Raw genomic sequence first — 56,252 nt, forward strand, 5'->3', positions numbered from 1 at the left:
GAAGAAGGCGCCGAACGAGAAGGCGATCAGCAGCAACTGCAGGCGCCGGTCCTCGGTGACGCCGCCGACCGCGCGCTTGAGCAGCTCGAACCGCCCGGTCGTCACCGTCACCTGATAGAGGAAGATGACGTTGAGAACGATCCAGCCGATCGGAAAGAAGCCGGTCACGATGCCCAGGATCGAGGCGCGGATCGACATGTTCACCGGCATGGTGAAAACGAAGATCGTGATCAGGTTGGTCACGATCACGGCGATGATGGCTGCGATGTGAGCCTGAACGCGCCCGCTCGCGATCAGGACCAGCAACGTGACGACGGGTACCGCCGCCGCCATCGTCGACAGCACAGGGCTGTGCAGCGGGTCATAGATTTGATTCCACATGGTCTTCCTCCCCCACGCATGTGTACGGCAGGCGGCCCGCGTGGACAGCCGAGCCTGCTTGGCGCTGGAAGCGATAACCCCCGAGTTGAACGCGAATTCCTCGCGAGAACCGCGGTTCCCGCCCGCTCACAAGCTCGCGAAAAGCTGGAGGCCCCCCACCCCATGCCGTTGTGCCCATGCTAGGGTTGCGAGCCGCGGCTCGCCAACGCAAATTGCACGACTTGCGACTTTAGTCTAAGCGCGCCCCTCTTCTGCCATGGCCTCGGCCGCTTGGTTTTTGGGGCCGCCGTGAATATCCCTCAGGAGATCCCACTCTGTGAACAACATCCGCGCCACGCTCGCGACCGTCTGGCGAATCGCCATCCCTTATTTCCGGTCGGAGGACAAATGGGCCGGCGGCGGCCTGCTCGCCGCCGTCATCACGATCGAGCTGGCGCTGGTCGCGATCGACGTGCTCGTGAACCAGTGGCAGAACCGGTTCTACAGCGCGCTCCAGGCGAACGACCTCGACGCCTTCGTGACGCAGATCTGGATCTTCATCGGACTCGCCTCGGTCTACATCGCGCTGGCCGTCTACAAGCTCTATCTGAACCAATGGCTGCAGATCCGCTGGCGCCAATGGCTGACACGGCACTATCTCGGCGAATGGCTCCAGGGCGCCACGCACTATCGCATGCAGCTCAAGGGCGATGCCGCCGACAACCCGGACCAGCGCATCACGGAAGACGTCAAGAACTTCGTAGAGCAGACCCTGACCATCGGCCTCGGCCTGCTCTCGTCGATCGTGACGCTGTTCTCTTTCGTCATCATCCTCTGGGGTCTCTCCAACGCCGCGCCACTGCATTTGTTCGGCACCGACTACATGATCCCGGGCTATCTGTGCTGGGGCGCGCTGATCTACGCGATCTTCGGCACGGCGCTGACCCACTGGATCGGCGCACCGCTGGTCAACCTCAATTTCGAGCAGCAGCGCTATGAAGCCGACTTCCGCTTCAACCTCGTCCGCGTCCGCGAGAACTCCGAGCAGATCGCATTGCTGAAGGGAGAAGGCGCCGAACGCAGCCGCCTGCTGGATCGCTTCGGCTTCGTGATCGGCAATTGGTACGCGATCATGAGCCGGACCAAGCGCCTGACGATGTTCACGGCGAGTTATCAGCAGGCCGCCGTGATCTTTCCCTACGTGCTGGTCGCGCCCGCCTTCTTCGCCAAGAAGATCCAGCTCGGCGACATGATGCAGACCGCATCGGCGTTTTCGAGCGTGCAGGGTGCGCTGTCGTTCTTCGTCGTCGCTTATCGATCGCTCGCGGAATGGCGCTCGATCGTCGCTCGTCTCGACGGCTTCGAGATGTCGGTCGCGACAGCGGCAAACGTATCGGCGCATGAGCCGACGATTGAACTGAAGGCAGCGGGCGGCAGCCGGAATATCGGCCTCGACAAGCTCTGCGTGAACCTGCCCAACGGCGCGCCGCTGGTCGCGGCCGACGGTTTCGCCATCCAGACGCCGGAGCGGGTGCTCGTGACCGGACCGTCGGGCTCCGGCAAGTCGACGCTGTTCCGCGCCATCGCGGGCATCTGGCCATTCGGCACCGGCAGCATCGTCATCCCCGCGCAGGCGAAGCTGATGATGCTGCCGCAACGCCCCTATTTCCCGGTCGGTGCATTGGGCGACGCGGTGATCTACCCGGCAGCGCCCGGCGCGTTTCAGGCGACCCGAATCAGGGACGCGGTGACGTCAGTCGGCCTGCCCGACCTCGCCGAGCGGCTCACTGAGGAAGGCCATTGGAACAGGATGCTGTCGCTCGGCGAGCAGCAGCGCCTGGGGCTTGCCCGCGCGCTGCTGCATGCGCCGGACTACCTGTTCCTGGACGAGGCCACCGCCTCGCTCGACGAGCCCTCCGAGGCACGGCTCTACAGGTTGCTGACGGAAAGGCTGCCGCAGGCCACCATCGTCTCAATCGGGCATCGCTCGACGCTCGATGCGTTCCACACCCGCAAGGTGACCATGGTGAAGGACGGCGCGATCCATGTGCTGGGCAATGGCGGCGCACCGGCCGAGCCGGAGCCAACTACGGCGCGCTGAGGCGCGTCCCTCGTCGTCGGCTGTCGCGCCGAAAGAACGGATGGGCCGCTGCCTCGCCCCCCTCCGAGCGCCCCCAACTCGGGCCTCGTCATTGCGAGGAGCTCGCGACAAAATTGCGAAGCAATTTTGCGCTGATGCGACGAAGCAATCCGGACTGCTTCCGCGGAGGGATACTGGATTGCTTCGCTACGCTCGCGATGACGGAGCGCCCCAAGACAAAAGGGCGGCAGATTGCTCTGCCGCCCTTTTTCGAGTCGCTTCGGGAAGAAGCCTACTTCAGGTTCGTCATCGCCGTCAGGTCGAAGGACAGCTTGGCGATACCGGCGGCGCCGCACCAGTTGGAGCCGACGCCAGTCGGGTTGATGGCGGTGATATTGTTCGAGCCCGAACCATTGAAGGCGCTGGTGAAGGCGTTGCAATTGCCCTTGTTCAGGTCGGTGTCGGAGTAGCGCAGATCGAGCGTGAACACCTTGTAGGTGAAGCCGACGCCGATGTTCCAGGTATTGTAGTCGGCGTACTTGATGCCGTTCGGAAACGGACCGGCAAAGCCGGGATTGGTGAAGGTGGTGCCGTAGAACGCATCGCTGGTGCCGAGGAATTGGCGACCGAATTCACCCGACACATACATGCCGACGCCGCTCGAGCCGAAGATCGTGCTGGGCGCGGTGTACTTCGCGGTGATCGAGGCGTAGTCGCCCCAGGCGCCGGAGTTCAGGAAGTTCGGCGAGTAGTACTCGTTCAGGCCGACCGCCCAGTTGTCGTTGATGGTGTAAGTCATCTTGCCGTAGACTTCGAAGAAGCTGACGTCCTTCTTCATGACGTTGCCGTTGGCAAGGAAGATCGTGTTGGCGCTGACCGGGCAGGAGCCGCCGCCGCCGGGGACGTTGTCGGCGCAGTTTCCACCTGGATAGAGATAACCCCAGACGCCGATGTCGAAGGCAAACGCGCCGAAGGTCGGGCGGATACCGCCGTAGACGTCGATTTCAGCTGCGGCCCGGTTGGCAAAGGAGATGCTCTCACCCGACAGGCCGACATAGAGCTGCAGGTCCTTGGTGACATTGTAGCGCGGCTCGAAATAGGCCGCGACCGACGGCTTGTGGTTCGACTGGGTCACGCCACGGAAGATGTAGTCGTTCATGGCCGCGCCGCCGAAGGCGATATCCCAGGGATCGAACGCGGGCGCAGGGGGAGCCTTCACAGCCTTCAAAGGCATATCCGCTGCGAAAGCCGAGCCCGTCACCATTGCCAGCGCCGTTGCCAACAAAGTCACTTTCTTCATTTCGATCCCCATCACCAGTTCTACTCAGTCGGATCCCGGAAGCCCCCCGGGGCGTACGACGTGTCTGCAAAATTGCGTTACAGCGGCAATTTGAAGCGAGGCGCGCAAAGCGAGAAGCAAAAAACGAGAGCAACTGCCGACTTTTTAGGCGTTATGGCGATTCCACGAAAGGTTGCCAGCCAGTGTTGCTTCTCGATCACATTATTTCCACGCCAAGTGCGCACGGGAGTCCGGGTTCTGACGTATGCCCGAGCCGGCGTGGCACGGGTGCCACGAATCACTGACTCAAAAACCGGCACTCTCAGGCCGCTGTGGCGGCAACGCAAAAGGCCGCAGCGTCACCGCCGCGGCCTTTCTGTCGTCGATCATTTCGTCGACCAAGCCTGAGCCCAGTCTTGAGCTCAGGCCCGGTCCTGGCCTCGGTGGTCCCTGGCCTCGGTGGTCCCTGGCCTCGGTGCTAGCCTTGCCCGTCGGCCTGTGTCGGCTCCGCAGCAGACGAAGGCATCGCCCAGCTTGTCTCCGCGGCGGGCTCGGGAGCCGGCGCAGCCGCCGGCTTCGGCGCGCGAGCTGCCTTCTTCGGAGCTGCCTTCTTTGCAGCTTTCTTCGGTGCTGCCTTCACAGCCTTCTTGGCCGCAGCCTTCTTGGCGGTCTTCTTGGCGGCCTTCTTTGGCGCGGCCTTCTTGGCCGATTTCTTCGCTGCCTTCTTGGCCGCCTTCTTCTTTGTCGTCCTCTTCGCCGCTACGACCTTTTTGGCCTTTTTGGCCTTCTTGCTTTTTTTCTTGCTCGCTTTCGCCATCGTGATCCTCCTGTTGCCGCCGAACAATGATCGATCGGGCGCCCTTCAACCGTCATCAAGGCGAAAGCTCAGCGCGACGGATTCAATGCCGGCCGCGACCCGCCCGTAGCCCAATCGAGAAGCTCAATCGTGTGTACGACCGGAACTGACGTGCCACTGGCAATCTGCACCATGCAGCCGATATTGCCCGCGGCAATCATGTCCGGCTCGACGCTCGCGATGTTGGCGACCTTGCGATCGCGCAACCGGCTCGCAAGCTCGGGCTGGAGAATGTTGTAGGTCCCCGCCGAACCGCAACACAAATGGCTCTCCGGCACATCTTTCACCACGAATCCGTTCTTGGAAAGCAATTCTTTCGGAAGCCCCGTGATTTTCTGCCCGTGCTGCAACGAACACGCGGAGTGATAGGCGACGACGATGTTGTCCTGTCGCGACGACGGTTCAAGTCCGAGACCGGCGACGTACTCGGTGATGTCCTTCGCAAGCGCGGACACCTTCGCCGCATCGGCTGCGAACGCGGTGTCTTCACGCAGCAGATAACCGTAGTCCTTGATCACCGTGCCGCAGCCGGATGTGGTCACCAGGATGGCGTCGAGCCCCTCGCCGGCGACCTCCTTCTGCCACGCCGTGACGTTGGCGCGGGCCCGCGCCAGCGCATCATCATCGTGACCGAGGTGATGGGTGAGCGCGCCGCAGCATTGCTCGTCCTTGACCAGGACCACCTCGATGCCGTGGCGGGTGAGCAGGTTGATGGCCGCCTGGTTGATGCGGGGCGCCAGAACCTGCTGGGCGCAGCCCTGGAGCAACGCGACCCGGCCGCGCTTCTTGCCGAGCGCCGCGAATACGCTGCCCGGAAGCGGGCCGGGTGCGGGCAGCCGGTTCGGCGCCAGCGCCAGCATCGCCCTGAGGCGCTGGATCAGGCCTGGCGTGGCCGAGGGCGGCGGGGTCGGCAGGAAAACGGCGAACGGCCGCGCCAGCTGTGCCAACCGCATGCTGATGCGAAACCGCTGCGGGTCCGGCAGGACGAAGGCGAGCACCTGACGCAACAGCCGTTCGGCGAGCGGCCGCTGGTAGCGCTGCTCGATCCTGACCCGGGCCTGGTCGACGAGGTGCATGTAATTCACCCCCGAGGGGCAGGTGGTCATGCAGGCCAGGCACGACAGGCAGCGGTCGACATGCTTGACCACCTCAGCGGTCGGCGCCTGGTCCTTCTCCAGCATCTCCTTGATCAAATAGATGCGGCCGCGCGGGCTATCGAGTTCGTCGCCGAGCAGGACATAAGTCGGGCAGGTCGCGGTGCAGAAGCCGCAATGGACACAGGCGCGCAGGATCTTGTCGGCTTCCGCAATGTCGGGGTCGGCGAGTTGCGCGAGTGAGAATTCGGTTTTCATGCGGTAGCGTCCCGCTTCAGGCGTCCCCGGTTCAAGATCGACTTCGGATCGAAACTGGCGCGGACCCGTTCGCTCAGCGCGGCGAGACCGGGCGCTTGCGGATGGAAGACGTCGACGGCGCGCCTGACGTCCTCGGCCGCCCGGATCAGCGTGGCGTGCCCGCCGGACGCATCGGTCCGATGGCGCACCGCGGAAGCATGCGCGTCAGCCTTCGGCGGCAGCGCCGCCCAGATCAGACCGCCGCCCCAGTCGTAGATGACCTCGCCCCCGGTCTCGCGCGTCAATTGCGTGCCGAGCGCGGCACCTGAAGCCGGCGGACAGACGATCCGCCACACCGGCCAGGCGGCTAGCGCGCTGCCGGCCGCGAATGGCAGCACATCGCGGATGGTGGCCCACAGCGCCGACGACGCGGCGTCCTCGATCAGGGTCGCGGTTCCAAACGGCGCCAGCAGTTCGCGCAGCGAGCCGGCGCGGTGGCTGACGGAGGCCGTGATGCCCTCGAGCCGCAACACCGTCAGCGCCTCGTCCTGGGCCGCAACCTCGCCAAGCTCGTCGGTCCTGGCCCGGAACGCCGGTTTCGGCAGATGCGCGGCGCCCGAGACGTCATAGGGCGAGCCGAGGGCCGCAGTCATCGCCTTGTTGGCGACGGCGTCATCGAGCCCGCGCAGCAGCAGGGTCCGTTCGGCTTCAGGCTTCGGCATCACCTTCAGCGTCACTTCGGTCATGACAGACAGCGTGCCCCAGGACCCTGCCAGCAGCTTGCAGAGATCGTAGCCGGTGACATTCTTGACCACCTTGCCGCCGGTCTTGAAGCTGTCGCCGAAGCCCGAGACGGCATGCGCCCCCAGCAGGTGGTCGCGCGCCCCGCCCGCCCTGATCCGCCGCGGACCGGCAAGGCCCGCCGCGATCATCCCGCCGATGGTGCCTGTCGCGGACGCGCCGAGCAGTGGGGCCGTATTCATCGGCTCAAAGGCGAATTGCTGGTTCTTGGCATCGATCAGCGAGAGCACGTCGGCCAGGGGCGCGCCGGCCTGGAGCGTCACGATCAATTCACTGGGCTCATACGAGGTGACCGCATTCAGCGCGGAGATATCGAGCACGGCGTTGGTCGCCATCGTATGCCCGATGCCGCGCTTGCTGCCATGACCGATGATCTCGAGCGGCTGCTCATTGGCAATCGCCGCGCGCACCGCCTCCTCGACGTCTTTGGCGTCTCTGACCCTGAGCGTATCCACGGGAAAAGGCGGTAGCCAAATTCGAGGCGAAAATCAAATTTCGCGCAGCAAAGGCGGGCCCGCGAAGGCGCCAGTCCGTCAGTGCGATGCGGCAGACGAACCGCCGCCCCGATCCCACCGCAGGATGGCCGGCCATTGGGTGCGACATCCTCGCTTCGTCCACCCTGTCTCGCGCCAAGGACACTCCGGCCCAGTTGCTGTCCTACGAGCCGTTCCGCGACGACGCCGCCTTGGGGCATATCAGGAGAGCGCGCATTTCAAGACCTACACCGCCGGCCAGGCGCTGCCGCTGCTGGCAAGCGCGAGCGGGCGCTATACGGGCTGCTGTCGAAACCAGCTCGCGCACCGCGGTTCGATCCGGACCGCTGCGCCGCGCGCCTAAATGATCGCGCGCAACGGCGATCTGCGCAGGACCAGCGCGGAACGTCCGCCATCGCACCGGTGCCAGATCGCCGACCGTCAGAACCGGGGAATATCGGGGAATGCCACCTTGCCGGCATGCACATGCATGCGGCCAAGCTCGGCGCAGCGGTGCAGCGTCGGAAACACCTTTCCGGGATTGAGCAGACCCTGCGCATCAAAGGCGCATTTCAGCCGCTGCTGCTGGTTGAGATCGATCTCGGTGAACATGTCGCCCATCAGGTCGCGCTTCTCGATGCCGACGCCGTGCTCGCCGGTGAGCACGCCGCCGAATTCGACGCAGGCGCGCAGGATGTCGGCGCCGAAGGCTTCCGCACGCTCGATTTCGCCGGGCTTGTTGGCGTCGTAAAGAATCAGCGGATGCAGATTGCCGTCGCCGGCGTGGAACACGTTGGCACAGCCGAGCTGGTATTTTTCCGAGAGCTCGCGGATGCGCGCCAGCGCCTTCGGCAGCGCGCCACGCGGGATGGTGCCGTCCATGCAGAGATAGTCGGGCGAGATGCGGCCCACCGCTGGGAATGCGGCCTTGCGGCCCGCCCAGAACAGATTGCGTTCGGCCTCCGAGGTCGAGATCTGGCAGGTGGTCGAGCCACTGGCATTCGCGATGGTCTCGACGCGCGTGATCAGCTCGTCGACCTCGATCTTGGGACCATCGAGCTCGATGATGAGCAGCGCTTCCACGTCGAGCGGATAGCCGGCATGGACAAAGGCTTCGGCGGCATGGATCGCCGGCTTGTCCATCATCTCCATGCCGCCGGGAATGATGCCGGCGCCGATGATGCGCGCGACGCATTCGCCGGCCGCCTCGACTTCCGCGAAGCCGACCATCAGCGCCCGCGCCGTCTCGGGCTTTTGCAGGATGCGCACCGTAATCTCGGTGATGACGCCGAGCAGGCCCTCCGAGCCCGTGATGACGCCCATCAGGTCATAGCCTGCATTCTCGCACCCCTTGCCGCCGATGCGCAGGATCTCACCGCTCATCAGGACAATCTCGCAACCGAGTACGTTGTTTGTGGTCATGCCATATTTGAGGCAGTGCACGCCGCCGGAATTTTCCGCGACATTGCCGCCGATCGAGCAGGCGATCTGCGAGGACGGATCGGGCGCGTAATAGAAGCCGGCATGCGCGACCGCCTGGCTGATCGCCAGATTGGTGACGCCGGGCTCGGTGACGACGACACGGTTGTCGAAATCGATCTCGCGAATGCGCTTGAACTTGCCGAGCCCGAGCAGCACGCCGTCTTCCAGCGGCAGTGCGCCGCCTGATAGGGAGGTGCCGGAGCCGCGCGGCACCACCTTGATGCCCTGCCCGGCGCAATATTTCAGGATCAGCGAGACCTGCTCGGTCGTATCAGGCAGCACCACGACCATCGGCGGCTGCCGATAGGCGGTCAACCCGTCGGATTCATAGGCCCGCATCTCGGCAGGCGTATCGATCACGCCCTCGCCGGGCACGATTGCGCGCAATGCAGCAACGATCTCCGCGCGGCGCGCGAGCACTGCCTGATCACTCGCAGGCATCATGATGGCCATGTTAATTCCTTCGCGGCATAACGTTCCGGCTTGCGCCGCACGGTCAATCCTATCACGGCAAATCAATCACGCTGGCGCTGGTTTGGGTAGGCCGTCCAAAAGTCGGAGCCACGATCTGCCGCGAGTTCGCCCTGGGACAAGTCGGCAGGCATGAAACCCGTCATGGTTTCGTGGCTTGTCGAAGCCGCGCGGGCCATGCCAAAACCGGCAGGTTCGACGAAAACCGATCAGATGAGACCCCACCGGGAAAGCACCCTATGAAAAAACTGACTTTTGGCGCGCTGATGATCCTCACCGTCACTGCCACGGCCCCCAGCGCGATGGCGCAGGACGTCGCGGCGGGCAAATCGTCGTTCAACAAGTGCCTGGCCTGCCACGCGATCGGCGAAGGCGCCAAGAACAAGGTCGGCCCCGAATTGAACGGCCTCGATGGCCGCCGTTCCGGCACCGCGCCTGATTATAATTATTCGGACGCGAACAAGAATTCCGGCATCACCTGGAACGAGGCGCAATTCAAGGAATACATCAAGGACCCGAAGGCCAAGATCCCCGGGACCAAGATGGCATTCGCCGGCATCAAGAACGAGAACGAGATCAACAATCTCTGGGCCTATGTCTCGCAGTTCGACAAGGACGGCAAGATCAAGCAGTAGGCGGACGAACGGCGGCCGCCGGATTCAACTGGCGGCCGCCTGCGGCGAGCCGATGTTGGCAATCATCGTCTCGATCTCCGTTTTCACGAGATCCGGCACCGCGCTCTGCACCATGTGTCCGAGATCGGGCAGCACGATCAGCTTCGCATTCGCGACCATCGCCGCGAAGGGGCGTGCGTGGATCTCGGTCTTCACCGTCTTGTCGGGCTCGCCGGCTATGATCGTGACCGGCATCTTGATCTCGCCGTAGCGCGGAGCCTGCGCGGCCACCGACGACTTCAGCGTCACCAGATCATAGGCATTGGCGATGAATTCCCGCGGCCTCAGCAACAGCGGCGTCGCGGACTGCTTCACAAAACCATCAGGCATCGTCTGCGGCATAAAAACGCTGCGCGCACCAGAGTCAGCGATGAAATAGCCGAGCGGCAGCGTGATGGTATAAGCGAGCAGCGGACCGATCACGGGCATTGCGATGATCTCGTTGTAGCGGCCGACGCCGCCGCGCCAGGGATGCGTCACTGGTGCCAGCATCACCAGTCCGGCGACACGCCTCGCATGATCGAGCGCCAGCCGCGCACCGAGCGCGCCGCTCCAGGAATGCACGACGAAAACAGCGCGATCGATCCCGAGCCTGCCGAGCGCCGCGTCGATCATCCGCGCCTGAATCTCCGGCGTCGAATCCTGCCGCCGTGCACGCGTGCTCCAGCCATGCCCGGGCCGGTCGATCAGGATGACGCGGTGCCGCTTCGCCAGGAGATCGCCGAGCGGATGCCGCATCACTTCGAGGTTGGAGCTTGCCCCGTGCAACATCACGATGGGCGGGCCGGCGTCGCGCGGACCGATGTCGAGGACATGGAGCGTCGCCCCATCGACCTCGATCATCCGGCCCTGGGGCGGAAAAGAACGTTGCACGGCGACAATTCCGGCCTGCGTGACCAGCGCCAGCACAACCAGTGCCGTCAAGACGGATAAAACGATCATTGAGAAAGTCCGGAGGATCCAGGCCACATGGCAGCTACGAATGATGCCGTCCGCAGTTTCGCGCAAGCAGGATCGGAGCCTCCATCCAAAATGCCGACCTGTGGATATGTGCACAATTGCCGAACCAGAAATCCCAATGAAATCAATTCCCCGGTCCGGCAACGCGCAGGGCTCGGACCAAGTTCATGCAGCCGTCATGGCAGCTTCCTTATAATCGCCACGGTCGGTTCCGCCATTGAGACGCGGATGGGCGCCGATCCCTCCTCGCGGCCTCGGGGATGCAGGAAAGACCGGCAGGATTGTCCTGGTTTGAACCGGAGGATTTTTCGATGAGCTTCAGATCGAACGACACCGCAATCGACGAGATCGTCGCAAGCTGCAACGGCGATCTGCGCGGAGCCGTGCGGGCGCTGCTCCTGATCAACGAGCATCTCGAGACGGAACTCGCCAAGGCCTACGCAGCGGTCGTCAATCGAGGCCTGGTGGAGCGTGGCACCAGCGTCCTGCACTGACACACAGGCTAGCTAGCCCGCGCCGTCCTCGGCCTTTTGCTCGTCGGGCGTGAGCACGGGGCAGGCGCGGATGGTCGAGCGCGCCAGCTTGGCATCGTCCCTGGATTTGTAAGGGCCGTCGCCGAACCAGGTGTCGCCGTTGATGACCGGATTGCTGGTCACGATGTTACACTTGCCGGTGGCGCGGTTGCCGACCACCCAGAACAATCCGTCGGCGAGGCTCGTCGTCCCCGCGACCAACAGCAAGCTACAAGCAACGATCAGACGCTTCATGGCTATTGCTCCTGCCTTGCAGGTAGACCTGCGGGAGCGCCGACAACAGTGCTTGCGATTTGGCCTGTGTCTTCGTGGTTAATCGCCACGTGCGGCAATCATTCGAAAAATGATCGAAATATCGGCTAGATGTCGCGGCCTTCGACCTTCTCGGTCAAAGCCTTCACCTGCTCGGGAATCTTCTCGAGGTGCGGATTGACGGCGAGCGCCTTGCGGTAGGCCTCGAGCGCGCGCTTCTCGTCGCCGACGTCCTGCATGATCATGCCGAGCCCTGCGAGCGCGCCGAAATGACGCGGCTCCCGGATCAGCACCTCGCGGATGTCGGCGAGCGAGCGGGCATAGTCGTTCTGCATGTAATAGAGCGTGGCGCGCCGGTTCCAAGCCTCGATGTAGTCGGGCCGGAGCTTGATGACGGAATCCAGCAGCTTGATCGCGACATCGACCTTCTGTGCATCGACGGCGGCCTTGGCCCGCGCCATCAGAAGCGCTGCGGTATCGCTCGGGGTCTGCAGCCAGATCGCCCAGATCCGCGCCTCAACATGCTTGGCGCTGGCCTCGTCGGGAGCGGCCTTCAGCGCGCCGAACAGAAAATCGAGATTCTTGGTGCGCTCGGCCTTGGGCAGCTTGGCCGGCGCTTCGGGCAGCTTCTTCGGCTGCTTCATCGGCGGCGCCGGATCATCCTGGGCCAGCGCCGGCGCAAACCCTGCGGTGCCGAGAACCAGGGCCAGACACAGCGTGCGCAGGTGCGGGAATCTCACGGTCATGGTGAAAGTGTAAACGCGCAAAGCCGCCCTTGCCAAGCAAAGGCGGCGTCAAACTCGTGTGAGACCGTGGTCTTGCGGGAACGCGCGAAGGCGACCGCGAGGGCCATCAGCCGCTTGGATCAGCCCTGGCGAGCCTTGAAGCGGCGCTGCACCTTGTTGATCACATAGACCCGGCCCTTGCGGCGGACCAGACGGTTGGCGCGGTGGCGACCGCGCAGCGACTTCAGGGAGTTACGGACCTTCATGGCATAATCCTGAACGTTCGAAAGGCCGTGTTCGGCACTACCGTTTCGGCACGCGCGAATGTGGCAAAATGAGATCTTTCCCGCCGGCGGACCGACCGCCCGGGACGGGGCGGTTCTTAAGGCATGGCAGGAGGTGATGTCAATGTTAACTGCCGCCTTCCGCCCAGCCAAAATCGTGAAAACAACCCCATGCACAGTAGATGTGGCCGGATCGGGCCAATTCGCCCGCTTCGCGGCCAGGCCCGACAAAGACTTTTTGCAGCTTTGGGTTTGCGCCCCAGCAACGCCTTGCCAAACTCGTTATATCCTATAATCAATTCGGCAACCCGTCGGGAGGACACCCATGCCGAAGCTGAAGCTGCCCAATATCGACGACGTCGTCGCCATCGACATCCACACCCATGCCGAGGAGCCCTGCGGCATGCACGGCGACGACGGCTATGACGACTTCCAGGCGCAGATGGCCGAGTATTTCAAGTCGCCGCACAAGCATCCGCCGACCGTGCCGGAGACCGCAGCCTACTACCGCTCCAAGAACATCGCCGCGGTGATCTTCCCCGTCGATGCCGAGCGCGAGACCGGTTTCCGCCGCTACAACAATTACGAGATGATCGAGGCCGCCTCCGATCATCTCGACGTCCTCATCCCCTTCGTCTCGATCGATCCGCACAAGGGCAAGCTCGGCGCCCGCGAAGCGCGCAAGCTGATCGAGGAATATGGCGTGCGCGGCTTCAAATTCCATCCGACCATGCAGGGCTTCTACGCCAACGATCGCATGGCCTATCCGCTCTACGAAGAGATCAACAATGGCGGCGCGATCGCGCTGTTCCACACCGGCCAGACCGGCGTCGGCTCGGGCATGCCCGGCGGCATGGGGATGCGGCTGAAATATTCCAACCCGATGTACATGGATGACGTCGCGGCCGACTTCCCCGACCTCAAGATCATCCTCGCTCACCCCTCCTTCCCCTGGCAGGAAGAAGCGCTGTCGGTCGCGACCCACAAGCCGAACGTGTACATCGACCTGTCCGGCTGGTCGCCGAAATATTTCCCGCCGATCCTGGTGCGCTACATCAACTCGATCCTGCAGGACAAGATGCTGTTCGGCTCGGATTGGCCCGTCATCACGCCGGACCGCTGGCTGGCCGACTTCGCCAAGCTCGACATCCGCGACGAGATCCGGCCGAAGGTGTTGAAGGCCAACGCGCGCAAGATTTTGGGGATCTGACCGCGCTCCCCTACTGACATTGCGCGACGCCCGCCAACGGGCGGGCGCCGGCGCATTCCACGATCAGTTCACGCTTGACGGCGCTGGCATCGTTGACGCCATCGGCCCCGGCGTCACGCAATGGCGAGCCGGAGACCGTGTTGCCGCCTCGTTCTTCCGCCATTGGGTCTCGGGGCCGTTCAAGTCCAGTTACGTCTCGTCGTCGCTCGGTGGCAACACGATGGACGGAATGCTGGCAGAATATGTCGTGCTGCCGGAAACCGCATTGGTGTCCGTGCCGCCGCATCTGTCCTCGGTCGAAGCAGCGACCCTGCCCTGTGCCGGCGTCACGGCCTGGCACGGCCTCATCACGCGCGGCGGCATGGGCAAAGGCGACACGCTGCTGGTCCAGGGAACGGGCGGCGTCGCGCTGTTCGGCCTTCAATTCGCGACGGCGCTCGGCGCGCGCGCAATCGTGATCTCGTCCTCGGACGAAAAACTCGCCCGCGCCAAGGCCCTTGGCGGCTCGATCCTGATCAACTATCGCGACACACCCGACTGGGACGCCGCCCTGATGAAGGCGACAGATGGCGTTGGCGCCAGTCATATCCTCGAACTCGGCGGTCCCGGCACCTATGACCGATCGCTGCGCTCCGTCACTTCGGGCGGCAAGATCGTTCAGATCGGCGTCTTGACGGGATTCGGCCCGAAGCCCGACCTTGCGCGGCTTCAATGGGAGAATGCCGTTATCATCGGCGTGACGGTTGGCTCGGTCGAACATTTCATGGCGATGAACGACTTCTTGAGTGAACATGTGATCCACCCGATCATCGATCGGGTCTACCACTTCGATGAGGTGCCCGAGGCCTATGCTCACCTCCGCACCGGCTCGCACTTCGGCAAGGTCGTCGTAGAATTTTAGAGCCGGGGCGTTCCTGGCGGAACCGGGCCAGACATTGGGCTAGACATGCGGCTGTCGCTAAGGTCGCGGCGTTGGCTGCGGCGACGGTGTCGCGGCAGGTTGCGGTGACGCTGGTGCAGAAGGTTGCTGCTGCGGCGCTATGACCGGCTGCGCATCGCCGCCACCGTGCGGGACGCAGGTCCCTACGTTGCTCAGCAGCCGCTTGGCTTCAATATCGCGGGCTTTCTTGTAGTCCCTGCGCCGGTCGATCCGTTCCGCAGCCGTGCGATCCCACGCATCGAACGCATCCGCGTAGTGCTGCCGCATCTGCTCCTCGGCGGAAAGGCAGTCACTGAACTTGTCGAACACCAGATCGGTGTTGACGGGTGAGATGCCGCCGACCAGGACGACCAACATCCATTTCATCGCGCCTGCCTACGTTCGTGCCCGCTAACGGGAACGGAAAGGCTTCGGCAAAGTTCCGAACAGAGCCCAGGCGGGTTTCAGACGCCGGGAAACGCCCACACGTTGATGGTGGATGGCTTCGATTCTTTCGCGTTCAACTTGCGAGGGGCCGCTCGGTCAGTGCGAATGGATTGCGGCTGGATCAATGTCGGCATGAATGATTCCGCTGAGCCTGTCTCACGGATGCCCAGCCCACCGAGGCAGGCATTCCACGGCTTTTCGTTCCGACAGCGGCGCAGGATTCGGCATCAACCAATCTAACCTCATGAGCCCAGCCGAGACGGCGCATCTCTTTGGGGCCGGCTGTCAGCCCTATGATGGACGGCAGCGCGTCGTGGTGATCCGGTACGAATCTTTCTCACATCACTGACGCTCCCGGAAGGGTTCCAGCCTGCAAACAGACCGCTGGACGTGATAGGATGAGCGCCGGTCGCCTCGCCGGCGACCATTGCCCGCATAGGGAGCCAACGATGCCTCCTCTTGATACTGCGGTGATCGTTCTCGCCGGCATCGCTTTTCTTGCAGCCTTCGTAAATGGCGCGCTCGGCTATGGGTTTTCCTCGCTCACCGTGCCGGTGGCTCTCGTTTTCTATGCAAACCGCATCCTGAATCCCGCCGTCGTCCTGGTCGAGGTCGTCACCAATTTCTACGTTCTATTCATCAATCTGCAGGGCGTCGCAGCGGTATGGAAGAGGGTGCTTCCGATCGTCACCGGGCTCCTGCCCGGCATCGGAACAGGAGCCCTGGTTCTCACGACGCTTCAGCCGGGCTGGATCAAACTCGGGACCTACGCACTCATTCTGCCCCTCATCCTGGTTCAGGCAGCCGGTTTTCGGAGACCCGTTCGGCAGACATGGTGGGTCGGTCTGCCCTTTGGAACTGTGCTCGGCATCCTGTATTCGGTCACCACCATCTCGGGACCGCCGCTCGCGATCCTGTTCAACAACCAGGGTCTGGTCAAAACCGAGTTCCGGGCAGGTCTCGCATTGGTTCGCGTGGCGGAATCGAGCGTGACCGCCATCGTCTATTACCAGCTTGGACTGTTTACGTCTGAAAGCCAGAACGTCTTGTGGGTGTTTGTTCCCTGCGTTGCAGTTGGGGTACCGCTCGGCGCCTATGTCATCCGCCATCTGGATGCGGAGACGTTTCGTCGGATATGCATGAGCTTTGATGCGTGGGTAGTCGGATTCGGTTTCTCTCGGGTATTGATCGAGCTGAATTTGCTGGAAAGCCCCTCGGCCTATGTCGTCCTGGTCCTCACATTATTGACCGACAGCTATCTGCTGTTCATGTTTTTCACACGGAGAGCGGCCTCAAGGCGATCGGAAAGAGCTTTGCTTACGCCCGGCGCCCCGGGTGGGCCGGATCATCGCATGGCTTCGGACATGACCGAACCTCCTTACGACCCGCTTGCCCGACTCAACACCGACCTCGGTTACGCTGTCGCGATCCTTGCTGTCGCCATGTTGGTCTTTGCAGTTTTGCCTTGAATTAGCAGCCACAGTGCGAGGCACAATCAAGCGCGTAAGGATGGGTAGAGCGGAAAGCGAACCCCATCAAACTTCGTTCTCTTCATCGGATCGCACCAACGATTGCTTGGTACTGGTTCCGCCCGTCAGGCGATGGGCTTCGCAAGAGCTCAACCCTACGAACCGGGGAGCAAAACGTCTGGATTTCGACTTGTGGTCAACTGTGGAGGAGGGTGAGGCCTTTTGCACAGTGCTCTGAGCTTCCATCCTTTCACGGTCCGCTCAACAACCTGCTCGCTGACTGGACCAACAAACTCGTTCGAGACGCCATCACCGGGCGATTCGTGCGCAACGAATCCATGGTCTAGTTTGGGGTTGGGACTGGTCGACACTCAAAACCTATGACCTCAACGTGCCCGGGCGCAATCACGGCATCTTGCTGGGCACCAGAGGCTGCCGGCCGTAGCTGCTGTCAGCGCACAGGATAGGCTTAGCTCTCGCGAACCCCATCAATCTTCCCTATCGGATCGCACAAGCGATTGCGTGGCTCCGTCCGTCACGCGACGGTTTCGCAAGAGCTCGACCCACCCTCCGAACCAGGGCAGCAGCGGGCGGACCTGACGGCCGGATCACCTCGCTCATTTCCAAATCACCTCGACGATATGTTCGGTGCCCTTCCAGCTTGAAAAGCAGGTGCCTTAGAAGATCTGATTATTGAATTGACGGCCTCCGTGATGGCCGCGGGGTCTGCGTAGGTGACCATATGTCCGGCATCCGGGACGAGGTGAAGATCGGACCGAGGCAGTGCTTGATGTAAATCTCGCGCTTGTTTGTGTTCGATCACCCGATCCTCCATTCCATGGAATATTTGCACGTCGTCGTCCATGGCCGAATAATAGGCTCGGAATTGTGCTGCGGTCGGAATGAGAAGTGCGCTTTCCTCCGCAGCCGCCCTCAATTGTGTGGGCCTGAGAACGAGGGACGCCGGAAATTCATTCTTGAACGTCGGCGGGACGGACCGGGGCGCGAAAATCTTGCGGAGAGCTCCCGGCAAAATGGCCCACGAGATGACAGGCGCGACAGTGTAACTGATCAGGTCGCCCAAGACCGGTATGGCTGGACCCGACATCAGCCAGACATCCAAGCGGCCGGTTGGGAAGTAGTAACCGGACGCAAGCACAAGGCCCCGGATCGGATAATCCTTCCTCATGGCGAGAGCGATGGCGACGAAGGCGCCCCAGGAATGGCCCAGCACCACGGGATCACGGACCCCGATCTGGTCGAGCGCCTTCGTCAACAGAGCTGCTTGAGCTGCTGCACTCCATACTCGGAGCCGCGGCCGCCGACTATAGCCAAAGCCTGGACGGTCGAAGCACACCACGCGGTTGCTGCGAGCAAGAAGATCGACCAGCCCGCTGATCGTGAAGTCCTGGATCATGGATCCGTTGCCATGAAGCAGCACGACGCAGGGAGCCGCGGGATCACCCCGATCGATATAGTGGAGTACGACGCCGTCGCACTCGAGAAACTTGCCGATTGGTGGATTCCTCCGTTCCGCCAGTTTGGCGAAGCCGATATTGCCAATGACGAGAAGCGCCAAGAACAAGATACCGATAAGCAACACGGTTTCAGTGGTGGTCATTGCCAAGCCTTGATGATCGAGGGCCATGAAAACATTGGCCGTGCAGCGCGGAGCAGGTGAGCCAACCCAGGAATAATTGGAAGTTGAAGCGCTCGTTCCTGCGCGCAATGGCGGAGGTTTGATTAAAAAATTGCCCGGCCGGAACGGTCCAGAAATGCCCACGTTTCCTCGCCTAGGATGGCATCTCCGACGGAGCGGGCAGGATCCGACCTCACCAACAACAAAGATGGAGCAACGAATGGCCAACCCACGTCCGGAGGAAAAATCGACGCAAAACCCCGAGGACACAATCCGCCGCGCCGGCGAGAGGACCGCAGAGCAGACCAGACGGATCGGCCTGGCTACCGCCGAGGCCGGGGAGGAGGTGGCGCAAGCCAGCAGCCATCTCTTTCGACAAAATGCCGAGATGCTGCAGAACACTTGGCGCTTCGGCGTCGACATGGCCACGGCAGTGATGGGCCGCTCGACTGACCGGCTAGGTCGCGGGTTCGGTTTTTCGGGCAATGAAGCGCAGCGGGGAGCAGAACGCTCGGTCCGTAACGCCGAAGCAATCATGTACTCCATGACCGCAGTCGCCAAAGGAATGAACGGTGCGTCGCGCGAGTACTTCGATTTCGTTCGACAGCAGATCGAGAGGACCATGGACCGCATGGATGAACTCTCGCGCTGCCGGACCCTTCACGATTTAGCGGCGGTGCAGACCGATCTCATGCGCGACACGATCAGTAGCGCCTTGGAGACCAGCCGCCGGATGGCGGACTTGTCTCTGAAGGTGGCTGACGACGCCGGAAACCACATAACCCAGAGCATCGAACGCATGCGGCAGGCCGCCTAGGCGCGGCTGGCACGATGGTGGCGCGCGAGCGCGGTGGAATCTCGGCCGCGCACGCGCCCGCCCTAAGCTGTGCGGGCGACGCAGCCGCTTTATCGCTCCAGCGTGGCGAGATAGGCGGCAAGTGGCAGCAAGTGTCCCTCGTCGAGCGATTTGACCACGTCGATCATCGGCTTGCTGTTCGGCCCCGCGCGGAATCCGTGCCGGAAATCGTAGAGCTGGCGAAAGAGGTAGGTCGGGGAGCGGCCGGCGATTCCCGGCACAACGTCCGTGCCGGTCAGCTTCTCGCCGTGGCAGGTGGAACAGGCGATCTCGGGCCTTGCGGCCAGCGCGCGGCCGGCAGCCACGCTACCCATGGGCACGTAGGCGATAAAGCGGACGCGCGCGTCGCGGTTGACGAAGCGGCCAATGTCCGCCGGTGTCTCAATGATGCGCGTGCCGATCGGCTCGCGCTCATCGCCTTGAGTGACGAAGAACCAGCCGGCGACCGCAGGCTTCGGCACGGTTTCAGTCTCCACCACATCAACCAACGTCTTCGGCTTGATGGCGGCAAAATATTCAGCCGCCGCTTTGATTTCATCGTCGTTCGCTGCCTTTGCGACCGAGATCATCCATGCTTGCGGAATGCGGTCGGCTCGTGCCGTCGCGCGCTTGCCGCTCCTGTAGTCTTGCACCTGCTGAATGAAATATGCCACCGGCAGGCCGGCGATGTCTGCGCTCTCCGGACCACCCGTCCCGGAGGCACGATGGCAGAAGCCGCAGGCGTAGACGTCAGGCGGCCGACCGCTGGCCACCACCGTCGGCATCGCCGGATGGTCATCCGGGTGCCAATCCGGCGCCAGGAAGCGATCACGCGTTTCTGGGACTGTATAGCTCACCGTGCTGTCGGGAACGTGCCGAGATTGGCCGTCATCCGGCGGCGGCTTGAAATCGGGCGGGTTGTAAGTGTACGCCCAAAACGGAGGCTCGTCGGTGACTTGCGCGTGCGTGCGCGGCATACACAAGAGAATTATGGTGAGTGCACCCGCCGCCTGAGCGGCCGCTGCCAATCGTGCCATGTTCGCCTCCGGCTCACTTGCCCGGACGAAGACAGGGAAATTAGCGACCAATCCGCGCCGGAGCAATCGGCTTTGGGTGCGGTTAAAGCCCGCAGTCCTGAGGTTGGAATTGTCACAAGCCGCCGATCACGCTTGCAGTGGCAAACTTCCGAGGTGCTCTGGTAAGCTGACGATGAAGCGCACTCCCCGAGCAGATATTGTGACCGCAACGGCCCGGAAGGACAGCCCATGAACCTCAAAGCCGTCGTGTTCGACGCCTACGGTACGCTCTACGACATCCAGTCGGTCGCAGAGATCACCGAGGACGCGTTTCCGGGCTATGGCGAGATCATCACGCAGGTCTGGCGGATCAAGCAACTCGAATACACCTGGCTGCGCTCACTGATGCGGCGTTATCAGGATTTTTCTGATGTCACTCGCGACTCGCTGGCCTATACGCTGCGCGTGCTCGGACTCGCCTACGAGAATGCGGCCTTCGAGCGCATCATCGAGAAGTACCTGCATCTCGATCTCTATCCGGATGCAGCGATCGCGCTCACAGCGCTAAAACCGCGAAAGCTTGCCATCCTCTCCAATGGCAGCCCTGACATTCTGAACGCGCTTGTGCGCAATTCCGGCCTCGACCGCCTGCTCGATGCCACCATCAGTGTGGACGCAAAGAAGATCTTCAAGCCGAGCCCGCAGGCCTATGAGCTGATCGGCGAGGTTCTCGGCACCGCGCCTGAGGAGGTGCTGTTCGTCTCCTCCAACCCCTGGGACGTGGCCGGGGCAAAGTCGTTCGGACTGAACGTCGCCTGGATCGAGCGGGTGACGCCGGAGGCGATGGCGCTCGCTTGCGTCGAGACCGAACTCGTGGCACCGCTGACCATGTTCAAGGCGATCCGCACCCAGATGGACGAGCTCGGCTTCGCGCCGGATCATCGTGTTCGGTCGCTCTCGGAACTGCCCGGGATCATCAAGGGATGACCCGGACATGCCGCCCGCCCGTAAGTCCGGAATGAGCTGATTGGAATGAGCCTGGAATCCGTTCGCGCCTTCTTCGCCGAGAAAGCCCCCGACATAACAGTCATCGAATCTCCGATCAGCTCGGCGACGGTGACGCTGGCCGCCGAAGCCTATGGTGTCGAGCCCGGCATGATCGCCAAGACCCTGTCGTTGCGCATCGGCGAACGCGTGATCCTGATCGTCGCCGCCGGCACCTCGCGCATGGACAACAAGAAGGTGAAGGCGCAGTTCGGCGGCAAGCCGAAGATGCTGGGGCTGGAAGAGGTCGCCGACATCACCGGCCACGAGGTCGGAGGCGTCTGCCCATTCGGGCTGAAGTCGCCCCTGCCGGTTTATTGCGACGTGTCGCTGAAGGCGTTCGACGTGGTGGTGCCTGCCGCGGGCTCGACCCACAGCGCGGTCCGCATCGCGCCTGAACGCATGGCCGAATTGACGGCGGCCGAATGGGTCGATGTCTGCGAGCACAGGTCCTGACGCGGGCGCGGGATGCGTGATGCATTTGCCGGTCAGGCAGGTTAGTGTAGGAACCATGCCCGACGACAAGGTGAAACGACGACTGACCACCGTGCTGTGCGCTGATGTGTACGGCTATTCCCGTCTCATGGAAGCGGACGAAGCCGGAACGCTGGAGGCGCTCCGCCGCTCCCGCGCGGCCATTGCGCGGCTGGTCGAGCGCCATGACGGCCGCATCGTGAACACCTGGGGCGATGCCGTGATCGCCGAGTTCGCCAGCGTCGTCGAGGCCGTGCAATGCGCGGTCGAGATCCAGCAGGAGATTTCCGATCAGGAATCAGCCCCGCCTCCGTTGAACCCGATGCGATTTCGCATCGGCATCAATCTCGGCGACGTGATGGTTGACGGCTCCGACATCTATGGCGACGGGGTCAATATCGCATCGAGGCTGCAGGAACTCGCCGATCCCGGCGGCGTGGTGATCTCGAGCTCCGTCTACGATCAGGTGCACAACAAATTGTCGGTTGGCTTCGACTGTCTCGGCCAGCGTCCCATGAAGAACGTTGCTCCCCAGACCAGTTATCGGGTGACTCTCGGCAGCCAAACCGCAAGGCAAGGGAACTTCCCGGTCGAAGATACTGCCCGGCAGACAGCACGTCCGCGGACGGGCGACAGGCGCGAGCCATCTTCATCGGCGAACGTCGTCCTGGATTGGCTCCGAAAGCTGCCCCGCCCGGTTGCAGCGGGCTTCGCGGTGTCGGCCTTTTTGATTGTTATCAATCTGGCCACTGGCGCCCATAAGATCTGGTTCCATTGGCCGGTTGCAGTCATTCTCTTCGGCGTCGTCTTGCGGACTGTGCTTGGACATCGACCCGAACGGGACAGGCGCTAGACGGCGCTAATCGTCGTCATCGTCATACGGGCTCGGCTGCATCTGCTGAGGTGGCGGCCCATTGTAGTAGCGCGGCGGCGGTGCAGCACGGTTGCGCGGGACCAGCTGCTGCGGTGGCACCTGATTGTTGGACTGGAACACCGCGCGGCAGCCGCTGGAAAGCAGCGGCGTGTTTTGCCGCAAGCAGGCGGTGATGCGGCTCACATCCGGAATCTGGGCGCTGCACAGGCGCCAAACGTCAGGCGTGCAGGCCATCTGCTGCTCCATGGTTCCGCGATATTCTTCGGCGAATGCTGCGCTCTGCGCGACGATGCCGCCAATCGCTAGCGCCATACCCAGCGCAATCCGCTCTGCTCGCATGTCTCGATCCCTTCCCGAGTCCGTCGAATTCGTCGTTAAACGATGAACTGCGGGAAGGTTCGGAATCACAAAAAAATGTGAAGGAGCCGGAACCTATTCCATCACCCGATCTTCTTGCCCGCCGCAATCAGTCGAGCGCCTGCACGCCGTCGCTGAGCAGCGCGGTGGTCCGCAGAAAGCGATGTTCACGAAACGTTAGCCATATCAGCCCCGCTCCGGAACGCATCTCGCCACCCTCCGTTGCCCCGCCGGGATTCTGAGGAGGGAAGGTGCCATGGGAAAGCTTGCAACGATCGACCTCGCGCTGGACGAAATGCTGGTGAACCTGGCAGCCATCGTCCTGCGTCTCTCGACGCCGGAACTGACGCGCACGCCGGAGGCGCGCCGCGCCCTGGCTCAGTCGGTGCATCAATACGCGGTGTGCGCCGCGCGCTCGACCGATCCGCGCGTGCATGCGTTGAAGTCGCAGCTGGAGCAGACGATGAAACCGAGCTTGCGGATTGTCGCGATCGATGGCGCGAGAGTGCCGTAGCTGGAAGACCGACGTCCCGCGGCGAAGCAATCCAGGATCTGTCCGTGGGAAGATCCTGGATGTTTGTCGCTTGGCTCCTCGCAATGGCCGAGGTCCTTCGAGGCCCCTATCCGGTCTTCGCACCGTTCTTCGGCTTCCGCTTGCACGTGCCCGGCAGGTTCGCGGCAAGAAAATCAGCGAGTGCTTCGACGCGCGCGGGGCGCGGGCCGCCGGGTGGGGTTACCAGATGCACGGCCCCTTCGGCCTGCTTCCAATCCTTCAGGATCACTTCCACGGCGCCGGAGGAAATCGCATCGCCCACGATGAACTCGGGCAGCTCGGCGATGCCGAGGCCGGCGACGAGCGAGGGCATCACCGCTTCGCCGTTGTTGACGCGAAGCTGTCCACCCGGACGCACGCTGGCCTGCTCGCCGGCCGCGTTGGTGTAGTGCCAGACGTTCGGCGTCGAGAGATAGGCGTAGCTGAAGCACTTGTGCCCGGCGAGATGCATCGGATGCGTGGGTCGACCATGCTTCTTCAGATAGGACGGCGCGGCCACGGTGAAGCGCGGCATGGTGAAGAGCCGTCGCGCGATCAGGGACGAGTCCGGCAGCCGCGCGATCCGCACCGCCATGTCAAAGCCTTCGCCAATGAGATCGACGGTGGCATCGCTCAAATGCAGATCGACCGAGACCTCCGGATAGGCCTTGAAGAACTCCGGCAGCAGTGGCGCCACGGCTTTGTTCCCAAACGTCATGGGCACCGCGAGCCGCACCAGGCCGCGCGGCGCCACCGACTGCGCCAACGCCTCGTTCTCCGCCGCCTCGCCGTCGGCGAGCAGCCGCGTGGCGCGATCGGCGAGCTTGTGGCCGGCATCGGTCAACGCGAGGCGGCGCGAGGTGCGGTTGAACAGCCGGGCGCCGAGCCGCTCCTCCAGCCGCGTGACCGCCTTGGACACCGTGGCCTTCGACATCGTGAGCTCGCTCGCAGCCCCCGCAAACGAGCGTAATTCCACCACTTTTGCGAAGATCGCGAGGGCCTCGAAGTCGGGGAGCTTTGCCATGGCGCGGGGTCCGTTGGGGCTATCTTGGGAAACAATGTGTTTCAACAGTTTCTATTTCTATACCACAGGCGGAGGCTTATCCAAGGGCCATCAGAAATTCAGGAATGGAGACGTCCAATGACCAGCAAGCTCTCAGGCAAGGTTGCCCTCGTCACCGGCGGCTCGCGCGGCATCGGCGCGGCCTCGGCCCGCGCTCTCGCCGATGAAGGCGCGGACGTCGCCATCAGCTACGTCGCTTCGCCCGAAAAAGCCGAAGCCGTCGTCGCCGAGCTGAAGGCTCGCGGCGTCAAGGCCCGCGCCTACAAGGCCGACCAGGCTTCGGCCGAGGAGGTCGATCAACTGGTCAGGAGTGTTGCCAACGATTTCGGCCGGTTGGACATCCTCGTCAACAATGCCGGCGTCGCCGTCGGTGGACTGATCGACGATCCCACAACCAACACCGCCGCGCTCGCTCGCCAGGAAGACATCAACGTGCACGGCGTGGTCGCCGCGATCCGCGCCGCCTCGAAGCTGATGGGTGAAGGCGGCCGCATCGTCACGATCGGTTCGGGTATTGCCACACGCGCCTCGTTTCCCGGTCTCGCCGATTACGCGGCAAGCAAGGCTGCGATCGTCGGTTACTCCAAGGGCGCTTCGCGCGACCTCGGACCGCGCGGCATCACGGTCAACGTGCTGCAGCCGGGTTCGATCAACACGGACATGAATCCGGACGACGACGGTGAGTTTGCCGACGCGCAGCGCAAGCAGCACGCCCTGCAACGCTTCGGGACTGCGGAAGAGATCGCCGCCGGCGTCGTCTTCCTTGCAAGTCCGGAAGCCTCTTTCGTCACCGGCACCGTCCTCAATGTCGACGGCGGGTTTGGCGCCTGACGCCGAGCCCACTACACTCAAGGAAACATCCCCATGATCGAACTCAGACCCTTCGCAAAACTCGGCGGCGCCGATCACGGCTGGCTCAAGGCCAAGCATCATTTCTCCTTCGCCAGCCATTATGACCCGAACAATACGGGTCACGGTGCCCTGCGGGTTTGGAACGACGACGAGATCGCACCGAACACCGGCTTTCCGGCCCATCCGCACGCCAACATGGAAATCATCACCTATGTGCGCGAAGGCGCGATCACCCATCAGGACAGCCTCGGCAACGAGGGCCGCACCGAAGCCGGCGACGTGCAGGTGATGAGCGCCGGCAGCGGCATCCGCCACTCCGAATACAACCTCGAGCCGACCAAGACCCGGATCTTCCAGATCTGGATCGAGCCGACCGCGCGTGGCGGCCAGCCGACCTGGGGCTCGAAGCCGTTCCCGAAGGGCGATCGCTCGGGCAAGCTCGTCACGATCGCGAGTGGCATTGCAGGCGACACCGACGCGCTGCCGATCCGCGCCGATGCACGGGTGCTCGCGACCACGCTGAAGGCCGGCGAGAGCGCCGAGTACGAGGCGCACCAGGCGCGGCACCTTTATCTCGTGCCCGCAGCGGGCGCGGTCGAAATCAACGGCGTGCGCGTCAACGCCCGCGACGGCGCCGCAATCCGCGACGAGGGCCGGCTGAGGATCACGGCGCTCGAAGATTCCGAGCTCGTGCTCGTCGACGCCGCGTAACATCCGACATCTCGCAATCACATCCAATCAAACGGAGACCACCATGACCAAAGTTCTCGTCCTCTATTATTCCGCCTATGGCCACATCGAAGCGATGGCCAACGCAGTGGCCGAAGGCGCGCGCGAAGCCGGCGCCACTGTCGACATCAAGCGCGTGCCCGAGCTGGTGCCGGCCGAAGTCGCGAAAGCCTCGCATTACAAGCTCGATCAGGCAGCCCCGGTCGCCAAGGTCGAGGACCTCGCCAGCTACGACGCCATCATCGTCGGCACCGGCACGCGCTTCGGCCGCATGGCCTCGCAAATGGCCAATTTCCTGGATCAGGCGGGCGGGCTCTGGGCCAAGGGCGCGCTCCACGGCAAGGTCGGCGGCGCATTCACATCGACCGCGACCCAGCATGGCGGCCAGGAGACGACGCTGTTTTCCGTCATCACCAACCTCCTGCATTTCGGCATGGTGATCGTCGGCATGAATTACGGGTTTGCCGGACAGATGAGGCTTGACGAGGTCACCGGCGGTGCGCCCTATGGCGCCACCACGATCGCCGGCGGCGACGGCAGCCGCCAACCCAGCGCCAACGAGCTCGCCGGCGCGCGTTACCAGGGCCGCCAGATCGCGGAGACCGCGAAGAAGCTGCACGGTTGATGGGATACGGGCGGCGTTCTCTCCAGGGGAACGCCGCCCGGTTCAGCGTAGCTTGCCCATGACCCCTGAGGCAAAGGCCGCAAGCGTCGGATAACGGCGCAGGCCCTGCGCCGCATGGTCGCGCAGCATGTAAGGCAGGCCGCGCCAGGACAATGCAACGCTGACATCGGTCAGCGGCACTGGCTCGGCGCCGAAGCGCCGCTTGTAGTCGTGATTGCCGATGCTGAGATCGAAGCGGCGCACGCCCTGCGCATGCAGGGCCGCCATGGTGCGCTCCGTGACGAGCAGCCCCGGCGAGCAATTCGCCCATTGCCTGCCGGCATGGCCGATACGCAACAGAAAGTAGGTCGCGCCATATCTGACGCCGAACGCGGTGGCGACGATGCCCTCGTCGCAGACCAGCGCCGAGATCACCGCATAGCCTTCCGCAACGCCTCGCCGGGCGACGTCTCGGTAGAAGCGGGCATGGGCTTCATCATTGAGGACGAACCGCAAGCCGAGCTGCCGCATGCGCGCCTGCTGCTGCAGGTCAGTCACGTCAAGCAGCTGGTGCGCGCGCGCGGGGTCGGTGGCGATCTCGAACCGCGCACCGGCATTGCGGTTGAACACGCGCCAGCAGCGCGGCATCTGCATGCGCTTGATCGACGCCTGGTAAGCCGCATAGTCGTCGCCGGTCAGCACGACATTGCCGTTGAGCGAGCACGAGCCGAGCCGGCCGAGCGACACCAGCGGGTTCGGCTTCACGCCGACATGGGCCGGCATCTTCTTCAATCGCAGGAGGTCGAAGCCGTCGGGCAAGGCGCGCAACGCATCGACGAATGCCGCACCGATCGCCTTTGCCGCAGCCGAATCGAAGGCTGCGTCGCGGGCGAGGATCGGAGCGTTGTTGTCGGAGACGCCGAGATCGGCAAACTCGATCACGCGGATGCCGCGCCTGACGTGGCTGAACATCGGCACGACAGCGACGTCCTTGCCGGTCGCCCTGTCGGTGATGACAGCGATCAGCGGTGCGACGCCGTGAAACGCCTCGTACCAGGCACCTAACCAGCTGGCATGCTGAAACGCAGTGCGATGACCGGCGTCGAGGCGCAACGCGGCCTGTCGCCAGTCCCGCAAGAAATCGACTGAGATTCCCGACGTGCTGGACGACACCCGACCGTCTAACTGCTCGACGCTGAGAAACGCCATTTGCGGGGCATACAGTTACAATGCGTGTCGAGATAGATTATGTTTTGTCGCAGGCCACAAGTTACGTCGCCGCTTATCGTTAAGCCGATACCTTCGCAACGCTCACACTGCGCCTAACCCGTCCCCCGTTAACCGTCCATCAACCAGCATGCCGGAGGCCGCAGGAACCTGCTGCCGTGCGACGTTCCGCGCGATCTCGTAATATTGCAGCGCACGCTGCTCCAATGTGAGGTTGTCCATGATGTAACTGCGCGGATCGAATTTGCCCGCGGTGCAGCCCTCCCAGAAATCCGCCCACCGCTCCTCGAAGCCGGCAAGGTCGACGAATTTGAGACCGCAACGATCGTCCCAATAGGGTACCGACGACACCGGCTCGAACCGGACCCGGTGCGGATAATAATCCGGATCCGGCCAGGGTCCGCCGGGGTCCCAGGCGAACACCGGCACACCGCAGGACAGCGCCTGCTGATAGGCGATGCCTTGGCTCTCGTTCTGGCACAGGAAGATCATCGCGCGCGAACGCGCCAGCGCGGCCTGGAAACCGTCCTCCTTGTAGCTGCCATAGCGCAGCTCGATGAACGAGCGGCCCTCCCTGACGAGCCGGGCGCGGACCGGCTCGATCAGCTCGGGCAGGTAGCGCTCGCGGTCCCAGCTGACCTTGTCGTAGACGAGGACATCGACGGTCTTGTCGCGCGGACGCGACGGCGCCCACAAATCGGTATCGATGCCGACGGGCCAGGCTTCCGTCGCCGGCCAATGCGGCCGGTACATCTCGGCATACCACGGGCCGGGCACCAGGAATTTCCTGACGGGAAGCCGCTTGAACAGGTCAGGATCGTCGAGCGGATGGTTAAAGGCGGCAACGCCGAGCAGGATCGGGTTCTTCCACGCAAATTTGTCGAGCAGGAAGGCGCGGCCGATGATGCAGGCCACTTCCTCCGGATGCTGCGCGATGTAGCCGTAGTCGTTCACGCGATAGCGGATGCCGAGGCGGTCGAGCCCGGCGCAAAGATTGAGGAACACGCGCAGCTGTCCGCTCATGCGCGGTTCGCCGAACAACATCTTGCGTGCCATGCGCCGCAGATGGCGGTCGCCGCGAAACCAGCGATCATCCTTGTCCTCGTAGAACAAGTTGAGGATCATGGCGTCGGGATCGTAGTCGAATGTCTTTGCGGGCACTGGATCCATCCGCGGCAGCAAAGCCTGCATTGTCTCGTGAGACCGGCTGCCGCTCCTCTCGAGGTCTGCGGCAGGTTTAACGCGACAGGTTTAACGCTAATCTACGAAACCGACGGCTTGGCAGCCTTTGCAGCAACGAATTGATCGTTATGTGGGTATCATCCGTTCCAGCTCAGACTGCGATTGCCGGCAGCCGGGTTAACAGATCATTAAAGCAACGAGCCATCGCTTGCCCCTCGCCGACGCCACGCTCGATGCACGGACCGCCGCACCGGCGGTGATGGAGCCGCGTGCAACGTCGCCAGCGGTTTCCGTCGTCATCCCCGCGAAGAATGCCGCCACCTATATCGGCGAGACCATCGCAAGTGCGCTGGCGCAATGCGACGTGACCGAGATCATCGTTGTGGACGACGGATCGACCGACGACACCGTTGCGCTGGTCCATGCCATCCGCGATCCGCGGCTCCGCCTGATCACAAATCAGGCCAGCGGCGTCTCGGCCGCGCGCAACTGCGGCGCACAAAGCGCGGGCGGGAGCTGGCTGATGTTCCTCGACGCCGACGACCGGCTGCGCCCCGATGCGGTGACGACACTGCTGGCCGCGGCGAAAGACGCGCCACGGGCGGTGCTGGTCTATGGCGACTACAACACGATCGACAGCGCAGGGCGATCGATCGGCCGGCGCGACCTCCTGAAGGGACGCCGCAAGCCGTCCGGCAACGTGCTGGAACGGCTTGCCAGCGGCAATTTCATCGTCAATGGCGGCATCATGCTGGTACGCACCGAGGCCTTTCGTGCGACCGGCGGCTTCGACGTCTCGCTACGATATTGCGAGGACTGGCATTGCTGGTGCCGCCTCGCCGCAACAGGCGCGTTCGCCTATGTACCAAAGCTCCTGCTCGATTATCGCCTGCACACGGCCAACACCATGAGCGCCGCGGTACGAACACCGCGGGATTTCTTGCCGGCGGTCGCGCGCGTTTTCGGGGATGAATTGATCCTGCGCAAGCTGCCATCAGGCGCGGCGCCGAGACTGCGGCAGGCGGCCGAAATCCATCTCTTGACCTATGCTGCGACGCAGGCGGTGCGCTTCGGACGATATCGCCAGGCGGCGGCCTATCTCGGCATGGTCAGCCGGCGGTCGCCGAAGGCGATGCCGCGCGCCGCGGCCAAAATCGCGCTGTCCTGTTTCGGCATCTAGACGCCGGCGCAAACGCGTCAGGAGACGATCTTCGAGGCCTCGTAGGGCTTAGGGTCGTAACCAAAGCCCGCCAGCGCGGATCCGACGGCCACCAGCACCGGGTGCATCGCGACGACCGCTTTCGTTGACGTCAGCAGGCGAGCCGCGCGGACCAGCGACAACGGCAAACGTCCCAAGGTCTGGGCAAAGACGCGCGTCCGCGCTGCCACACTTTGCGCGGCCTTGGCCCGCACCCGGTAGTTGATCACCCCGATGCGGAGGCCGCGCCTGGCGATCCAGCCGGGATTGGTGCGGTTCTTCGGTACGGTTTCGCTGATGACGGCTTCCGCCGTCCAATGAAAGACCATGCCGGCGTCGCGACCGCGATTGAAGAAATCGCAATCGCCGCCGCCGAGGAAATTGAATTGCAGATCGAAGGCGGGGCTGCCGAGCCGCTCGAACGCGCTGCGCGTGATCAGGCAATTGCCGCAGCCATAGATCATCGGCACCGCGCCTGTGTAGTCGTAGGCCGGGCAGAAGACGGGATGGCGCGCGAGCCAGGGCTGACTATCGTCGTCGAACACAGGCATCACCGGTCCGCCGACCACGTCGGCGCCGGTCGCCTCCGCGGTGCGAACCATCAGCTCGAGCCAATCGGGCGAAGCAATCTCGTCGTCGTCGATCATGAGGAAGCGGGTCGCGGCGGGAAACAGCGCCTGCGCCGTCTCGAACGCCGCGTTGATCGCGCGACAATTGCCTTGCCGCTTCTCGACCAGGCAGACGCCCCGGAGTTTCCCGGCTGCGAGATATTCGGCGGCAACAGGAGCGCTCGCGCGCCCTGCCGCATCGTTCTCCACCATCACCACCGCGAAGGAGCGCGGCGTACGCTGGTTGACGAGCGAATCCAGCGTCAGCCGCAGGTGTTCGGGACGACGGAAACAGGGAATGCAGACGACGATGCCGACCGAGAGGTCGAGAATGCGTGAGCTCGCGGCGATCTCCCGGTTGGGATCGCGCACGGCATCCGAGATCCGGCTGGCGGACAAATCTGTCGGGATCAGCGTCATTGCGTTCTCATGCCCGAGATATGTTGAAAAAGCCCTGCGTCCACTGTGCCGCGACGGCACGGTCGCGCGGGACAGATGCGTCCCGAAATGGATGGCCTGCCTCGTTGCTGAATCTGCGCCGCAGCGCCGATCTCACCGCCATCGAGCAGGCCATCATACGTTTAACCGCTTTCGCATGCTTTTTCGGCGAATTCCTTCACGCCTGATACTGCAACTTTCAGTCCAATGCCAACGGCGCAACATGGACAATGCCGTAGTTAACGCAGGGCGCGATTAACCCGGCCGTAAGCACCGCGACCGGTGAAGCTGCGCGGCATCGGATTTGCTCTTCGGGAACGAGAGACTTTTCCTGTAAATTTGAGTCGAACAAGCGCGGTCAGAAAACATGAACAAGTCAGCCACGATCGATCTCGCGACAGCTACCGCCCCCGAACACACCCAGGCACTGCTCGACCTCGCGGCCGGCGAAGCCCGCGACAGCCTGCTCGGTGTGCACGACGTGCTGCGCCGCGAGCTGCCGCAGGGTCGGTTGGCCATCTACGAGGCGGGTGGCGGCTCCTCCAGCTTTCTGCCGATGGACGTGCTTGGCCGCAGTTACGTCACCGTCGTGGATATCGATGAGGACCAGGTCCGCAACAACACCTATGCGGACGAGGCCATGCTCGGCGACGTGCAGACCTATCGCTTCGGTTCCGAGACTTTCGACCTCGTGATCTGCTACAACGTGATCGAGCACCTGCCCGACGTGGAGGCGGCGCTTTTGAACTTCCGCGATGCGCTCAAGCCCGGCGGGATGATGCTGATCGGCGCGCCCAATCCGCGCTCGCTGTCCGGCGTCGTCACCAAGTACTCGCCTCACTGGTTTCATGTCTGGTTCTACCGGAACATCCGCGGCATCAAGACGGCCGGAATGCCCGGCCAAGCGCCGTTCCCGACGTTCTTCCATCCCCTGGTGACGCTGTCGAAGCTCGAGGCGTTCGCCGCCGCCCAGGGCCTCGAGACGATCTACCGCCGCGAGGTCGAGAGTCCGCGCTATCCCGAGATGCGGCGACGCACGCCGCTGTTCGCCGCTCTCGTCGACGCCAGCGCCGCCGCGATCAATGCCGTGCTTCCGCGCGGCACCGACGTCCGCCGCGGCGACTATCACGTCATCCTGCGGAAGCGCTGAGGGCGATGCGCGCGCCGGCCGGCTTTGATGCTACCAAGACGGATGCGCAGCCGCCGCGAGGCACGTGCGGTAACGAAACGTTAATTGCTGCGGGAGCGCCAGCGCCGAAGCGTCACGAGGACGCGGCATTTGCCGAGCTGCGCTTAAACGCTTTGTTTGCCATTTCGGTGAATAGTCCCTCAATGAGTATGGTTAATTTTCCCTGTTGCGTTGATTGCGCACCCATATCCCCGGTGCGAGGCGTAAAGCGAAGGGTAACCCCTCAGCCCGCGGCGTTGGAATGAAAGCTGGGGACGATGCTTGACTACAACCAGCCGATCGATCGGGCCAGGAATCCGACCACGTCGGAGGCCCCGCAACGGAAGTTCGAGGCCAGCTTCGGCGTGCTGGAACTCGCCGGCCTGCTGTGGCGGCGCAAGATCGCGATTGCCTCTGCAGCGCTGATCGGCGCGTGCCTCGCCGTCACCGTCGGCAAGAGCCTGACGCCCCGCTACACCGCGACCGCCCAGCTTTATGTCGACCCGCGCGAACTCCAGCTCGTCGATCGCGAGCTCACGCCCCGCGCGCAGGACGTCTCCGGCATGTCCATGCTGGTGGAGAGCCAGGCGCGCCTGATCACCTCCAACAGCGTGCTGTTGCAGGTCGTCCAGCAGGCGGCTCTCGACAAGGATCCGGAATTCGGCGGCGGGGACGGCAAGACCCTGGGCTCGTCCCTGCTCGGCCTGATCGGCCTGCAGCTCCGCCCGCCCTCGGCCGCTGAAGCCAAAGAAGTGCAGCTCGCGGCCCTCGATGCGCTGAACAAGCACATCACGATCCGCAAGACCGACAAGAGCTTCATCGTCGACGTCGAGGTCTGGTCGATCGATCCAGCCAAGGCGGCGATGCTCGCCAATACTCTGACCAACACCTACCTGACGGAATCGCGCAACTCGCAGGCCGTTGCGGCGCGGCGCGCCACCAGCGAGTTGTCGGGCCGGCTGAAGGAGCTGCGCGAACGGCTGCGCAATGCCGAGACCGCGCTTGCCACCTACAAGGCCCAGAACAATTTCGTGGGCACCCAGGATGCGTTGATCAGCGATCAGCAGCTCTCCTCCAGCAACCAGCGGCTCTCGGCCGCCCGCGCCGCGACGATGGACGCCCAGGCACGGCTGGACCAGATCGAGGCAAACAAGCGGACCGCCGCGGACGCAGGTGCGATCCCCGAAGCACTGCAATCGCCGACGATCGCGAACTTGCGCGCGCAATATGCCGATGCCCGCAAGAAATATGCGGAGCAGACTGCCGAGCTCGGCCCGCGCCATCCGGCCCTGCGCCAGACCGAAAAGCAGGTCGAGGATCTCAAGCGCACCATCAACGAAGAGATCGACCGCTTCGCGCTGTCCGCCAAGAATGACCTGACCCGCGCCCGGGACTACGAGGCCTCGCTCAACCGCGCTCTGGAAGCGCAGAAGCGGCAGAGCGTGCAGCTCAGCCAGGCCGCCGTGCGCCTGCGCGAGCTCGAGCGCGAGGCCGACGCCAGCCGCGACGTCTACCAATCCTTCCTCAAGCGCTCACGCGAAACCGAGGAGCAGGAGACGCTGAACACCTCTGCCGCCCGCGTCATCGGCGAAGCCACGGTCCCGCAACGCCGCTCGTTCCCGCCGGCGATGAGCCTGTTCGCGATGATCGGCTTCATTTTCGGTGCGCTTGCCGCAGCCTCCTGGTTCGTCGCGGCCGAGCATCTGTTCAACGGCGCGACCGCCCCGGAACCCGGCCGCCGTGAGCGTACGCCTGCGCCGGACGTTCCGAAGCCCCAGGACGAATCCGCCGCGCCTCCGCCGGCGGTGTCCCTGGTCGAGAAACCGCTGATCGCCCGCCTCCAGGAGGCCGACGTGATCCGCACACTCGGCGCCATTCTCGCCACCGGCAACGGCGTCGATCTGACCCGAATCGGCTGGCCGACATTGCGCCCGGGGTTTCCGCTGACGACGCTGCTCAACGCGTTGCGCGACATGCGAGCGGCGATAGCGCGCCGTGCCGGCAGCAAGCCAATGCCGGCGGTCGCACTGATCGGGGCCAACCAGACGGCGGGGCGTAGCGTGACCGCACTGAATTTCGCGCTCGCGGCCGCGCGCGACGGTAGCCGCGTGCTGATGATCGACGCCGATCACCAGGCTCACGCGCTCTCGAACAAGGTCAGCCGCCCGGCCAAGGCCGAACCAGGCAAGGTCGGCTGGCTGTCGATTGGCAACAAGGCCGCGCGCGAGGTCAAGACCGCGAATGGTATCTCCGTGCTGCCGGCAACCGAAAGCGATGCAGAAAAGGCCGCTGACGCCATCCGCAGGTCGATCGCACAGGCGCGCGCGACCGGCGGTCATGACCTCATCATTCTCGACGGCCCTGCGATGCCGCTCTCGGCTGCCGGCCGGAAACTGCTCGATAGCGCCGATGCGGTGGTGGCGGTGCTGGCGACCAGCCTCGACATCAATGACGGCATGGAAGAGATCCTGGCCGCACTCGGCGACGGCCAGCGCAAGCTCGTCGGCGTCGTGCTCGACGAACTTCCCCCCGCTGTTCAAACGCGCCAGCGAGGCAAACAATATGCTTGAGCGCCGCGTCAACCTCGAAGGTCGGGCCGCGACCGCCGACGTTCCACGGATCACCGTCGGCGGCCTCCGCATGGCCGCACTCGACCTGGAAGCAACCGCCGACTTCATGATCGAGGCGACCGATCCGCGTCACCGCATCGGCCGTCCGCTGTACCTGACCTCGGCCAACGGCGAAGTGCTGGCGCGCTGCTCGACAGAGCCGCAGACCGAGCGCCTGTTCCGTGCCGCCGACCTGATCAATGCCGACGGCCAACCGCTGGTGGCTGCCTCGAAGCTGCAGTCCTGGTTTCCGCTCCCCGAGCGCGTTGCCACCACGGACCTGTTCCATGTCGTCGCGCGCAAGGCGGAGACTGCCGGTCGCAGCTTCTACATGCTCGGCGCCAGCGAGGAAGAGAACGCTGCGGCGGTCAGGCGAGTCCAGAACCTGTATCCGAAACTGAAGATCGTCGGGTTCAGCCACGGCTACCTTCGAGGCGATGCGCTGCAAGCCAAGGTCGAAGAGATCAACGCGCTCGCACCGGACTTCCTGTGGGTCGCGCTCGGCGTACCCAACGAGCAGGCTTTCGTCGAGGCATACACGCCGCTGCTGACCAATGTCGGTGTCATCAAGACGTCAGGCGGCCTGTTCAACTTCCTCTCGGGTAGCCGCTCCCGCGCGCCGCAATGGATGCAGAGGCTCGGGCTCGAATGGGCCTGGCGCACCTGGCTCGAGCCACGCCGCTTGTTCTGGCGCTATTTGACCACCAACCCACGCGCCATCTATCTTCTGTTCAGCCGCAATCGGCCCCTCAATCGCCGACAAGAGCCGACAAAAGACATCCCGCCACGGTGATCCGCACTGCCTGGGGCCCGGCAACAGACGGCGCACCCCTCAAATTGCGCCAAGCAATCGCAGCCCTCACACGACGGCGCGCTTCAGCGGCAGCGCCACCGTCTCGTCCACACCGAGGCCCGCCTCAGGCTGGAGCGACGGCGCAAGCAACAGCTCCATGGGGCGCAGCAACTCGGCCATCTGCCTTGCCGGTAACGGCTTGGCGATCAGGAACCCCTGCATCTCGTCGCAGCCATGGGTGCGCAGAAACGTCTCCTGCTCGGCGTTCTCGACGCCCTCGGCGACCACGGTCATGCCCAGCGCCTTGCCCATGCTGATGATCGCCTGCGCGATCGCCTGGTCCTCGGAATCGTGCGGCAGGTCGCGGACGAAGGAGCGGTCGATCTTGATGGTGTCGATCGGGAAATGCTTCATCAGCGACATCGACGAATAGCCGGTGCCGAAATCGTCGATGGCCAGGCGAATGCCGCGGCTCTGAATGGCGTCGAGCACCTTCAGCGCGCGTCCGACGTTGCGCATCATCATGCTCTCGGTGACTTCGAGTTGCAGCAGCACGGGCGACATGCCGGAGGCTACCAGAGCCTCGTCGACATCCTGCAACAGGTGCTCATCGGCAAATTGCCGCGGTGACAGGTTCACCGCCATCGAAAGCGGCAACAGGCCGCGGCGCTGCCAGGCCATCGCCTGCGCGCAGGCTTCTTTCAGCACCCAGCGGCCGATCGGCACGATCAGGCCGGTCTCTTCCGCAAGCGGAATGAACTGCGACGGCGAGACGTTGCCGAAAACGGGATGGTTCCAGCGCAACAGCGCTTCCACGCCGGTGATCTGACCGCTCGCCATGTCGACCTTGGGCTGGTAGTTCAGCGAGAACTGCTCGCGCTCGAGCGCCCGGCGCAGCGCACTCTCGAGTGAAAGACGCTCGATCGACTGCGTCGTCACCTCTTTGGAGAAGAAGCGATAGCCGTTCTTGCCGTCCTCCTTGGCGAGATACATCGCCATGTCGGCATTCTTGGTCAGCGTCTGCGCGTCGGAACCGTTGGCCGGATACATCGCGATGCCGATCGAGGCCGTGGTGTGACACTCGTGGCCGGCGAGTTCCATGGGCACGGCGAGCGTGGCCAGCAGCCCGGTCGCGATATTCTGGACGTCGTCGATCTCGCTGCACTGGTCGAGAATTACGACGAACTCGTCGCCGCCGAGACGTGCCACCACATCGCTGGCCCGCAGCGCGCCGCGCAGCCGTTTTGCCACTTCGAGCAGGAGCAGGTCGCCCGCCTCATGGCCGAGCGAATCGTTGATGACCTTGAAGCGGTCCAGGTCGATGAACAGCACCGCGAAACGGTGATCGCGGCGCTGCGCCACGTCGATCGCCTCACGCAGCAATCCGTTGAAGGTCTCGCGATTCGGCAGGTCGGTCAGGCTGTCATGCGAGGCAAGGTATTCGATGCGTTCGTCCGCCCGGTTTTTCTCGTCGGCGCGGTCGAAATTCTCCATCGCAAAGGCGACGTTGTCCGCCAGACGCTGCAACAGCTCGACGAATTCGGGCGTGAATGTGTCCTGCTCGATCGACATGTAGATCATGACACCGACCGGCTTGTCGTGCGTGATCAACGGGAACGCCGCGCCGGAGCGCGCGCCGCCGCCCTGGAGGACCGAATGGAAGGCGCTCACCCTGTGGTCGTTGACATAGTCGTTGCTGATGCAAGGCTGCCGGGTGCGGAACGCCGTGCCGCTCATGCCGCGGCCTTCGGGCCGGTCGGCGTCGATGGAAAGGCGAACGTTTCGCGTGGTCTCGGCGGACGGCCCCGCGGCCGCGACGGTTGCGAGCTGATCGCTGTCCGCGCAGGCAAGCGCGATGGTCGTCGAGGTGAACTTGCCGCCGGTGGAGGCGGCCTGACACACCAGCTCGAACAGCTCGGCGCGAGACTTCGCGCGCATGATCGCCTCGTTGGTGGCGCTCAGCGCCGCGAACATGCGGGTTAGACGCTCCTTCTGCGCCTCAGTGCGGGCCTTTTCTTCGGCGCGATTGAAGTTGTCGAGCGCAAAGGAGACGTTTTCCGCGAGGCGCCCAAGCAGCTCGACCAGATCAGGGGTGAACGCATTCTCTTCCGGCGCAAGAAACAGCAGAATTCCGATCGGTTCAGTGCCGTCGCGAAGCAGCGGAAAGCTGGCGGCCGCGCGCGTGCCATCCTCCTTCGCCTTCGCGTGCCAGTGCGTCGATCGAGGGTCACTCAGATAATCATTGATGACGCTTGGACCGCGGGTTCGCAGCGAGGTGCCGATGATCCCCTCACCCTCGGGATGCCCTGGGGACACGCAACATGTACGCCCGGACATTCGCTCCTGAAGGCGCCCCTTGACCGCGACGACGCGAACGAGTTCGCGTGTCTCGTCAAGGATGCCGATCGTCGTCGAGGCGAACACATCGCCCAGCACGGCCGCCTGGCACACCACCTCAAACAGCTCCTCGCGTGTCTTGGCACGCATGATCGCTTCGTTGGTGGTACTTAGCGCCTCGAACATTCTGGTGAGGCGATTGCGCTGCTTGTCGGCTTTCGCCTTCTCATCCGCGCGGTCGAAATTCTCGAGTGCAAAGGCAACGTTGGCCTGCAGGCGCTGCAGCAGCTCGACGAACTCCGGCGTGAACGTGCCGCGTTCCGGCGAATTGAAGAGAAATACGCCTTCGACGCGCTCGCCGTTGAACAGCGGGAGTGCCGCGGAGGATCCGATGCCGTTGCGGCGGGCGTTGCCGTGCCAGGGCTTCATCCGGTCGTCAGCCAGCACGTCGTTGCTGATGGCAGGCTGGCGCGTGCGGAACGCCGTGCCAGTCAGACCGCGTCCCTCGGGTAGCAGTTCGGAAATCGAGAATTTCGAGCTGCGAACGATATCCGCGTTCGGACCATAGCTGGCGACGACGCGAAGCAGCTCGGCCTGATGATCGACGAGCGCGACGGTGGCCGAGGTGAATTTGGCGCCCTTCGCGGTCGCTTGGCAGACGAGTTCGAACAGCTCTCCCCGCGACCGCGCGCGCAGGATCGCCTCGTTGGTCGCACTCAGCGCCGCATACATGCGCGCCAGGCGATCCTCCTCCTCGGCGATTCGCGCCTTCTCGGCCTCACGGTCAAAATTGTCGACCGCAAAGCAGACGTTCTCGGCAATGCGCAACATCAGCGCGACGATTTCCTCGTCCTTGGCCCAGGACCGGCTGAGGAAGGCGAGGATGACGCCGATGCTTCGGCCATGCTTGACCAGTGGCGCCGCGACCACGGCGGCGGCGCCCGTCACGAGATTGAGCTTCTCCCACGGCGTTCCCTTGGTACGGAGCGGGAGATCGCGCTCGACGATGGGCTTCTGGGTTCGAAACACCTCGCCGGAAATGCCGCGGCCGTAGGGATTCTCGGGGTCGGTGGAGTAACGCGTCCGCGCCACGATCTCAAGGCTCTCGCCGGTGCCCGCGACGGGCTGCAGCCAGTGCGAATCCGGCTCCTTCAGCAGCACGAAGGTCGCCAAGGACTTGCCGCCGTGCACGGAGGCGTCGCAGACGAGCTGATACAGCTCCTGCTCGGTTTTGGCGCGCAGGATGGCTTCGTTGGTCGCGCTGAGCGCACCGAACATGCGATTGAGCCGCCCTGTCGCGCGCTCGCTGTTCTGCCGCGCCGTCTCGCGCGAGAAGTTCTCCAGCGCATAGGAAATGTTGGCCGACATGCGCCCGAACAGCGACACCATCTGCTCACTCAACGAGCCGGGCTCGCTACGGGTCACGAACAGCACGCCGACGCTCTTGCCGTTGCACAGAAGCGGCAGCGCCGCCGCGGCGCCGATATTCGCCCTGATCGCCCCCTCACGCCACGCCAGCGAGCGGGGATCGTTCAAATAGTCGTTGCTGATGCAGAGCTTCTGGGTTCGGAACGCTTCGCCGCCGACGCCCGAGCCCTCCGGCGCGTCAGCTTCAGTGGTGATCTTGATCGCGCGCAGGCGCGCCACGTCGTCACCGCGCCCGGCGGCAAAGCGCAAGTGCTGACCGTCCGGCTCCACCAGGAACACGGCAACGGCCATGAAGTCCCCACTCGAAAACCCGGCGTCGCAGACCTTCTGGTACAGCTCGTCCGGCGATTTCGCGTAGAGGATCGCTTCATTGATGGCGCTCAACGCCGCAAAGGTGCGCGCGAGTGTCGTCGTCACGATCTCAACTCCCGGGCATTTCTGCCTTGTTGTCCCTGCCCTTTTTATCAACGGGGATCGCCTAAGTGGTGGTTATTGCCGCAATGAAACCGCCAATCAGAGTGAACGAGCAGCGAATGACCGTTGAAAAACGTGCGGGAATACCGTCGCGCGGAGGGAATCTTCGAGGAAAGGCGTGCTCTCTCACGAATCTGCAGCCCTGTATTGGTTTACGGGACATTGATATCGCAGCTCCGCTTTGAGACGATGGCGTCCAACAAACCGCCCCGTTAAGCGGGCGAAAAGCCGAGGAAACGCCATGCCTGTGGTCAAGGCCGACCGCCTCACGCGCGTCAGCGCTGCGCTGCTCCGTGCTGCCGGCGCCTCCGAGGACGAAGCGGACGCCGTTGCGATCGGATGCGTCAACGCCAACCTGGCCGGGCATGACTCCCACGGCGTGATCGCGATTCCCTCCTATATCGACCGCATCAAGGCCGGACACATCGTTCCCGGCGCCGCCTGGACCATTGTCCAGGAATCACCGACCACGACCGTGATCGACGGCCATTGGGGTTTCGGCTTCCACGTCAACGCCAAGGCGATGGCGCTGACGATCGAAAAGGCAAGGACAGCGAACGTTGCCGCCTGCACCGTGTTCCGGCAGAGCCATGTCGGCCGCCTCGCCGCCTATCCGCTGATGGCGATGCGCGAGGGCATGATCGGGATCGCGACAGCCGACTCGGGCCGCTCACCGAAGCACGTCGCGCCGTTCGGCGGCAGGGCGGCGCGGCTCGGCACCAACCCGATCTCGATCGCAGTTCCGTCCGACCTCGAAACGCCGTTCTATCTGGACATGGCGACCTCGGCGGTGGCCTCCGGAAAGATCCAGCTCGCGGTCGCCCGCGGCGAGGAGATCCCCACCGGTTGGATCATCGATGCCGGGGGACGGCCCACCACCGATCCCACCCAATACCGCAAGGGCGGCGCGCTGCTGCCGCTGGGCGGCACCGAGGGCTACAAGGGCAGCGGGCTGGCCGCGATGGTCGAGGTGCTCTGCGGCCTTCTCACCGGTCTCGGCTTCGGCGTCGAGCCGACGGGACGGCACAATGACGGATGCTTCATGGCGGTGTTCAACGTCGCCGCATTCCGCCCGCTGAACGAGTTCAGGCGCGAGGTCGCGGAGTTCGCGCGCTACCTGAAATCGACGCCGCCGTCGGCAGGCAGCAAGGGCGTCTATTATCCCGGCGAGATCGAGGGCCTGCGCGAACAGCAGCGTCGGCGCGACGGCATCGAAATCGAGGATGCGACCTGGGAGAAGCTGCGCACGCTCGCGCGCGACTACAGGCTCGACACCGTGCTTGATCTGTCCTGACACAATTCGGAGAACGGCATGAACCGGCAGATGGTCCTGGTCGGCTTCCTTCAGGCGCAGAACTGCACGAATCTGCCGAGCTCGTGGCGGCATCCCGACTCGCGCTCCGATTCGATGTCGGCGGATTATTATCAGGACATCGCGAAAATTCTCGAGGCCGGCAAGTTTCACATGGCCTTCTTCGACGATCGTCTGGCGATGCCGGACCGCTACGGCAATGACCACACCCACACCGTCGAATACGGTATCCGCTGCGTGAAGATGGATCCACTGATCGTGCTGAGCACGATGGGCATGGTCACCGACAAGCTCGGGCTCGGGGCGACCTGCTCGACCACCTACTACGAGCCCTTCGACGTCGCTCGCCGCTTTGCCACACTCGATCTGATGTCGGGCGGGCGCGCGGGCTGGAACGTCGTCACCTCGCTCAACGACGGCGAGGCGCTCAATATGGGGCGCGACTCCCATCCCGAACATGATTCCCGCTACGACAAGGCCGACGAATTCATGGAGGTGGTGCTCGGCCATTGGGACACCTGGGAAGACGGCGCCCTCATCATGGACAAAACGAGCGGCCGCTTTGCCGATCCGAGCAAGGTGAAGCGGCTCGACCATAAGGGCGCAAACTTCAAATCGCGCGGACCGTTCACCGTGCCGCGTTCGGATCAGGGCCACCCCGTGATCATCCAGGCCGGCGCATCCGGTCGCGGGCAGCGCTTTGCCGGACGATGGGGCGAAGTCATTTTCACCGCTGCCCGCAACCTCACGGCGGCCAAGGAAGGCTACGCGTCCGTGCGCAACGAGGCTGCCAAAGTCGGTCGCGATCCTGACGAGATGTTCCTCTGCAATCTGACGACGCCGGTGTGCGCGGCGACCAAGGCGGAAGCCGAAGACAGGATGGCGCTGATCAACAAGCTTCCGCTCGAGATCGATGCGCTGTCGCTGCTCGCCGAGGCGCTCAATTACGACTTCGCCTCCAAGGATCTCGACGCGCCGCTGACGACGGATGAACTGAAGAGCATGCAGGGTATTCTCGGCATCCGCGACGGCGTGCTGAAAAACTCCGGCAAGAGCAATCCGAGCGCGCGCGATTTCGTCACCTTCTCCGGCCGCGGCCAGGTGCAGGATGCCATGGTCGGCGGTCCCAGGGAGATCGCGGACAGACTGGAGGAAATGTTCGTCGAGCGCGGCTGCGACGGATTTGTGATTGCCGCGACCTATGTGCCCGGCTCCTATGCCGACTTCGTGCAGCATGTCGTGCCGGAGTTGCAGCGGCGCGGCCTGTTCCAGAAAGACTACCGCGGCAAGACGCTGCGGGAAAATCTCGGCTTGAGGCGGCCTGCCGCCGGCGCCTGGAAGATAAAGCCGCGCGATGCCGCGGAATAAGACGAGGACACAACATGCGCTGGCTGACATTCACCGCCTCCGGCAAAACCTCCTGGGGCCTGATCGAGGGCGACCAGGTGATCGCGATCGAGGGCGACCCCTTCGGCGAATGGCAGCGGACGTCGCGCACGCATCCGCTGTCGAACGTGAAGATCGAGCTGCCGCTGATCCCGCGCACCTTCTATTGCGTCGGGCTGAACTATCTGAAGCATCTGAAGGAAGCTGCCGACAAGGCCGGCACGGTCCCGGCCGTGCCTGATCGTCCCGAGATCGGCTACCGCGCCCAGAACGCGCTGATCGCGCATGACGAGGACGTCGTGATCCCGTCCTTTGCGACGGAGAAGATCCACTATGAGGGCGAGCTCGCCGTCGTCATCGGCAGGAAGGTGAAGCACCTCACCGAGCAGAACGCGATGGACTGCATATTCGGCTACACCATCGGCAACGATGTCAGCGAGCGCTCCTGGCAGAAGGCCGACCGCAGCCTGTGGCGCTCGAAGAATGCCGACACGTTCAAGCCGATGGGCCCGTGGATCGAGACCGAGGCCGATCTTGCCGGGATGGAGACCATCGTCCGCGTCAATGGCAGGGAGACCAACCGCTTCCACACCAACGATATGATCTTTGGCGTGGTGGCGTTCCTGGTCGAGTTGACCAAGTATTTTACGCTGTGGCCTGGCGATGTGATCTGGATGGGGACGGACGGCGCCTCGCCTGATATCAAGCATGGCGATGTCGTCGAGATCGAGATCACCGGTATCGGGACGTTGCGCAACCGGTTTGTGCGAGAGGGACAGCCGATCAGCTCGCGCCGCCCGGTCGGCTCTTCACATGATCGATGAAGGCGCGCAGCTTCGGCATGATTTGGCGATGGCCCGGATAATACAGGAATACACCCGGCGTCATCGGCGAGAATGGCTCCAGCACGCGGACGAGCTTGCCTGCCGCGATGGCGCCGGTCGCCAATGGTGCGGGCACCTGCGCAAGACCCACACCTTCGATGGCGGCGCCGAGCATCGTGGGAAAATCATAGGCGATGAAAGGACCCGACACCGCAATCTCGACCGAACGGCCGTTGTCGCTGAGCGACCATGATGTGAGTGCGCCGTTCGATCGGCGCAATCGCAAGCAGGCGTGCAGACGCAAATGGTCCGGATGCTCGGGGCGGCCGGAACGGGCAAGGTAAGCAGGACTGCCGACGACGATGAGCGGTAGCGGCTTGGTCAGGCGCACTGCAATCATGTCAGGGGTGATGAACTGGCCCATCCTGATGCCGGCATCAAAGCCTCCGGCCGCGAGGTCGACCAGCTCCTCGCTGGCAGCCAGCTCCACCTCGATCTCCGGATAGGCCTCGCAGAACGAGGCGATCAGCGGCTCCAGCAGAATCGGGACGACCGAACGCGGCACGGTCAGGCGCAGCAACCCGGCCGGCCTCTGACCCAGCTCGCGCGCCGCCCCGCTTGCTGCGACCAGTTCCTCAAAGGCCGGTCTTGCGCGCTCGAAGAATCTTTCGCCGGCTTCGGTCAGGCCGACGCTGCGGGTGGTGCGGATGAAGAGCGCAGCCCCGACACGCGCCTCGAGCGACCGCACCGCCTGACTGATCGCCGACGGCGTCACGCCAAGTTCGGCGGCCGCCCGCCGGAAACTGCGATGCTGGGCGACGCTGAGGAACGCCTCGACACCATCGAGCGCACCCTGCCTGACTGTGAAGTTCTGCTTCATAGCCCGTGAACATTATCGCGAATAGTCGCCCACGGAAAGACGCTCTACATCCGGATTGCAAATGAGCCGCACCGGAGAAGCGAAACCGATGAAGGCAATCCGCAACGCCGTCCTGACACTCGCCCTCACATTGACAGGTGTTACCGCCATGACCGAACCATCCGCCGCCCAAGCACAAGCGCCGTCACCCACGACCACCGGGGTCATGGTCATCCTGACCGCCAAGCCCGGCATCACGAGGGAGCAAATCATGGCCGTGATGCCTGATGAAATCAGGCAGACCGTCCAGCTCTATCTCACCGGAAAAGTCCGTGAATGGTATTCGCGGTCCGACGGCCGCGGCGCCGTCTTCCTGCTCGATGCCAGGGATGTCGCCGAGGCTCACGCCACCATGGATGCGCTGCCGCTCGCGAAGCAGGACCTCATCGACCACGAATACATCGCCGTCGGCCCGCTCATGCCGCTCCGCCTGCTCATGACGAAACCCTGACCGGCCGCAGGCCTCCCCCATCCGACCTGACGAACCCTCGCAAGGACATCCGAACGTGCCACCGGACTTCAACCTTCCATTCGTTCTCAGTGTCGCAGGCGCCTTGCTGACAAGCGCGGTGGTGGCGTCTGTCTATGTTTGGCCCTTTGTGCGTGCGATGCCGCGCCACGATGCCCTGAGGCTCCTCGCGGCTTTCCACGCGTTCCGCTTTCTGGGGATGAACTTCATGGTGGCCGGGTTCGTCTCCCCGGAGTTGAACCCGGATTTCGCCCGCGAAGTCGGATGGGGAGATCTCGTCGCCGCCACACTCGCACTGATCTCAATGGCAGCGCTGTCCAGGCGATGGTCGATCGCCGTTCCCCTGGTCTGGATCTTCAACATCTGGGGCACGCTCGATCTCCTGAATGCGTATTACGTCGGCGCGACGCAGATTCAGAGCCCCGGCCTGTTCGGCGCCGGCATTTATATCCCGGCCCTTTACGTGCCTTTGCTGCTGGTCGGCCATGTCCTTGTCTTCATGCTTCTGCTGAAGCCGGACCGGCAGCACCGAGATCGTGACGCAACCGCCTGAAGGAATGCCGATGAACAGCAGCAGCATTTCCGCCGGCGTGGTTGCGCCACATCCCGCCCGGCTCAGCCTGATCTACGCCGCCGTGTTTACGATCCTGTGGACCTGGTTGATCTACGCGTTGCCCGCACTTCTCGAAAGCGGGGTGCCGGCCCTGGGGGTTCGGCTGATCTCTTACGGCCTCCTCGCGCTCGGCTTATGGCTCGGCCTCGAACGCACGTCATTGACGCCGAAACAGCGCCAGGCGAGTTGGCTGTCCTTCATGATTCCATTCACGCTATGGGCCACCGCAGCCTGGACAGCCGCCATCGACGGTGCGTTCCGCGCAGGTGCGTCCTCCCTTCCGCTGCTTCCCGCGGCGATGCTGCTGCCGGTGATCGTGGGCGCTCCCGTGCTGCTGATGTCGAAACGGATCGGACAGCTGCTCGACGCCATGCCGGCCACGTGGCTCATCGCCCTTCAGCTTTACCGCATCTTCGGCAGCCAATGGCTTGCCTATTGGCTGGGAGGGTCGCTGCCGGGCCTCTGGGCATTGCCGGCAGGAACAGGCGATGTGCTCACGGGCCTTTTCGCCATACCCGCGGCGATTGCCGTCGCAAGCGGAACGGCGGAGGGACGGCGCGCGGCGATCCTTTGGAATGTCCTCGGCCTTGCGGATTTCGCCGTCGCGATCACCTTGGGGATGATCATGTCGCCTGGCCCGTTTCAGCTGATCATGCCGCAGGGTCCGAGCATGGCTGTCGATAGCTTTCCGAATGTGCTGACGCCCGCTTTCGTGGTGCCAAGCTCGATCCTGCTGCACGCCCTGTCGCTGCGCCAGCTATTCCGTCGCCGCACCGCCGAGACGGTGTGAATGACGGCTGGGCGCGAACGAAGCATCCTCAAAACGGCAGCGCAACGCCGGTCTTGATTTCCTTCAGGACGACGTTGCTGCGGACGTAGCGGATGCCGGGGATGCGGAACATGAACTCGTCGAGGAAGCGGTTGTAGGCGACCATGTCCTGCACGACGACGCGCAAATGATAGTCCGCATCGCCCGTGGTCGCAAAGCACTCCAGCACCTCGCGGCGCGTGGTGACGCGAGACACGAACTCGTCGACGAATTTGGCATCGTGCCGCTCCAGCGAGACGTGGAGGATGGCGGACATCGCGAAGCCCGCCTGCTCGCGCGCGACCAGTGCCGCATAGCCGCGGATGACGCCGCTGTCCTCGAGCGCGCGCACCCGGCGCCAGCAGGCCGAGGTCGACATGCCGACCTCATCGGCGAGCTGCTGGTTGGTGGCGCGGCCGTCCTTCTGGAGATGCGCGAGAATCCGCATGTCCTGATCTTCAATCATCGGGAGCCCTCAAATCGGTTAACTCTACCAGATTTCGGCTTTACAAGCAAAACCTCACCGATTTTACGCCCTGTCCGGGGATAGATAGGTAAGACCTACCAGCGCCCTGGGCTTACCCTGCGCCTGTTCGGCAGGATGCCGCGCGAGGTCTGCCATGGACGCCATTCCGTCACTCGACGCCTACGAACTCTCCGACCGCTACGATCGCGCGGAGGGCCGCGTCTTCCTCACGGGCACGCAAGCGATTGTCCGCATCGCGCTCGACCAGGTCAGGCGCGACCGCGCTGCGGGCCTCAACACGGCCGGCTTCATCTCGGGCTATCGCGGCTCGCCGCTCGGCGGCATCGATCTCGAACTCTGGCGCATCCAGCAGCGGTTGAAGCAGGACCGCATCGAATTCCTGCCCGCGGTGAACGAGGACCTCGCCGCGACTGCTGTGCTCGGCTCGCAGCAGGTCGAGACCCAAGCCGACCGTGAGGTCGATGGCGTGTTCGGTCTTTGGTACGGCAAGGGCCCCGGCGTCGATCGCTCCGGCGACGCGCTCAAGCACGGCAATGCCTATGGCTCCTCGCCGCATGGCGGCGTGCTGGTGGTCGCCGGCGACGACCATGGCTGCGTCTCCTCCTCGATGCCGCACCAGTCCGACGTCGCCTTCATGAGCTGGTTCATGCCGACGCTGCACCCCGCAAGCGTCAGCGAATATCTCGAATTCGGCGAATACGGCTACGCGCTGAGCCGCTTCTCCGGCATGTGGGTCGGCTTCAAGGCGATCTCGGAGATCGTGGAGTCAGGCGCATCAGTCGCGCTGCGCCCGCGGCGCGCCTTCCGCACGCCCGACTTCACGGCGCCGCCGGGCGGCCTGCACTATCGCTGGCCCGACCTGCCGGGCCCGCAAATCGAGGAACGGCTGGAGGCGAAGAAGCACGCGGTCTACGCCTTCGCCAAGGCCAATCCGATCGATCGCCACATCTACGACGTCCCGAACGCCACCTACGGCATCGTCACCACCGGGAAGGCGCATCTCGATCTGATGGAAGCGTTGCGGCTGATGGGGCTCGACGAAGCCGCCTGTCGCCGCATCGGCATCGACGTCTACAAGGTCGGCCTGGTCTGGCCCTTGGCGCTGCACGACGCCATGGATTTCGTGAAGGGCAAGCGCGAGATCCTCGTGGTCGAGGAGAAGCGCGGCATCATCGAGAGCCAGTTCAAGGAATATTTCTACGACTATCCCGGCGCAAAGCCGGAGCGCATGGTCGGCAAGCACGACGAAACCGGTGCGCGGTTGATTTCGTGGATCGGCGAGCTGTCACCCCGTGCGCTGGCTGGCGTGCTCGCCCGGCGGCTCGATCCAATGTTCCCGGGCCTCAATCTTGCCGCACGCGCGGCCGCGCTGTTGCCCGAGGCCGCCCGCACGATCAACGTATCAGGCGCGACGCGCACGCCGTATTTCTGCTCAGGATGTCCGCACAACACATCGACAAAGGTGCCCGAGGGCTCGAGGGCGCTGGCCGGCATCGGCTGCCATTTCATGGCGAGCTGGATGGACCGCGAGACCTCGTCGCTGATCCAGATGGGCGGCGAAGGCGTGAACTGGGCGGCCTCGTCGCGATTTACCGGCCGCAAGCACGTGTTCCAGAATCTCGGCGAAGGCACCTATTATCACTCCGGCTCGATGGCGATCCGCCAGGCGATCGCGGCCAAGGCCAACATCACCTACAAGATCCTGTTCAACGACGCCGTCGCCATGACCGGCGGCCAGCCGGTCGACGGCCCCCTCAGCGTGCATGCGATCGCACACAGCGTGAGGGCCGAAGGCGTCGCGCGCATCGCACTGGTGTCGGACGATCCCACGCAATTCCTGTCAGCGGATCTGCCTGATGGCGTCACCATTCATCCGCGCGAGGAGATGGACACCGTGCAGCGCGAGCTGCGCGGGGTCGCCGGCGTCTCGGTCCTGATCTATCAGCAGACCTGCGCCACCGAAAAGCGACGCCGCCGCAAGCGCGGCGAGATGGCCGATCCCAAGCGCTTTGCCTACATCAACGATCTCGTCTGCGAAGGCTGCGGCGACTGCTCGGTCGAGTCCAACTGCCTCAGCGTCGAACCGAAGGAGACGCCGTTCGGCCGCAAGCGCCGGATCAATCTCTCGGCCTGCAACAAGGACTTTTCCTGCCTCAATGGCTTTTGCCCGAGCTTTGTCACCGTCGAAGGCGCCACACGCCGGAAGAAGAGTGCGAGCCAGATCGACGCGATCGGCCACGCGGCTACGCTTCCCCTGCCGCTCCCCACAACACTCGACCGGCCCTACGATCTACTTGTCACCGGCGTCGGCGGCACCGGCGTGATCACGGTCGGCGCGCTGATCGGGATGGCCGCGCATCTCGAACGCCGAGGCGTCTCGGTGCTCGACTTTACCGGCTTTGCGCAGAAATTCGGGCCCGTCCTGAGCTACATCCGGCTGGCCGCCAGCGCCGAAGCGCTGCATCAGGTTCGCATCGATCAGGGCGCGGCCGATGCGCTGATCGGCTGCGATCTCGTCGTCAGTTCCTCGCCCAAGGCATCCGGCACCTATCGCCGCGGCACCCGTGCCGCTATCAACACGGCGGAAATGCCGACCGGAGACGTTGTACGATTCCGCGACGCCGATCTCGCTTCGCCTGCCCGCCTGCGTGCGATCCGCCAGGTCATCGGGAACGACAATCTCGACAGCATCAACGCCAACCTGCTTGCCGAACAGCTGCTCGGCGACGCCGTCTACGCGAACATCATCATGCTCGGCTTTGCCTGGCAGCGCGGCCTGGTGCCGGTCTCGCTGCAAGCGCTGCTGCGCGCGGTCGAGCTCAATGGAGTCGCGGTCGAGCGCAACAAGCAGGCTCTTGCCTGGGGCCGGATCGCCGCCGCTGATCCCGATTTTTTGCCGAAGGCCAACGACCCGTCAAGGGCCGAGACGCTCGATCAGATGATCGCCCGCCGCGCCGACTTTCTCGCGGCCTATCAGAACGAAGCCTACGCGGCGCGCTACCGCGCACTCGTCGCGAAAGTTCGGAATGCCGAAGCAGGGCTCAACAGCGAGGCACTCACCGAGGCGGTTGCACGCGCCCTGTTCAAGCTGATGGCGTACAAGGACGAATATGAGGTGGCACGCCTGCACATGCAGAGCGGCTTCCTCGATGAGCTGAAGCGCGAATTCGAGGACGGCTTCAGCGTCCAGTATCATCTCGCGCCGCCGTTCCTGCCGGCTGGCCAGGACGCACGCGGCCGCCCGCGGAAGCGCGCTTTTGGCCAGTGGATCCAGATGCCGCTGGCGGTGCTAGCGCGGCTCAAGATCCTGCGCGGGACGCCATTCGATCCGTTCGGCTATTCCGCCGAGCGCCGCGCGGAACGCGAGCTGATGGCCTGGTACGAGACCTTGATCGACGTGATACTCGCCAGGCTCGAGACCGCGCCTCTGACGGATCTTGCGGCCATTGCCGCAGCGCCGATGGACATTCGCGGCTACGGGCCGGTGAAGGACGCCGCAATCGCGAAGGTCAAAGCCGAGGTCGAGTCCTTGCTGGCGCAGCCATCGGATGCCGGAGCAGCCTGAGACGTGCGTCGACGAAAATAGGGACATCCACCGCGCCCCAGCCGAGGTAAGCTGGGGTGATCACCTTCGACGGGGGAACCTCATGCAACGCAGAACCGTTTCGCTGAATTCAACCATCGCCAGCCTCATCCTGTCTACCGCCGCTCTACCGACAACCGCCGTTGCGCAACAGGCGCTCGATCTCGACCAGCTGACGATGACGCAGGCCGCGGCCGACATCTGCGCAGGCAAGGTCACCAGCAAGGCGCTGACATCGGCAACGCTTGACCGCGCCAGGGCCAATCCCAATCTCAACGCCTTCATCACCCTGGATGAGGCGGGCGCCATGAAGGCCGCCGAGGCCTTTGATGCGCGGCGCAGGAAGCGGCCGTGTCCGCCGCTTGGTGGCGTGCCCCTCGTGATCAAGGACAATATCGAGGTGGCGGGGCTGCCCTCCAGCGCCGGCACGCCGGCACTGAAGAGCTTCGTGCCGAACAAGGACGCGCCCGTCGCGGCGAGGTTGCGCGCAGCCGGCGCGATCATCATCGGCAAGACCAACATGCACGAACTGGCCTTCGGCATCTCCGGATACAATGCGGGCTTCAAAACCGGCACCGAGCCCGGCGTCCGCAACGCCTATGACAACAGCAAGATCGCGGGCGGCTCCTCCTCCGGAACCGCAGCCGCGATCGGCGCCCGGATCGTGACCGCAGGCCTTGGCACCGACACCGGCGGATCGGTCAGGATTCCCTGCGCGCTCAACGGTTGCGCATCGCTGCGGCCGACCGTCGGGCGCTATCCGCAGGAGGGCATCGCGCCGATCTCCCATACCCGCGATACCGCGGGCCCGATGGCCGCGACCATGACGGACGTGGCGGCGCTCGACCGTGTCATCGCCGGCGGCAACACGATCACACCTGCCGATCTGAAGCAGGTTCGCGTCGGCGTCGTGAAAGCGATGCAGGCCAATCTCGACGACGATACCGATGCCGCCTTCAAAGGGGCGATCGACAAGCTCAAGTCGCAAGGTGTCACCGTGGTCGATGTCGAGATGCCGCAACTCGCAGAACTCAACGGCAAGGTGAGTTTTCCCGTGGCAATCTATGAGGCCAACGCGGACATGGTCGCTTATCTCAAGCATACCGGCACCGGCCTCACGATCGAGGCCCTGGCCAAGCAAATTGCGAGTCCCGATGTGAAAGGCACCTATGATGGCCTGGTGATCCCGCACAAATTGCCCGGCCCGGACAACACGGTCGTTGACGGCAAGCCGGCCTATGACGCGGCGATCAAAACGGCCCGCCCGGCGCTCCAGGCGCTCTACCGCGACACGTTCGCGAAGAACAAGCTCGACGCCATCGCTTTCCCAACCACGCCGAAAGTCGCGATCGACTCGAACCCCGATTCCAGCAGCCTGCCTAATTTCCTGCTCTTCATCCAGAACACCGATCCCGGCAGCAATGCCGGTGTGCCCGGCATCCAGATCCCGATCGCGCTAGGCGCTTCCAGCAAGCTGCCGGTTGGCCTCGAACTCGATGGGCCCGCCGCAAGCGATCGCCGCCTGCTCGCGATCGGAATGGCGATGGAGAAGGTATTCGGCCGCCTGCCGCCACCGACGCGTTAGGCTAGTCGTTGCGGCATGACCTGCGTCACCAGCGTCGCATCACGGCGGGCCAGACGAAGGACGCGCAAGCCTGGCGGGCAAACCGGAGCAGGGGAACCGAGTTCAGGATTTCCCGCGTCAGGCGTATGGATTGATCAGCTTCTGCTGCTCGGCGCTGTGATGCACGAGCATGTCGATGAAGGTCCGGACCTTCGCCGACAGATGATGGCGATGCGGATAGACCGCGTTCATCGACATCTCGACCGGCCGGTATTCCGGTAGCAGGCGCACCAGGCGGCCGGAATCGAGATCGTCACCGACCAAAAATCCCGCCGCGAGGCTGACGCCTGCGCCTTGCAACGCCGCCTCACGCAGGGCTTCGCCACTGTTGGTGATCAGATTGCCGGAGACGCGCACCGAGGCTGGCGTTCCCTTGCGGTCGAAGAAGCGCCACTCGTCGAAGGGGTAGTTGATGTGGCGCACGCAATTGTGCCCGGCAAGCTCTTCGAGGGTCTGCACGCGCCCATGCGCCTCGATATAGGAATGCGAGCAGCACAGCACGTGCCGCCAGGTCGCTAGGCTCCGCACGATCAGGCTGGAGTCGGGCGGCGCGATCATACGCAATGCGAGATCGAAGCCTTCCTCGATCAGGTCGACATTGGTCTCGCCCATGCGGAGATCGACCTTGACTTCGGGATAGGTCGCGAGGAATTCGACCATCACGGGCGCGACGAACGGGACCATGTGGGTGGCGGTGTGAATGCGCAACGTGCCGCGCGGCGTCGATTGCAGCGCGCCGGCGATGTCGTCAGCCTGTTCGAGATCGGTGAGGATCTGCGCCGAGCGATCGTAATAGGCCTTGCCGATTTCGGTGAGGCTCACTTTTCGCGTGGTGCGGTTCAGAAGCCGCACGCCGAGCCGGTCTTCCAGCGCCTGGACATGGTTGCTTACCATTGTCGTCGACATGTTGAGGCGGCGGGCGGCGGCAGAGAAGCCGCCGTTTTCGACCACGCGGACGAAGGCCGTGAGGCTGGTGAAGCGGTCCATGGCTCGAAGCTCCGATTATCCGCCATTGCTGGATAATGCTTCCATCAATTCCGGGATTATCACAACGGCCGGGACAACGCATGTTGCAGTCGTCAAGCAGCGCACTGTTCGAAACAGGCGCATGGAAATTCCGAGGGTGCGATATGTCGAACGCGGCCTATATTACTGAAACAACTGACGAAATTAACCTAAAACCGTCCCGCCGGGCGATCAAGCGGACGGCCGTCGCGCTGGCTCTGGCGCTCGGCGTCGCTGCCGCCGGCGACTTGGGCTACAATTACCTGACGACCGGCCGCTACCTGGAATCGACTGACGACGCCTATGTGAAGGCCGATTCCACCATCATCGCCCCGAAGGTGTCGGGTTATATCGCCAAGGTCCTGGTCGGCGACAACGAGAAGGTCAAAGCCGGCCAGGTGCTGGCCAGGATCGACGACCGCGACTTCAAGGCAGCGCTTGGCCAGGCCCGCGCCGACGTCGCCGCCGCCGAAGCTTCGGTCCGCAACCTCGATGCCCAGCTCGAGCTGCAACAGCCTGTCATCGAGCAGAGCACCGCCGACGTCACCGCGGCCGAGGCCAATCTGAAATTCGCGCAGGAAGAGCGCGCCCGCTACGACGAGCTCATGAAGTCCGGCTCCGGGACGATCCAGCGCGCGCAGCAGACTGACGCGGCGCTCCGCGCCAGCAACGCGCAATTGCAGCACGCCAAATCGGGCCTGCTGGCTGCGCAGCGCAAGGTCGACGTGCTGACCACCCAGCGTGCGCAGGCCACGGCGCAGCTCGATCGCGCTCGCGCCGTCGCGGATCAGGCTGAACTGAACCTGTCCTATACCGAGATCACCGCACCTGTTGACGGAACGATCGGCGCCCGCTCCTTGCGCGTCGGACAGTACGTGCAGGCCGGCACGCAATTGATGGCAGTGGTTCCGCTCGACGCGGTCTACGTCGTCGCAAATTTCAAGGAAACCCAGCTCACGCATGTGCGCGCGGGCCAGCCGGTCGAGCTGCATGTCGACAGTTTCCGCAATCGCACGCTGCACGGTCATGTCGATAGCCTTTCGCCGGCCAGCGGACTTGAATTCGCGCTGCTGCCTCCCGACAATGCCACGGGCAATTTCACCAAGATCGTGCAGCGCGTGCCGGTGAAGATCGTGCTTGACGATCACAGCCTCACCGGCCTGCTGCGCCCCGGCATGTCGGCGGTGCCGACGGTCGATACCAAGGCGACCGTGGTGGCCGAGCGCGAGACCGCGAGGCGCGTTGCCGACAATTCGCCGCGTGCGAACGGCGGCTGACCCGGAACGTGGCAGGATCATCAAGTCTAGCCGGATGATCCTTCCCGGGCTTCCGGGATTATCGAAACCATCCGCCTAATGCATGCTGTCTCCGTATCCGAGACGAGGCTTCCATGAGCACGCTTCAATCGACCCTCGACGCCGCTTCCGCCACCGATCTCCCTGCCCCGGCTGCTGCTCCCGCCACGCCTGTTGTCTCTGCCAGAACGTGGATCGCGGTGATCGGCGCCACGCTCGGCGCGTTCATGGCGGTGCTGAACATCCAGATCGTCAACGCCTCGCTCGCCGACATCCAGGGCGCGATCGGCGCCGGTATCGACGACGGCGGCTGGATCTCGACCTCCTATCTGATCGCCGAGATCGTGGTGATCCCACTCTCGGGATGGCTCGCGCAGGTGTTCTCGATCCGGATCTATCTGTTGACCAACGCGGTGCTGTTCCTGCTGCTGTCCGCGGCCTGCGCGCTGGCGCAGGACCTGCCACAGATGATCGTGCTGCGCGCCGTGCAGGGCTTTACCGGCGGCGTGCTGATCCCGATGGCGTTCACGCTGATCATTACCCTGCTGCCGCGTGCCAAGCAGCCGGTCGGCCTTGCGCTGTTCGCGTTGTCGGCGACGTTCGCGCCGGCGATCGGCCCGACCATCGGCGGCTATCTCACCGAAAATCTCGGCTGGCAATACATCTTCTACGTCAATCTCGTGCCCGGCGCGATCATGCTCGGCATGCTCTGGTATGCGCTCGACGCCAAACCGATGAAGCTGTCGCTGCTCGCGGAAGGCGACTGGGCCGGCATCATCACCATGGCGATCGGCCTGTCCGCACTGCAGACCGTGTTGGAGGAAGGCAACAAGGACGATTGGTTCGGCTCGCCCTTCATCGTCAAGCTCAGCGTGATCGCAGCCGTCGCACTGACCGCCTTCCTGATCATCGAGCTCACCGTGAAGAAGCCGTTGTTGAACCTGCGCCTGCTGGTCCGCCGCAATTTCGGCTTCGGCATGCTCGCGAATTTCCTGCTCGGCATTGCGCTGTACGGCTCGGTGTTCATCCTGCCGCAATATCTGTCACGCATCCAGGGCTACAATGCCGAGCAGATCGGCACTGTGCTGGCCTGGACCGGATTGCCGCAGCTCGTGCTGATCCCGCTGGTGCCGCGCCTGATGCAGAAGTTCGACGCGCGGGTCATCATCGGCGTCGGCTTCGTGCTGTTCGCGGGGTCGAATTTCATGAACATCTTCATGACCAGCGACTATGCCGCCGACCAGCTGATGTGGCCCAATGTCGTCCGTGCCGTCGGGCAGGCGCTGGTCATGGCGCCGCTCTCGGCGGTCGCGACCTCAGGCATCGAGCCGGAGAATGCGGGTTCGGCGTCCGGCCTGTTCAACATGATGCGCAACCTCGGCGGCGCCGTCGGCATCGCGCTGCTCCAGACCGTGCTGACCAAGCGGGAGCAGTATCACTCCAACGTGCTGATGCAGTCGGTCTCGCTGTTCGAGCAGGCCACCCGCACACGGCTGGAACAGCTTACGCGATATTTCATGAATCACGGCGTGCTGGACCGTGCGGATGCCGCGCATCGTGCCTATGTCGCGATCGGCCATATCGTGCAGAAGCAGGCTTATATCCTCGCCTTCAGCGACACGTTCTATCTGCTCGGAATGGCGCTGATCGTGGCCCTGATCGCCGTGCTCTTCCTGAAGAAAGCTGGCCATACGTCGGCCGGCGGCGCCCACTGATCCCTCAACCAGCAAGGAGAACGACCATGAAACCCCGCATGAATTTCTACCAGGCCGCCCCCGATACGATGAAGGCGCTGATGGCATTGGAAGAGCAGATCCAGTCCACCGGACTCGAGAAATCG

51 protein-coding genes (2 of these 51 running past the window's edge) are annotated in these 56,252 nt (G+C 63.8%); 29 read left to right on the plus strand and 22 right to left on the minus strand.

Annotation, left to right across the window (positions count from 1 at the left end; genetic code table 11):
* Window positions 1-381, minus strand: partial view of an L-lactate permease gene (locus ACVIIW_RS04825; protein WP_456699693.1) — the 5' end (the start) only. The gene continues 1,284 nt to the left of window position 1, outside the view; only the first 381 of its 1,665 coding nucleotides appear in the window; its start codon is at window positions 379-381; the stop codon falls past the left edge of the window.
* Window positions 382-697: 316 nt separating this feature from the next.
* Here ACVIIW_RS04825 and ACVIIW_RS04830 point away from each other — a divergent pair, with 316 nt between their 5' ends.
* Window positions 698-2,461 (plus strand): ABC transporter ATP-binding protein/permease, encoded by a 1,764-nt coding sequence (locus tag ACVIIW_RS04830; RefSeq protein ID WP_456699694.1) that lies wholly within the window; start codon window positions 698-700, stop codon window positions 2,459-2,461.
* Between the two features lie 271 nt (window positions 2,462-2,732).
* Here the strand turns inward: ACVIIW_RS04830 and ACVIIW_RS04835 are convergent, their stop codons facing one another.
* The 5 genes from ACVIIW_RS04835 to ACVIIW_RS04855 all read right to left on the minus strand — a co-directional run bounded on the left by ACVIIW_RS04835 (window position 2,733) and on the right by ACVIIW_RS04855 (window position 9,115).
* Window positions 2,733-3,740: a TorF family putative porin gene (locus ACVIIW_RS04835; RefSeq protein WP_456699695.1), complete on the minus strand. Its 1,008-nt coding sequence runs from the start codon at window positions 3,738-3,740 to the stop codon at window positions 2,733-2,735.
* A 457-nt stretch (window positions 3,741-4,197) separates the two neighbouring features.
* Complete coding sequence (locus ACVIIW_RS04840; protein WP_456699696.1) at window positions 4,198-4,536, minus strand: histone; 339 nt, start codon at window positions 4,534-4,536, stop codon at window positions 4,198-4,200.
* 68 nt (window positions 4,537-4,604) lie between these two features.
* Entirely contained in the window at window positions 4,605-5,927 is a 1,323-nt protein-coding gene (gene glcF, locus ACVIIW_RS04845) for a glycolate oxidase subunit GlcF (protein WP_456699697.1), read from the minus strand.
* Window positions 5,924-7,162, minus strand: a complete 1,239-nt coding sequence (locus ACVIIW_RS04850; RefSeq protein ID WP_456699698.1) for an FAD-binding protein — start codon at window positions 7,160-7,162, stop codon at window positions 5,924-5,926. Before ACVIIW_RS04850 ends, glcF begins: the two co-directional genes overlap by 4 nt.
* Before the next feature lie 459 nt (window positions 7,163-7,621).
* Window positions 7,622-9,115, minus strand: a complete 1,494-nt coding sequence (locus tag ACVIIW_RS04855; RefSeq protein WP_456699699.1) for an FAD-linked oxidase C-terminal domain-containing protein — start codon at window positions 9,113-9,115, stop codon at window positions 7,622-7,624.
* Window positions 9,116-9,372: 257 nt separating this feature from the next.
* On the opposite strand from ACVIIW_RS04855, the gene cycA reads away from it, so the two are divergent.
* Window positions 9,373-9,768, plus strand: a complete 396-nt coding sequence (gene cycA / locus ACVIIW_RS04860; protein WP_456699700.1) for a cytochrome c-550 CycA — start codon at window positions 9,373-9,375, stop codon at window positions 9,766-9,768.
* 24 nt (window positions 9,769-9,792) lie between these two features.
* On the opposite strand, the gene ACVIIW_RS04865 is transcribed toward cycA, so the two are convergent.
* Entirely contained in the window at window positions 9,793-10,749 is a 957-nt protein-coding gene (locus tag ACVIIW_RS04865; protein WP_456699701.1) for an alpha/beta fold hydrolase, read from the minus strand.
* 329 nt (window positions 10,750-11,078) lie between these two features.
* Between ACVIIW_RS04865 and ACVIIW_RS04870 the strand changes: the two genes are divergently transcribed.
* Window positions 11,079-11,261, plus strand: coding sequence for a hypothetical protein (locus ACVIIW_RS04870; RefSeq protein WP_456699702.1), 183 nt, complete (start codon window positions 11,079-11,081; stop codon window positions 11,259-11,261).
* 12 nt (window positions 11,262-11,273) lie between these two features.
* Here the strand turns inward: ACVIIW_RS04870 and ACVIIW_RS04875 are convergent, their stop codons facing one another.
* The 3 genes from ACVIIW_RS04875 to ykgO all read right to left on the minus strand — a co-directional run bounded on the left by ACVIIW_RS04875 (window position 11,274) and on the right by ykgO (window position 12,543).
* Window positions 11,274-11,534 (minus strand): hypothetical protein, encoded by a 261-nt coding sequence (locus tag ACVIIW_RS04875; protein ID WP_456699703.1) that lies wholly within the window; start codon window positions 11,532-11,534, stop codon window positions 11,274-11,276.
* 125 nt (window positions 11,535-11,659) lie between these two features.
* Window positions 11,660-12,298: a tetratricopeptide repeat protein gene (locus tag ACVIIW_RS04880; RefSeq protein WP_456699704.1), complete on the minus strand. Its 639-nt coding sequence runs from the start codon at window positions 12,296-12,298 to the stop codon at window positions 11,660-11,662.
* 119 nt (window positions 12,299-12,417) lie between these two features.
* Window positions 12,418-12,543 carry a type B 50S ribosomal protein L36 gene (gene ykgO / locus ACVIIW_RS04885; RefSeq protein WP_006611362.1) on the minus strand — a complete coding sequence of 42 codons (126 nt, stop codon included), beginning with the start codon at window positions 12,541-12,543 and terminating at the stop codon, window positions 12,418-12,420.
* A gap of 343 nt (window positions 12,544-12,886) precedes the next feature.
* Between ykgO and ACVIIW_RS04890 the strand changes: the two genes are divergently transcribed.
* Window positions 12,887-13,771 (plus strand): amidohydrolase family protein, encoded by an 885-nt coding sequence (locus tag ACVIIW_RS04890; protein ID WP_456699705.1) that lies wholly within the window; start codon window positions 12,887-12,889, stop codon window positions 13,769-13,771.
* A gap of 19 nt (window positions 13,772-13,790) precedes the next feature.
* Complete coding sequence (locus ACVIIW_RS04895; RefSeq protein WP_456699706.1) at window positions 13,791-14,672, plus strand: zinc-dependent alcohol dehydrogenase family protein; 882 nt, start codon at window positions 13,791-13,793, stop codon at window positions 14,670-14,672.
* A 57-nt stretch (window positions 14,673-14,729) separates the two neighbouring features.
* Here the strand turns inward: ACVIIW_RS04895 and ACVIIW_RS04900 are convergent, their stop codons facing one another.
* A complete protein-coding gene (locus tag ACVIIW_RS04900; protein WP_456699707.1) occupies window positions 14,730-15,077 on the minus strand; it encodes a hypothetical protein in 348 nt (115 codons plus the stop codon).
* 509 nt (window positions 15,078-15,586) lie between these two features.
* Here ACVIIW_RS04900 and ACVIIW_RS04905 point away from each other — a divergent pair.
* Window positions 15,587-16,606, plus strand: coding sequence for a sulfite exporter TauE/SafE family protein (locus ACVIIW_RS04905; RefSeq protein ID WP_456699708.1), 1,020 nt, complete (start codon window positions 15,587-15,589; stop codon window positions 16,604-16,606).
* A gap of 628 nt (window positions 16,607-17,234) precedes the next feature.
* Here ACVIIW_RS04905 and ACVIIW_RS04910 read toward each other — a convergent pair.
* Complete coding sequence (locus ACVIIW_RS04910) at window positions 17,235-18,254, minus strand: alpha/beta fold hydrolase (protein ID WP_456699709.1); 1,020 nt, start codon at window positions 18,252-18,254, stop codon at window positions 17,235-17,237.
* A gap of 211 nt (window positions 18,255-18,465) precedes the next feature.
* Here ACVIIW_RS04910 and ACVIIW_RS04915 point away from each other — a divergent pair, with 211 nt between their 5' ends.
* Window positions 18,466-19,062, plus strand: coding sequence for a phasin family protein (locus ACVIIW_RS04915; RefSeq protein ID WP_456699710.1), 597 nt, complete (start codon window positions 18,466-18,468; stop codon window positions 19,060-19,062).
* Between the two features lie 89 nt (window positions 19,063-19,151).
* Here ACVIIW_RS04915 and ACVIIW_RS04920 read toward each other — a convergent pair whose 3' ends face one another.
* Window positions 19,152-20,108, minus strand: a complete 957-nt coding sequence (locus ACVIIW_RS04920; RefSeq protein WP_456699711.1) for a c-type cytochrome — start codon at window positions 20,106-20,108, stop codon at window positions 19,152-19,154.
* A gap of 237 nt (window positions 20,109-20,345) precedes the next feature.
* Between ACVIIW_RS04920 and ACVIIW_RS04925 the strand changes: the two genes are divergently transcribed.
* From ACVIIW_RS04925 to ACVIIW_RS04935, 3 genes are read left to right on the plus strand one after another with little or no spacing between them, the layout of a single operon-like run.
* Window positions 20,346-21,083, plus strand: a complete 738-nt coding sequence (locus tag ACVIIW_RS04925) for a haloacid dehalogenase type II (protein ID WP_456699712.1) — start codon at window positions 20,346-20,348, stop codon at window positions 21,081-21,083.
* Between the two features lie 45 nt (window positions 21,084-21,128).
* Window positions 21,129-21,596: a YbaK/EbsC family protein gene (locus ACVIIW_RS04930; RefSeq protein WP_456699713.1), complete on the plus strand. Its 468-nt coding sequence runs from the start codon at window positions 21,129-21,131 to the stop codon at window positions 21,594-21,596.
* Window positions 21,597-21,651: 55 nt separating this feature from the next.
* Window positions 21,652-22,467: an adenylate/guanylate cyclase domain-containing protein gene (locus tag ACVIIW_RS04935; RefSeq protein WP_456699714.1), complete on the plus strand. Its 816-nt coding sequence runs from the start codon at window positions 21,652-21,654 to the stop codon at window positions 22,465-22,467.
* 6 nt (window positions 22,468-22,473) lie between these two features.
* On the opposite strand, the gene ACVIIW_RS04940 is transcribed toward ACVIIW_RS04935, so the two are convergent.
* Window positions 22,474-22,827, minus strand: a complete 354-nt coding sequence (locus ACVIIW_RS04940; RefSeq protein WP_456699715.1) for a hypothetical protein — start codon at window positions 22,825-22,827, stop codon at window positions 22,474-22,476.
* Between the two features lie 274 nt (window positions 22,828-23,101).
* On the opposite strand from ACVIIW_RS04940, the gene ACVIIW_RS04945 reads away from it, so the two are divergent.
* Window positions 23,102-23,359: a hypothetical protein gene (locus tag ACVIIW_RS04945; RefSeq protein ID WP_456699716.1), complete on the plus strand. Its 258-nt coding sequence runs from the start codon at window positions 23,102-23,104 to the stop codon at window positions 23,357-23,359.
* A gap of 106 nt (window positions 23,360-23,465) precedes the next feature.
* Here ACVIIW_RS04945 and ACVIIW_RS04950 read toward each other — a convergent pair whose 3' ends face one another.
* Window positions 23,466-24,401 (minus strand): LysR family transcriptional regulator, encoded by a 936-nt coding sequence (locus ACVIIW_RS04950; RefSeq protein WP_456699717.1) that lies wholly within the window; start codon window positions 24,399-24,401, stop codon window positions 23,466-23,468.
* A 117-nt stretch (window positions 24,402-24,518) separates the two neighbouring features.
* Here ACVIIW_RS04950 and ACVIIW_RS04955 point away from each other — a divergent pair, with 117 nt between their 5' ends.
* From ACVIIW_RS04955 to wrbA, 3 genes are read left to right on the plus strand one after another with little or no spacing between them, the layout of a single operon-like run.
* Window positions 24,519-25,271: an SDR family NAD(P)-dependent oxidoreductase gene (locus tag ACVIIW_RS04955; protein ID WP_456699718.1), complete on the plus strand. Its 753-nt coding sequence runs from the start codon at window positions 24,519-24,521 to the stop codon at window positions 25,269-25,271.
* 33 nt (window positions 25,272-25,304) lie between these two features.
* A complete protein-coding gene (locus ACVIIW_RS04960; protein ID WP_456699719.1) occupies window positions 25,305-26,003 on the plus strand; it encodes a pirin family protein in 699 nt (232 codons plus the stop codon).
* 43 nt (window positions 26,004-26,046) lie between these two features.
* The gene (gene wrbA / locus ACVIIW_RS04965; protein ID WP_456699720.1) at window positions 26,047-26,646 is read left to right on the plus strand and encodes an NAD(P)H:quinone oxidoreductase; all 600 of its coding nucleotides are present in this window, start codon (window positions 26,047-26,049) and stop codon (window positions 26,644-26,646) included.
* Window positions 26,647-26,688: 42 nt separating this feature from the next.
* Here the strand turns inward: wrbA and ACVIIW_RS04970 are convergent, their stop codons facing one another.
* On the minus strand, window positions 26,689-27,834 hold the full coding sequence (locus tag ACVIIW_RS04970; RefSeq protein WP_456699721.1) for a GNAT family N-acetyltransferase: 1,146 nt from the start codon (window positions 27,832-27,834) through the stop codon (window positions 26,689-26,691).
* Between the two features lie 102 nt (window positions 27,835-27,936).
* Window positions 27,937-29,013 carry a glycosyltransferase gene (locus ACVIIW_RS04975; protein WP_456699722.1) on the minus strand — a complete coding sequence of 359 codons (1,077 nt, stop codon included), beginning with the start codon at window positions 29,011-29,013 and terminating at the stop codon, window positions 27,937-27,939.
* 280 nt (window positions 29,014-29,293) lie between these two features.
* On the opposite strand from ACVIIW_RS04975, the gene ACVIIW_RS04980 reads away from it, so the two are divergent.
* Complete coding sequence (locus tag ACVIIW_RS04980) at window positions 29,294-30,214, plus strand: glycosyltransferase (RefSeq protein WP_456705089.1); 921 nt, start codon at window positions 29,294-29,296, stop codon at window positions 30,212-30,214.
* A gap of 17 nt (window positions 30,215-30,231) precedes the next feature.
* Here ACVIIW_RS04980 and ACVIIW_RS04985 read toward each other — a convergent pair whose 3' ends face one another.
* Window positions 30,232-31,260, minus strand: a complete 1,029-nt coding sequence (locus ACVIIW_RS04985) for a glycosyltransferase family 2 protein (protein WP_456699723.1) — start codon at window positions 31,258-31,260, stop codon at window positions 30,232-30,234.
* Window positions 31,261-31,645: 385 nt separating this feature from the next.
* On the opposite strand from ACVIIW_RS04985, the gene ACVIIW_RS04990 reads away from it, so the two are divergent.
* The 3 genes from ACVIIW_RS04990 to ACVIIW_RS05000 all read left to right on the plus strand — a co-directional run bounded on the left by ACVIIW_RS04990 (window position 31,646) and on the right by ACVIIW_RS05000 (window position 35,848).
* Window positions 31,646-32,428 (plus strand): class I SAM-dependent methyltransferase, encoded by a 783-nt coding sequence (locus ACVIIW_RS04990; RefSeq protein ID WP_456699724.1) that lies wholly within the window; start codon window positions 31,646-31,648, stop codon window positions 32,426-32,428.
* Window positions 32,429-32,724: 296 nt separating this feature from the next.
* Complete coding sequence (locus ACVIIW_RS04995; protein WP_456699725.1) at window positions 32,725-35,016, plus strand: exopolysaccharide transport family protein; 2,292 nt, start codon at window positions 32,725-32,727, stop codon at window positions 35,014-35,016.
* Window positions 35,009-35,848, plus strand: a complete 840-nt coding sequence (locus ACVIIW_RS05000; RefSeq protein ID WP_456699726.1) for a WecB/TagA/CpsF family glycosyltransferase — start codon at window positions 35,009-35,011, stop codon at window positions 35,846-35,848. Before ACVIIW_RS04995 ends, ACVIIW_RS05000 begins: the two co-directional genes overlap by 8 nt.
* 66 nt (window positions 35,849-35,914) lie before the next feature.
* On the opposite strand, the gene ACVIIW_RS05005 is transcribed toward ACVIIW_RS05000, so the two are convergent.
* The gene (locus tag ACVIIW_RS05005; protein WP_456699727.1) at window positions 35,915-40,030 is read right to left on the minus strand and encodes a bifunctional diguanylate cyclase/phosphodiesterase; all 4,116 of its coding nucleotides are present in this window, start codon (window positions 40,028-40,030) and stop codon (window positions 35,915-35,917) included.
* A gap of 298 nt (window positions 40,031-40,328) precedes the next feature.
* Here ACVIIW_RS05005 and ACVIIW_RS05010 point away from each other — a divergent pair, with 298 nt between their 5' ends.
* The 3 genes from ACVIIW_RS05010 to ACVIIW_RS05020 are packed head-to-tail and all read left to right on the plus strand — an operon-like array spanning window position 40,329 to window position 43,609.
* Window positions 40,329-41,381, plus strand: coding sequence for an Ldh family oxidoreductase (locus ACVIIW_RS05010; protein WP_456699728.1), 1,053 nt, complete (start codon window positions 40,329-40,331; stop codon window positions 41,379-41,381).
* A gap of 18 nt (window positions 41,382-41,399) precedes the next feature.
* Window positions 41,400-42,767, plus strand: coding sequence for an LLM class flavin-dependent oxidoreductase (locus tag ACVIIW_RS05015; protein WP_456699729.1), 1,368 nt, complete (start codon window positions 41,400-41,402; stop codon window positions 42,765-42,767).
* 14 nt (window positions 42,768-42,781) lie between these two features.
* Window positions 42,782-43,609, plus strand: coding sequence for a fumarylacetoacetate hydrolase family protein (locus ACVIIW_RS05020; protein ID WP_456699730.1), 828 nt, complete (start codon window positions 42,782-42,784; stop codon window positions 43,607-43,609).
* On the opposite strand, the gene ACVIIW_RS05025 is transcribed toward ACVIIW_RS05020, so the two are convergent.
* Window positions 43,569-44,489, minus strand: a complete 921-nt coding sequence (locus tag ACVIIW_RS05025) for a LysR substrate-binding domain-containing protein (RefSeq protein ID WP_456699731.1) — start codon at window positions 44,487-44,489, stop codon at window positions 43,569-43,571. The genes ACVIIW_RS05020 and ACVIIW_RS05025 overlap by 41 nt on opposite strands.
* A gap of 148 nt (window positions 44,490-44,637) precedes the next feature.
* Here ACVIIW_RS05025 and ACVIIW_RS05030 point away from each other — a divergent pair, with 148 nt between their 5' ends.
* The 3 genes from ACVIIW_RS05030 to ACVIIW_RS05040 are packed head-to-tail and all read left to right on the plus strand — an operon-like array spanning window position 44,638 to window position 46,400.
* Window positions 44,638-44,979, plus strand: coding sequence for a hypothetical protein (locus ACVIIW_RS05030; protein WP_456699732.1), 342 nt, complete (start codon window positions 44,638-44,640; stop codon window positions 44,977-44,979).
* A 55-nt stretch (window positions 44,980-45,034) separates the two neighbouring features.
* A complete protein-coding gene (locus tag ACVIIW_RS05035; protein ID WP_456699733.1) occupies window positions 45,035-45,550 on the plus strand; it encodes a hypothetical protein in 516 nt (171 codons plus the stop codon).
* A 10-nt stretch (window positions 45,551-45,560) separates the two neighbouring features.
* Window positions 45,561-46,400 (plus strand): MFS transporter, encoded by an 840-nt coding sequence (locus tag ACVIIW_RS05040; protein ID WP_456699734.1) that lies wholly within the window; start codon window positions 45,561-45,563, stop codon window positions 46,398-46,400.
* 28 nt (window positions 46,401-46,428) lie between these two features.
* Here ACVIIW_RS05040 and ACVIIW_RS05045 read toward each other — a convergent pair whose 3' ends face one another.
* On the minus strand, window positions 46,429-46,884 hold the full coding sequence (locus ACVIIW_RS05045; RefSeq protein WP_456699735.1) for an Lrp/AsnC family transcriptional regulator: 456 nt from the start codon (window positions 46,882-46,884) through the stop codon (window positions 46,429-46,431).
* A gap of 154 nt (window positions 46,885-47,038) precedes the next feature.
* Here ACVIIW_RS05045 and ACVIIW_RS05050 point away from each other — a divergent pair, with 154 nt between their 5' ends.
* Both ACVIIW_RS05050 and iaaH read left to right on the plus strand, forming a co-directional pair.
* A complete protein-coding gene (locus tag ACVIIW_RS05050) occupies window positions 47,039-50,470 on the plus strand; it encodes an indolepyruvate ferredoxin oxidoreductase family protein (RefSeq protein WP_456699736.1) in 3,432 nt (1,143 codons plus the stop codon).
* An 82-nt stretch (window positions 50,471-50,552) separates the two neighbouring features.
* Window positions 50,553-52,073, plus strand: a complete 1,521-nt coding sequence (gene iaaH, locus ACVIIW_RS05055; RefSeq protein WP_456699737.1) for an indoleacetamide hydrolase — start codon at window positions 50,553-50,555, stop codon at window positions 52,071-52,073.
* Between the two features lie 117 nt (window positions 52,074-52,190).
* Here the strand turns inward: iaaH and ACVIIW_RS05060 are convergent, their stop codons facing one another.
* Complete coding sequence (locus ACVIIW_RS05060) at window positions 52,191-53,099, minus strand: LysR family transcriptional regulator (RefSeq protein ID WP_092229896.1); 909 nt, start codon at window positions 53,097-53,099, stop codon at window positions 52,191-52,193.
* Between the two features lie 143 nt (window positions 53,100-53,242).
* On the opposite strand from ACVIIW_RS05060, the gene ACVIIW_RS05065 reads away from it, so the two are divergent.
* The 3 genes from ACVIIW_RS05065 to ACVIIW_RS05075 all read left to right on the plus strand — a co-directional run.
* Window positions 53,243-54,394 carry an HlyD family secretion protein gene (locus ACVIIW_RS05065; protein ID WP_456699738.1) on the plus strand — a complete coding sequence of 384 codons (1,152 nt, stop codon included), beginning with the start codon at window positions 53,243-53,245 and terminating at the stop codon, window positions 54,392-54,394.
* Between the two features lie 113 nt (window positions 54,395-54,507).
* Entirely contained in the window at window positions 54,508-56,127 is a 1,620-nt protein-coding gene (locus ACVIIW_RS05070; RefSeq protein WP_456699739.1) for an MDR family MFS transporter, read from the plus strand.
* 26 nt (window positions 56,128-56,153) lie between these two features.
* A protein-coding gene (locus ACVIIW_RS05075; RefSeq protein WP_456699740.1) for a carboxymuconolactone decarboxylase family protein crosses the window boundary here: on the plus strand, window positions 56,154-56,252 show its 5' end (the start). It continues 363 nt past the right edge of the window; the window shows 99 of its 462 coding nt (coding positions 1-99); its start codon is at window positions 56,154-56,156; the stop codon falls past the right edge of the window.

The sequence above is a fragment of the Bradyrhizobium sp. USDA 4449 genome, from assembly GCF_054056275.1.

Excerpts from the sequence above, each read along its gene's own strand:
- ACVIIW_RS04995 (WP_456699725.1), top strand. The coding sequence starts at position 32,725 with ATGCTTGACTACAACCAGCCGATCGATCGGGCCAGGAATCCGACCACG.
- ACVIIW_RS04840 (WP_456699696.1), bottom strand. The coding sequence starts at position 4,536 with ATGGCGAAAGCGAGCAAGAAAAAAAGCAAGAAGGCCAAAAAGGCCAAA.
- ACVIIW_RS05040 (WP_456699734.1), top strand. The coding sequence starts at position 45,561 with ATGAACAGCAGCAGCATTTCCGCCGGCGTGGTTGCGCCACATCCCGCC.
- ACVIIW_RS04930 (WP_456699713.1), top strand. The coding sequence starts at position 21,129 with ATGAGCCTGGAATCCGTTCGCGCCTTCTTCGCCGAGAAAGCCCCCGAC.
- ACVIIW_RS04945 (WP_456699716.1), top strand. The coding sequence starts at position 23,102 with ATGGGAAAGCTTGCAACGATCGACCTCGCGCTGGACGAAATGCTGGTG.
- ACVIIW_RS04925 (WP_456699712.1), top strand. The coding sequence starts at position 20,346 with ATGAACCTCAAAGCCGTCGTGTTCGACGCCTACGGTACGCTCTACGAC.
- ACVIIW_RS04980 (WP_456705089.1), top strand. The coding sequence starts at position 29,294 with ATGGAGCCGCGTGCAACGTCGCCAGCGGTTTCCGTCGTCATCCCCGCG.
- ACVIIW_RS05000 (WP_456699726.1), top strand. The coding sequence starts at position 35,009 with ATGCTTGAGCGCCGCGTCAACCTCGAAGGTCGGGCCGCGACCGCCGAC.
- ACVIIW_RS04880 (WP_456699704.1), bottom strand. The coding sequence starts at position 12,298 with ATGACCGTGAGATTCCCGCACCTGCGCACGCTGTGTCTGGCCCTGGTT.
- ACVIIW_RS04990 (WP_456699724.1), top strand. The coding sequence starts at position 31,646 with ATGAACAAGTCAGCCACGATCGATCTCGCGACAGCTACCGCCCCCGAA.
- ACVIIW_RS04900 (WP_456699707.1), bottom strand. The coding sequence starts at position 15,077 with ATGAAATGGATGTTGGTCGTCCTGGTCGGCGGCATCTCACCCGTCAAC.
- ACVIIW_RS04915 (WP_456699710.1), top strand. The coding sequence starts at position 18,466 with ATGGCCAACCCACGTCCGGAGGAAAAATCGACGCAAAACCCCGAGGAC.
- ACVIIW_RS04865 (WP_456699701.1), bottom strand. The coding sequence starts at position 10,749 with ATGATCGTTTTATCCGTCTTGACGGCACTGGTTGTGCTGGCGCTGGTC.
- ACVIIW_RS04950 (WP_456699717.1), bottom strand. The coding sequence starts at position 24,401 with ATGGCAAAGCTCCCCGACTTCGAGGCCCTCGCGATCTTCGCAAAAGTG.
- ACVIIW_RS04955 (WP_456699718.1), top strand. The coding sequence starts at position 24,519 with ATGACCAGCAAGCTCTCAGGCAAGGTTGCCCTCGTCACCGGCGGCTCG.
- ACVIIW_RS05025 (WP_456699731.1), bottom strand. The coding sequence starts at position 44,489 with ATGAAGCAGAACTTCACAGTCAGGCAGGGTGCGCTCGATGGTGTCGAG.
- ACVIIW_RS05010 (WP_456699728.1), top strand. The coding sequence starts at position 40,329 with ATGCCTGTGGTCAAGGCCGACCGCCTCACGCGCGTCAGCGCTGCGCTG.
- cycA (WP_456699700.1), top strand. The coding sequence starts at position 9,373 with ATGAAAAAACTGACTTTTGGCGCGCTGATGATCCTCACCGTCACTGCC.
- ACVIIW_RS04855 (WP_456699699.1), bottom strand. The coding sequence starts at position 9,115 with ATGGCCATCATGATGCCTGCGAGTGATCAGGCAGTGCTCGCGCGCCGC.
- ACVIIW_RS04985 (WP_456699723.1), bottom strand. The coding sequence starts at position 31,260 with ATGACGCTGATCCCGACAGATTTGTCCGCCAGCCGGATCTCGGATGCC.
- ACVIIW_RS04890 (WP_456699705.1), top strand. The coding sequence starts at position 12,887 with ATGCCGAAGCTGAAGCTGCCCAATATCGACGACGTCGTCGCCATCGAC.
- ACVIIW_RS04905 (WP_456699708.1), top strand. The coding sequence starts at position 15,587 with ATGCCTCCTCTTGATACTGCGGTGATCGTTCTCGCCGGCATCGCTTTT.
- ykgO (WP_006611362.1), bottom strand. The coding sequence starts at position 12,543 with ATGAAGGTCCGTAACTCCCTGAAGTCGCTGCGCGGTCGCCACCGCGCC.
- ACVIIW_RS04835 (WP_456699695.1), bottom strand. The coding sequence starts at position 3,740 with ATGAAGAAAGTGACTTTGTTGGCAACGGCGCTGGCAATGGTGACGGGC.
- ACVIIW_RS05050 (WP_456699736.1), top strand. The coding sequence starts at position 47,039 with ATGGACGCCATTCCGTCACTCGACGCCTACGAACTCTCCGACCGCTAC.
- ACVIIW_RS04875 (WP_456699703.1), bottom strand. The coding sequence starts at position 11,534 with ATGAAGCGTCTGATCGTTGCTTGTAGCTTGCTGTTGGTCGCGGGGACG.
- ACVIIW_RS05020 (WP_456699730.1), top strand. The coding sequence starts at position 42,782 with ATGCGCTGGCTGACATTCACCGCCTCCGGCAAAACCTCCTGGGGCCTG.
- wrbA (WP_456699720.1), top strand. The coding sequence starts at position 26,047 with ATGACCAAAGTTCTCGTCCTCTATTATTCCGCCTATGGCCACATCGAA.
- ACVIIW_RS05045 (WP_456699735.1), bottom strand. The coding sequence starts at position 46,884 with ATGATTGAAGATCAGGACATGCGGATTCTCGCGCATCTCCAGAAGGAC.
- ACVIIW_RS05065 (WP_456699738.1), top strand. The coding sequence starts at position 53,243 with ATGTCGAACGCGGCCTATATTACTGAAACAACTGACGAAATTAACCTA.
- ACVIIW_RS05070 (WP_456699739.1), top strand. The coding sequence starts at position 54,508 with ATGAGCACGCTTCAATCGACCCTCGACGCCGCTTCCGCCACCGATCTC.
- ACVIIW_RS04935 (WP_456699714.1), top strand. The coding sequence starts at position 21,652 with ATGCCCGACGACAAGGTGAAACGACGACTGACCACCGTGCTGTGCGCT.
- ACVIIW_RS04870 (WP_456699702.1), top strand. The coding sequence starts at position 11,079 with ATGAGCTTCAGATCGAACGACACCGCAATCGACGAGATCGTCGCAAGC.
- ACVIIW_RS04960 (WP_456699719.1), top strand. The coding sequence starts at position 25,305 with ATGATCGAACTCAGACCCTTCGCAAAACTCGGCGGCGCCGATCACGGC.
- iaaH (WP_456699737.1), top strand. The coding sequence starts at position 50,553 with ATGCAACGCAGAACCGTTTCGCTGAATTCAACCATCGCCAGCCTCATC.
- ACVIIW_RS04910 (WP_456699709.1), bottom strand. The coding sequence starts at position 18,254 with ATGGCCCTCGATCATCAAGGCTTGGCAATGACCACCACTGAAACCGTG.
- ACVIIW_RS05060 (WP_092229896.1), bottom strand. The coding sequence starts at position 53,099 with ATGGACCGCTTCACCAGCCTCACGGCCTTCGTCCGCGTGGTCGAAAAC.
- ACVIIW_RS04940 (WP_456699715.1), bottom strand. The coding sequence starts at position 22,827 with ATGCGAGCAGAGCGGATTGCGCTGGGTATGGCGCTAGCGATTGGCGGC.
- ACVIIW_RS04970 (WP_456699721.1), bottom strand. The coding sequence starts at position 27,834 with ATGGCGTTTCTCAGCGTCGAGCAGTTAGACGGTCGGGTGTCGTCCAGC.
- ACVIIW_RS05030 (WP_456699732.1), top strand. The coding sequence starts at position 44,638 with ATGACCGAACCATCCGCCGCCCAAGCACAAGCGCCGTCACCCACGACC.
- glcF (WP_456699697.1), bottom strand. The coding sequence starts at position 5,927 with ATGAAAACCGAATTCTCACTCGCGCAACTCGCCGACCCCGACATTGCG.
- ACVIIW_RS05015 (WP_456699729.1), top strand. The coding sequence starts at position 41,400 with ATGAACCGGCAGATGGTCCTGGTCGGCTTCCTTCAGGCGCAGAACTGC.